Source organism: Streptomyces sp. NPDC047315, assembly GCF_040643215.1.
GTDB lineage: Bacteria > Actinomycetota > Actinomycetes > Streptomycetales > Streptomycetaceae > Streptomyces.
In genome coordinates, this window is sequence record NZ_JBEYTZ010000049.1 from 1 (window position 1) to 45,999 (window position 45,999).

Genomic DNA, 45,999 nt, shown 5'->3' on the forward strand with positions numbered 1-45,999 from the left:
GCTGTCTGAACTCGCGCGTCCGCGTCAAGAACGACCGCCGCTTCCTCGACAAGATGCTGAAGAAGCACGCCGACGCGTTGGAGGGCGCCGACGCAGGTGGGTATGGGTTACGGGCCTTCCAGGGCGGACCTTCCGGGATCAGGCTCGCGCTGCGGGCCGGGAGCCCGGCAGACAGCCGGGCTCCCAGCCCTCCTCGGCACGGTCGAGTGCGGAAGCCCGCCCGACCACCGGATGCCGCCGCGCCACGCCCTCGATCATCCCGTCCTCGATCGTCGTCAACGACTGCACAACAGCCTCCTTGAGTACCGGGCCGGCCCGGCGCGCGACGACGGGCACCCCCGCGGGCGTCGTCACGACGAACGGGCCGGCTGGAACCGCATCCCCTGTCCCCCACAGCGTGCCCGCGCGGGGCAACCCCGTCATTGGCGTCGAGTGGCGCGTTCCTTGATGCAGAGTGGACTGCACGAGCCGTTCGGACGTACAGAAGGACCGCACCCAGGAAGCGGTGGACGCGAGCGGGCCCCGCCCCGTGGTCCCACGGCCACGCGTCGCACCCCCGTTGCCCGTCGAACTGGAAAGGACCCGCCATGTCCCGGACGCCGTCCCCCGCTGGCTCATCGGAAGCGCCCCTGCCCACCGCCGTGTACGCCAACGGCCACCTGGCCGCGAAGGACCGCTTCGACCACTGGCGCACACTGCTGAGCAGCACCCACGCGCCGATGGAACTGCACAGCGACCGCGCCGACGACTTCCGGGCGCGCCAGCGCGTGATCGCGCTCGGGGACGTGACGGTGTGGCCGGCGGCCTTCCCGCCGGTGCTGTTCCGCCGTACGGACAAGCTCATCCGGCAGTCGGACCCCGAAAGCTACCACCTGACGCTGATGCTGCGCGGCAGCGGGGTCGCCGACTGGCGCGACAGGACGCTGCGGACAAGCCCGGGCACCTTCCACACCAGCGACTCCTCGCGGCCGGTCGAGATCCGTTCGTCCGCGGAGCGGGGGCGGATCCTGATGGTCGGGGTCGAGGTGCCGAAGGCCGTGCTGCCGCTGTCCCGACGGCTCGCGGACCGCGCCGTCGGGCTGCCCGTCCCGGACGACCGGGGGGTCGGCGCCCTGCTGACGCACTTCCTGCGGCACCTCGTGCGCAACCTCCCCGAGTACCGGCTCGCGGACGGGCCGAGACTCGGGACGGTCGTCGCGGACCTCACGGCGGCCGTGCTGGCTCAGGCGTCGGACGACGACCGGGCGTTGCCGCAGCACACCCGGCGGCACACGACCGTCCTGCGGATCAGGGCGTTCATCGAACAGAACCTGGGCGACCCCGCCCTGACCCCGTCGCTGGTGGCCGCGGCGCACCACATCTCCACGAGCTATCTGCACCGCGTCTTCCGCCACGAGGACGTCACCGTGGGGGCGCTGATCCAGCGCAGACGGCTGGAGCGCGCCCGGGCCGAACTCGTCGACCCGCACCGGGCGGACGAGCCCATCCACGCCGTCGCGGCGCGTTGGTGTCTGACGGCAGCCGAATTCAGCCGGTCCTTCAGGAGCGCGTACGGCATGACGCCCGGCGAGTACCGACGGCTGACACTGCACGGCGATTGAATCCTCCCCTCCCTGAAGGAGGGGATTCCTGGCTCAGGCTGCCTGCGGGAGTAGCGCTCCCGCAGGTCTTGTGCCCTCGGCACCAGCCGGGTTGAGACCGGCCCGGACCAGCATCACGCGCGCGGAGTTCTTGTCCCGAGGGGAAACGACTCCGCACGCGGTACAGGTGTAGGTACGTTCCGAAAGAGGAAGTGCGTGCTTGGTTCTCGCTCCGCACGACGCGCAGTCCATGGTGGTGTGCGCGGGACGCACCAGGCGCACATCGCGCCCGTGCTTGCGGCCCATCTCGACAAGTGCCGTCCTGGTGGCACCGATCGCCGCGTCGGCGGCCTTACGGGCCATGGTGGTCTGCGCGAGGAACTTCGGCCGGAAGTCCTCAACCGCAATCGCGTCGTGGTCGCGCACCACGCGCTTGGCCCACCTGCGGGCAGTGTCCTGCCGCTGACAGGCGATCTTCGCGTAGAGCTTGGCGCGCGAACGAGCTGTACCAGTGGCCCACCGCATCGCGGTACACGCGCACCGAGGATGGCGCGGCGGGCAGATCACGCGACCACACCACCGTCAACACGATCCCACCCGCCAGATGGAGACGGCCGTCCTTCAGCCGGAACCCGCGCTGCGTGTAGTTCAGCGTGGGCAGCGCCTCACGCTTCTTCTTCGGCCGGGGCATCCCGGCCCGCCGGTGCATGGGCAGCCCGTCCTTGACGTCCTTCAGCTCCCCGCCCTGAAGGACGGGGCATCCTGAGAGAAGCCAGGTGACGCTGTACGAGTGCCACCGTCCGACGTGGGCCTTCGGTGCTCGACGGGCGCTTCAGGCCGTGGACGGTCTCGCGTCGGGCCAGTGGCTGGTGCGCCAGGCGCGTTCGCGGTCGGCGGTGGCGGCGGTGGCAGCGGTGACGGTGGGGTGGACGGCGAGCGCGGTGGGCAGGTCGCCGTGGACCGGGATGCGGGGTCCTCCCTCGTTGGGGACGAGGGAGCCGTCAGCGGGGATGGCGGCGAGGTGCAGGGGGCGCTCGTGGCTGGCGAGGAGACGGGCTGCGCGGATGATGGCTAGTTGGCCGTCCGTGGACCAGCCGCGCAGTTGGGTCAGGTCGAGGATGACCGGTCCGGTGCCGCGGGCGGCCACCCAGTCGATGGCGCCGTGGAAGCGTTTGACGGCGTCCGGTCCGAGGTGGCCGGACAGGGACAGGACGCCCAGACCGGGCCGGGTGGTGTAGCGCCACTCGATCGTCACGGCTCTCCTACCTTCGTCTAGGGGGCTGTTCACAGGGGCAGGGTGATCCAGATCGTCTTGCCGTTGCCGTCGCCGTCGGCGCGGACCACGGCGGTGCCGCCGAGGTCCGTGGTGAGTTCGGCGACGGTGGCGAGGCCGCTGCCGGGCGCGGCGGCGTGCAGCGGCGGCTGGTAGGGGTGGCGGTCGTGCACGGCGAAGGCGAGGGCGTCCCGGCCGGCGGCGAACAGCACGGTGAGGTTGTCGCAGGTGACGGCGGCGTGCCGAACGGTGTTGGTGACCAGTTCGGAGACGATCAGCAGGGCCGGGCCCACGCTCGGGTGACCGGGGGATATCCCCCACTGCGTCACGATCTGCTCGGCGGTCTCGCGCGCGAGGCGCACGGACTTCCCCGTGGCGGGGAGGGCGACGACGAGTCGCTGCGGCAGGTCTTCCAGACCGGAGAACATCATCGGGCCCTCACCGGGTTGCTTCGGTAGCGGATCGCGGGCCGGGCAGAGCACTGACGGGCAGTAGTCCGGTCCGTTGCAGGTGTGCGCGGGCGGCGGCGACCGCGTCGGGGGTGGTGGCGTGCACCCGTCCGTCGCGCCGCAGCGGATCGAGCGCGCCGACGGCGTCCAGGGCCCGCCGCTGGGCAGGGTGCACGCCGCAGGCCAGCACCACGATGCCCCGGCGGTGGAGCTCGTCGATGGCGTCCTTGAGGGCGAGGGCTCCGGTGGCGTCCACGGTGGTGACGCGGGACATCCGCAGGACCACCACCCGGACGTCGGCCACCTCGGACAGCTCCACGAGGAAGCGGTGGGCCGCGGCGAAGAAGAGGGGGCCGTCGACGCGGTAGGCGACGATGTGCTCGCTGAGCAGGGCGTGTTCCTCGTCGCTGTGGTCGTCGGGCAGGTCGGCGCGGATGTCGATCCGGTCCAGACGGGCCTGGCGGGCGACGGCCCGCAGGGCGAGCGCACCGGCCACCGCCAGGCCGATGACCACCGCCCACACCAGGTCGAGCACGAGGGTCGCGACCGCGGTGAGGACCAGGACGAGGGCGTCGGCGCGGGTGACGCGGGCCATCGCGCGCAGCGCACCGACCTCCACCATGCGGACGGCGGTGGCGATGAGCACTCCGGCCAGCGCCGCCAGCGGGATCTCGGAGACGAGCGGGGCGGCGGCGTAGACGATGGCGGCGAGCACGGCGGCGTGCACCAGCGCGGCGAGCCGGGAGACGGCGCCGCTGCGCACGTTGACCGCGGTACGGGCGATGGCGCCGGTCGCGGGCACCCCGCCGAACAGGGGCGCGGCGATGTTCGCCACGCCCTGTCCGAACAGCTCCCGGTCCGGGTCGTGCCGCTGCCCGACCGTCATGCCGTCGGCGACCTGCGCCGACAGCAGCGACTCCAGCGCGGCGAGGGCCGCGACCGCGAGGGCGGGCGCGAGCAGCGGTCCGAGCGCGGAGAGGTCGAGGAAGCCGAGGGAGGGGGCGGGCAGACCGGACGGCAGGGTGCCGATCACGGCCGCCCGGTCGAGGTGGAACAGCTGGGCGATCGCGGTGGCGGCGATCACCGCGACGATCGAGAACGGGACGGCGGGGCGCCAACGCGCCCCGAGCAGCATCACCGCGGCGACGCCGGCGGCGAGCGCGAGGGCGGTCCAGTTCGGCGCGGCGACGAACTCCCGGACGGCGTGCCAGCTCACCGCGATGACCTTCTCGCCCTCCGCTTCGACGCCGAGGGCGTTGGGGAGTTGCTGCAGGCCGATCACGAGGGCGATGCCGAGGGTGAACCCCTCCACCACGGAGGCCGGGACGTACGCCATGTACCGGCCGGCCCGCAGGGCGGCCAGCGCCAGCAGCACCGCCCCGGCGAGCAGGCCCACGGTGAGGACGCCGGCGGGGCCGTGCTGGGCGACGATGGGCACCAGGACCACCGTCATCGCCCCGGTCGGCCCGGAGACTTGGAGGTTCGAGCCGCCGAAGACCGCGGCGAGCGCACCGGCGACCACGGCGGTCGCGAGCCCCGCTTCGGCGCCGAGTCCTGAGGAGACGCCAAAGCCGAGCGCCAGCGGCAGTGCGACGATCGCCACCGTCAGCCCGGCCAGCAGGTCCCGCTTCGGGTCGCGGGCCAGCACCGCCAGGTCGGCGCGGGAGGGCAGCAGAGAACGCGCCCGGGCGATGCCGCGGGCCCCCATGGTGCTCAACGGATCGTTTCCTCAACTTCCCGCGACTCGGCCGACAGCGGAATCCGCATCGCCCACACCCCTCCTCGCCGTCGACCCCGCGCCGGCGCTCGACCGGAGGGCCGTCGGCCGCCGCTCGCGGCGGACTCCCCACGGAAGCCCCGGGCCATGATGTAGGGAATTGCAAAACTTTGCAATTCGACAACAGTGACGGGCCGCGGCCCCGTCGAGGGATTCGACCGCCACCCACCCTGGGGGTAGGCTTGAAGAGTTCTTCAATTCCTCAGGCGAGGTGCACTCCCCATGAAGCCCGCGGTCCCGCTGTACCAGGCGAAGGCGGAGTTCTTCCGCATGCTCGGCCACCCCGTCCGCATCCGGGTCCTCGAACTGCTCCAGGACGGCCCGATGCCGGTCCGCGACCTGCTCGCCGACATCGGGATCGAGCCTTCCAGCCTGTCCCAGCAGCTCGCGGTACTCCGGCGCTCGGGCATCGTGACCGCCACCCGCGAGGGCACCACCGTCGTGTACGCACTGGCCGGCGGCGACGTGGCCGAGCTGATGCGGGCGGCCCGCCGGATCCTCACCGAAATGCTCACCGGCCAGAGCGAACTGCTGGCCGAACTGACGACCGCGGACCAGCGAGGAACCTCATGAGCGAACGTCCCGCGAAGGACGACGAGGTCGCGAAGGCCGGCAGGGCCGGCGAGGGCGGCGAGACGGACCGGGAAGCGTGGCTGGAGAAGGGGGTCGCGCTCCGCGTCTTCTTCTACATCTTCGGCACGCACCTCTTCGCCGGGTTCATCTGGATCCTCTTCTACGTGGGCGAACGCGCCAAGTAGCAGCGGGCGTTGCCCCTGCCGCCACACCGCTTCCGCTTCCGCGAGGGCTATCCGCCCTTCGCGTTCCTTCGGTACTGCCGCTGCTGGCACGCGCGCGAGCAGTACGTACGACGGCGCCCCCGCGCCGAGCGTGCGAAGGGTGCCGAACAGACGGCGCAGCGGCCCTCAGCGGCGGGCTTTTCGTCACGCGAAGGCTTCTTTTCCACACGCTGCCGCGGGGGCGAGGTGCGGCCGGTGACGGACCGGGCCGCCGCGACGAGGCCCTGGGCGGGGACGAGCCCGCGCGGGGTGTGGTGCATCAGTTCCCCGTCGAGTTCCGTGCACTCGTTGACGATGTCGCCGTCCGGGCACTGGGCCAGGTGCAGCAGGTACGCACGGGCGCCCTGCAGCCGTTCGATCTTCTCTTCGATCACCCGGGCGTGCCGCCGCACCGTCTCCTGCCAGTCCCCGTCCCTGCTGCCCGAGGTCACGACGGAAGCCTCGTCGAGGGGCATCGCTCCGGTGACGCAGCACAGGTAGGCGAGGCCGATGCGGCGGAGTTCGGTCTCCGTGTAGACCCGTCGGCCCCTCACCCGCGGCGGGGCGGGGAGCACCCGTTGGGACTCCCACCACCGCAGGGCCGAAGGGGCGAGGTCGTAGAGGGCCGCAGCTTGGCCGATCGAGACGCCTCGGAGATCGCTCATGCAGACATTTGACATCAAGTCGCCTTGAAGACTCAAGATCTTGTGAGGTTAGGCATACCTTGCCACACCTCATCGGGGCCGCGGAGGTGGTTTCCGGACATTTGGGGTCAGGGCTGAGAACCGGTGGCGAGGGCGAACTCCGGGGGAGGAACACCAACATGAGCACCACGGCACCAGCACGTGCGGTCGCGGCGGCGTAGCCGTCCGCGGGCGCGGACCCGCCGCCCGGGCTGGCGAAGGCAGGAGCGCTGGCGCGACTGCTCGCGCCGGTCCGGGGCCACCTCGTGGTCTGCGCGGTCCCCTCGTCCCTGAGCGCGGCGGCGGGCCTCGTGCCGTACGTCGCCGTCGCCGAGATCGCGCGGGCCCTACTCGACGACCCGTCGGGCGCCCGCGCGGCCGTGTGGACCTGGGTCGGCATCGGCGCCGCGGGGGCCGGCCTCGGCTGATGCTGCTCGTGCAGACCTCGCGCGTCGGCCACTACGCGGACGCGAAGGTCCTGCACGAGTTGCGGGTACGGATCGTGCGGCCCGGTTCTTCGACGTCGACGCGGGAGCGGTCCGCATCGGCGGCGTCGACGTGCGCGAACTCGACCCCGGCGTCCTTCTCGACGAGATCGCCATCGTCTTCCAGGACGTCTACCTCTTCGACGACACCATCGAGAACAACCTGCGCCTCGCCCACCCGGGCGCGACGTGGGACGAGTTGGCGCGGGCGGCGGGCGCCGCGCGGCTGGACGAGGTGATCGAGCGGCTGCCCGACGGGTGGCCCACCCGGGTCGGCGAGGCCGGCGCCCAGCTGTCGGGCGGCGAACGCCAGCGCGTGGCCATCGCCCGCGCGATGCTCAAGCGGGCCCGCATCGTGCTGATCGACGAGGCCGGCTCCGCGCTCGACCCGGAGAACGAGGCGGCGATCACGCAGGCCATCGCCAATCCGGGGAACGACCCCGACCGCACGGTCATCGTGATCGCGCACCGGCCCGCCACGCTGGCCGCCGCGGACCACGTGGTCGCACTCGACGACGGCCGCGTCGTGGAGGCGGGCACGGCCGCGGAACTGCTGTGCAGGGGCGGCGCGTTCGCCCGACTCGTCCGGAGTTACGAGCGGGCCCGGCACTGGCGCATCGGGCAACGCGGATGAGCGCCGGCGAGTTGCCCCCACGCAGCGGACGGAAGCCGCTCCCGCCCCGCCGTCTCGTGCCGGCCCTGCGCACGGTGGCCGTGCGTCAGGGCCACAGCGCCCGACGCTCCCAGGCGCCGTCGCGGTCGGGGCGTTCGTAGCGCAGCCGGGTGTGGAGGCGGTCCTTGTCCGCCTGCCAGAACTCGATCCGGATGGGGACGAGGGTGTAGAGGGTCCACTCCGGGTCGACCAGGTCGGGCTCCGCCTCGATGCGGGCCAGCGCCGGGCGCAGGGCGCGGTCGCGCTCCGCGGGTTCGGCGAGGTGTTCGCTCTGCCGGCCCAGCAGCGCCTCGGCGCGGGCGGAGGGCGAGCGGGCCAGCAGGTCGGCGGCGCTCTGCTCGGGGGCGGCGGGCTCGACGTCGCCGCGGACCCGGACCTGGCGCCCGAGGAGGGGCCAGTAGAAGGTGAGGGCCGCGTGCGGGCGGGCGGCGAGTTGGCGGCCCTTGGGGCTGCGGGCGTGCGCGGCGAACTGCCAGCCGGCGTCGGCGCCGGCGTCCTCGATGTTCTTGAGGATGAGCACCCGGGCGTCCGGGACGCCGTCCTCGTCGACCGTGGAGAGGGTCATGGCGTGCGGGTCGGGGGCGCCCGCCGCGACGGCCGCCCGCAGCCAGTCGAGGAACAGTGCGACGGGGTCGGCCGGGGCGGCGGCCGGGTCGAACTCCGCGAGCGGGCCTGCGAACACGTCCAGGCTCCGCAGCCACTGCCGTACGTCCACCGGCTCGGCCGCACCGACACCGGCACCGGCGTTCGCGGGCGCACTGCTCGTACGGTCCAGGTACACCCACGCGCGGGTCCCCGAGCTCAGGGTCACCTCGACGCGGGCGTAGTCGTCGACCTCGTAGGCGTCGGCCGCGGCGAGTTCGGCGTCGCTGATGGCGAACACGCTCCCTTCGACGGCGTCCTGTGCGTCCGGGGACGCGACGACCATCGGGTGGCGGTCGGTGCCGCTGGCCCGGATCACGTCGGGGTCGGTGATCAGGACGGTGGTCGTGCGGTGGCCGGGCAGGGCGTCCGGGGCGCCGTCGAGGAGTCGGCCGAACTGCGAGAGCTGGACTTCGGGCAGTTGGAGCGTGCCGTACGAGAAGAGGCGGTGGAGGGGGCGTTCGGCCATCGGACGTGACTCCTTCGCGGGTGGGCGGTCAGGGGGTGCGTGCGCACTCGGCGGCCAGGCGCAGGCTTTCGTCGACGGCGTGCGGGACGTCGACGACGGGGAACAGGGCGTGGCGCACGGTGCGTTCGGCGTCGGCGACCAGGATCAGCCGCTTGTGCCGCAGCCGGCCCGCGCCGCGGAAGGTGGGCAGTCGCAGGGCCGCTGCCAGTCGATGGGCGGCGTCGGAGAGCAGGGCGTACGGCACCTCCTCGGCGCGGGCGAACGCGGCCTGCTCGTGGGCGAACTGGGTGCTGACTCCGCGCACGTCCACGCCGGCCCGCCGGAACGTCGGCCAGGCGTCCCGGAAGAGTCGGTTCTCCAGGGTGCAGCCGTGGGCTCCGGGGATCGGCGGATCGCCCCAGTCGACCCCGGTGCCGGGGTAGGCGAACAGGACCGTGGCGCGGGCTTCGGCGGAGATCAGGGGCAGTTCGGCGGTCTCCTCGCCCCGGGTGCTCGGCAGCGCGAGGCCGTCGGGCAGCTCGGTGCCGACCAGGGCGTGGACGCGGGCGTGCTCCGAGCCGTCCTGCGCGCTGATCGCCGTGAGACTGCCGTCGCCGAGCATCCAGCGGTCGCCCCAGTCCTGCATGGCGACGAGCAGCGGCAGCAGCGCGGCCCCGGCGTCGGTGAGCAGGTACTCGTAGCGCACCGGGCGTCGCTGGTAGAGGCTGCGGCGCAGCACTCCGCGGGCGACGAGCCGGCCGAGCCGCTCGGTGAGCACGTTCCGCGACAGGCCGATCTCGGCGGCGAGCGCGTCGAAACGGACATGGCCGCGGGCGATCTCGCGCAGCACGAGCACGTTCCACCAGTCGCCCAGGACGACGGCGGCCTGGGCGATGCCGCAGGTCTCGTCGGCGTTGTGCATCCTCATGGGCCCATAGTAGGTTCATTTTCAGGACCCACTTTGTTCCATGAAGAAACTTATCCCGTCGTGATGTGTAGCGCGGCGGATCGAACGTGAGGAGTCGCGGCGTGCCCGTCGTCATCAACCGGATCGTGGGACGCGAGATCATCGACAGCCGGGGCAACCCGACGGTGGAGGTCGACGTCGTCCTCTCGGACGGGTCGCTGGGCCGAGCGGCCGTCCCCTCGGGCGCGTCCACCGGGGCGCGCGAGGCGGTGGAGCTGCGCGACGGCGATCCGACCCGCTTCCACGGCAGGGGCGTCAGGCGCGCGGTCGACGCCGTGAACGACTCGATCTCCGACGCGGTGGTCGGCCTCGGCGCCGACGACCAGGCGACGGTCGACGCGGCGCTGATCGACCTGGACGGCACCCCCGACAAGGGACGGCTGGGCGCGAACGCGATTCTCGGCGTCTCGCTGGCGGTGGCCAAGGCGGCGGCGGCCTCCCACCGCCTGCCGCTGTACCGCTACGTCGGCGGGATCGACGCCCGGCTGCTGCCGGTGCCGATGATGAACATCGTCAACGGCGGCGCCCACGCGGACAATCCGCTCGACTTCCAGGAGTTCATGATCGCCCCGATCGGGGCGGCCGACTTCGCCGAGGCGGTCCGCATGGGCTCGGAGGTCTTCCACACCCTGCGGAGCAACCTCGTCGCCGCCGGCCACAGCGTGAACGTCGGCGACGAGGGCGGCTTCGCGCCCGATCTGCGCACCGCCGAGGAGGCCCTGGACTTCGTCGTGCGCGCGATCGAGCAGACCGGCTACGCGCCCGGCACCGACTTCACACTGGTGATGGACCCGGCCGCCTCCGAGTTCTTCCGCGACGGCGCGTACGAGTACGCGGGCGAGGGCGTGCGCCGCTCCCCCGCCGAGCACGCCGACTACCTGGCGTCGCTGGTCGACCGCTACCCCGTCGCCTCCATCGAGGACCCGATGGCGGAGGACGACCACGAGGGGTGGCGCGCGCTCACCGCGCGGCTCGGCGACCGCTGCCAGCTCACCGGGGACGACGTCTTCTGCACCAACGAGGCGCTGTTGGCGGCCGGCGTCCGGGACGGGATCGCCAACTCGATCCTGGTGAAGGTCAACCAGATCGGCACCGTCACCGAGACCCTGGCCACCGTCGCCACCGCGCACCGCGCCGGCTACACCGTCGTCATGTCGCACCGCTCCGGGGAGACCGAGGACACCACGATCGCCGACCTCGCGGTCGCCACGGGGTGCGGCCAGATCAAGACCGGCTCCCTCTCGCGCGCCGACCGCACCGCCAAGTACAACCAACTAGTCCGCATCGAGGAGGAGCTGGGCGCGCAGGCGCGGTACGCGGGGCGCCGGGCGCTGGGGCTACGAGGCTGACGCAGCGCGCCGCCGCCGCGCCTCCCCGCTGCCGGGTCGTCGAGGCGTTCCGAATCCTTCCGTCGTCGGGGCGCCTCTCATGGGGGTACGGACGAACGGGCCGTACACGAACCGGAGGTAGTCATGATCACGGGTGCCGTCATCGGCGGAGCCGTCCTTCTGTGCGCCTGCACCCTCTTCTTCCTGCGTCGCCGGGGGAACCGCCGTGGCTGACCGCGCCTGGCCCGGCGACCAGCTCATCGCCGCAGCCCAGGACGGCGACGGGGAGGCCGTGGCCGCCCTGGTGTCCGGGTCCCATCCGCACGTACGGCGGTTCGCGCACTCCCTGTGCGCCACCCCGCAGGACGCCGAGGACGCCGCACAGGAAGCGCTGATCATCCTGTATCGGAAGATCGGGATGCTACGGGCCTCGGGCGCGCTGGCCTCCTGGATGTTCCGGATCGTCCGCAACGAGTGCCTGCGCCGCACCCGGCTGATGCTCCGCGGCTCCGCGCCGCTGCCGGACAGAGCCGTCCCCTCGTCGGAGGACGACGTGCTGCTGCGTCTGGAGGCCGAACTCGTCGCCCGGGCCATCGCCGCGCTCCCCGCCGACCAGCGGCGGGTGCTGATCATGCGGGACGTCCAGGGCTACAGCGGCCGGATGACCGCCGACGCCCTCGGTCTGAGCACGGCCGCGATGAAGTCACGGCTGCACCGGGCCCGGGCGACGGTGCGCGAGGCGCTGCGACCGGCGCCCGATGCGGACGCCGCGCCGCCGGCCGCACCCCGGGGAGGTGGTGGACGTGCGTGAGTCGGGCGACTTCGCCAGCGCTTCGGTACCCCGCCACCTGGCGCGCGGCGCCGCCGGGTTCGGCTCCCTGGCCGCCTCGGTGCTCCTGATCCCGGTCACCGGACCGGTGAGCCTGCTGCTGGCCCCGGTGGGGCTGTTGGCGCTGCGCGGCTGCCCCCTGTGCTGGACCGTCGGCCTGGCGCAGACCCTGTCGCGCGGCAGGCTGCGGCGCAGCTGTGAGGACGGCCGCTGCGAGCTGACCGTGGCCGCACGGAGTCCGGCGCAGGTGGAGTGAGCGCCGCGTCCGCCGTCCGGGCGGGGCTACCGCGGGCCGTTTTCCAGGACGCGGTCGATTGCCACCCGCCCCGCGGGGCCCCATGCCGGTTTGCCGCCGGGCAGGCCGCGGTCGCCGTTTTGGCCCATGAGCAACAGGAACAGGGCCTTCAGGGCGGCCAGCCCGCGGGCGCGTCGGATCGTTCCCTCGTCCGCCTGCGCGTATGCGGCGAAGAAGGGGGAGGCGGCGCCGGCGGGGAGGAGGACCCAGGCCGCCGCGAGGTCCCAGGCCGGGTCGCCGGCGAACATGTCACCGAAGTCGATCACGCCCGCGAGGGTCCCGTCCGAGACGACGACGTTCGCGGGGTGGAGGTCGCCGTGCACCCACAGCGGCGGGCCCTCCCACTCGGGTGCCGCGCACGCGTCGTCCCAGACGGCCCGGACGGCGTCGGCGACGTCACGGGGGAGGGCGTCGGGGACGACGGCGTGGAAGAAGTGGTCGAAGCCGTCGGTGCACTTCTTGGGGTGGTCGCCGCGGTCCGCGCTGATCGGCGCGTCGTCGGGCGCGGGCACGTGGAGCGCCCTGAGGAAGCTCGCGAGCGCGGCGGCTGCGTGGTCGCCGCGGCTGATGGCGGTGCGGTCCAGCGGTTCGCCGGGGACCCAGGACATGACGGTCCAGGGCTTCGGGAAGCGCGCGGACGGTTCACCGGTCCGTACGGGCTCGGGAACGGGGAGCGGCAGGCGCGGGGCGAGGACGGGCAGCCATCGGGCCTCCTTGCGCAGGAGGTCCGGGGCGCCTTCCGTGCGCGGCATGCGTACGGCCAGGTCGTCCCCGAGGCGCCACATCTGATTGCCCCAGCCGCCCGCCACTTCGCGGACGGCCAGTCCTGCCAGGTCCGGATGTTGTTCCTGCAGGAGGTCGTGGACCAGGTCTGCGGTGATCTCGATCTCGGAGTCGGTCATGCGAAGCCACCCTACGGGGGTGGGGTCGCGGCTTCGCGCGGGGCCGCTCGGCGTCCGGGCGGCCCCGCGCGGACGGTCAGGGCGCTTCGGGTCTGCGGGCCACCAGGCAGGCGTGCGGCCTGTTCACCCGCCCGGCGGGCGCCTGCTCCAGTCGCGCGGTGACGGCGAGCCCGGCCCGCTCCAGCAGGCCGACCACGTGGTCCAGGGGAAGGAGGTGCGACTCGTAGGAGACCCGACGGCCGTAGACATGGGTCGGCTGGAGCCGTTCATCGCCGACGTAGTCCCCCCAGAGCAGGTAGCCGCCGGGCGCGAGCGCGCGGTGGAACTCGGCGAACACCGCCGGCAGCGCCTGCGGGGGCGTGTGGTGGGTGGAGTACCAGGCCAGGATGCCGCCGAGCTCGCCGTCCGCCGTCTCCAGCGCGGTCATCGAGCCCTCCGCGAACCGCAGGTCCGGGTAGGCGTCGCGGGCCAACTCGACCATCTTCGGCGACAGGTCGACACCGAAGGCGGACACCCCCAGCCCGGCCAGGTGCGCCGTGATGCGACCGGGGCCGCACCCCAGGTCGGCGACCGGCCCGAGTCCGGCCGACCGTACGAGCTCGGCGAACCCCGCCAGCATTGCGCGGGACAGCGGGTCCAACGCGGCGGGGGGCGGGATGCGTTCGACGTAGTCGGCGGCGACCGTGTCGTACGACTCGCGGACGGCGGTCAGATAGGAGGGCTCGGCCATGCGGGCGACCCTAGTCCCCCGCGTCTTTGGCCGTAGCCGCGCCGTGTCCCTGCGGGAGCGTCGGTCTCTACCGGCCCGTCTGTGGCTTGTCGCGCAGTTCCTCGCGCCCCTGATTCGCTACCCCCGTCACTCGCCTACCGGCTGAAGACGGAGGCACTTAGGGGCCCGAAGAACTGCGCGAACAGCCACCGACGGGCCGCAGACGCATCAACCCAGCTCGCCGCACGGCACAGCCGCGCCGTGGGCGGGGCAGGCGTGGGATCGGGCGCTTGACGCTGTCGGCCATCCGGCGAATCCGTGATACTAATACCGGTATAAGTATTGGGCAGGCAGTGAGGCGAGGAGCGCCAGCACATGGTTGAGATCAAGACGGATGCCGCGATGGACGCGATGCGGGAGGCCGGGCGCGTGGTCGCCCGCGCCCTGGCCGCGGTCCAGGACGCGGCCGACGTGGGGGTGTCTCTGACGGAGCTCGACGAGGCGGCCCGCGCGGTGTTGGCCGAGGCCGGCGCCACCTCGCCCTTCCTCGGGTACCAGCCGTCCTTCGCCCCGGTCCCCTTCCCCGCGGTGATCTGCACCTCCGTCAACGACGCCGTGAGCCACGGCATCCCGACCGACTACCGGCTGCGCGACGGCGACCTGGTGAGCGTCGACTGCGGCGCCCTGCTCGACGGCTGGGCCGGTGACGCGGCCGTCAGCTTCACCGTCGGAACGCCCCGCCCCGCGGACCTCGACCTGATCGACGCCACCCGACGGGCCGTCGACGCGGGCATCGCCGCCGCCCGGGTCGGCGGTCGCATCGGCGACATCTCCCACGCGATCGACGCCGTCGCCCGCAAGGCGGGCTGCGGCATGCCCGCCGACTTCGGCGGCCACGGCATCGGCCGCAGCATGCACGAGGACCCGCATGTCCCCAACCGCGGGCGCCCCGGCCGCGGCTTCCCCCTGCGGCACGGCCTGGTGCTCGCCATCGAGCCCATGCTGATGGCCGGAGGACGCGACAGGTACCGCACCGACGTCGACGGCTGGACCCTGCGCACCACCGACGGCAGCCGCGCCGCCCACTTCGAACACACCGTCGCCATCACCGACCGGGGCCCCCGCGTCCTCACCCTGCCCTGACCGCACCCCGTCAGGAGGCCGGAGTCGACACGGCGGTGTTCTGCCCCGCCACGATCTTCCAGCCCTCCGGGCGCTCGGCCACGACGTAGAGCGTCGACCCGCGGAGACCGTCGGTGGGGCCGCCGGTGGCGTCGGTGGGCGTCTGGACCACGTTCACGGCGATCACCCCCGGGGCGACCTCCAACAGCTTGACGACGTCGTAACGGGCGAAGGAGTCGCGGAGGAACCCCTTCAGCGCCGGAGCGCTGAACTCGGCGATCGCCTCCCGACCGTCGAGCCGGGTGCCCATGGCGTTGGACCAGGACGCCTCGACGGCGAACTGCTCGCTCAGCGCGCTCGGGTCCTTGGCGTTGAACGCCTCCTCCAACGCCTTCACCACCCCGGACACCGCCTCCCGCACCTGCGGCGACACCGCTCCCACGACGAGTACCTCGTTGGTCATGACCGTTCCTTCCAGCGGGTGTTCCGGACTGCGTCCGGGGCGACCGCGTCGGCCGCCGGACACCCATCCGACAACCTCAAGCATGATCGAGGTCAAGTGCGTTCGGATCGGCGCCGGTCCCACCCGAGGGGTCGGCCGCGGCCGTGAGTCGCAGGAGCCGGGGCGGCGGCGGTCAGTAGTCGCGCTGGTGGAGGAGTTCCCCGCCCGCCGGGACCGTCACAGGGCCGCGTCCCGGGCCCGGCGGAAATTGCCTACCGCGGCGGCCGGAGAAACCGCAGACTCGCTGCATGACGGAGATGGGGGCGTTCCGGGCAGCGGTGACGGCGTGGGCGGCCGGTGGACCCGGCGGGCCCGCGCGCGAGTTGGCCGCGGCGCTGCGCGTACGGACGGCGGTCCTGTTGGAGGGGCCGAGCGACGTCGCCGCGGTCGACGCGCTTGCCGCGCGCCGCGGCCGGGACCTGGCGGCCGAGGGGGTGTGCGTGCTGTCGATGGGGGGCGCCATGAGCGTGGGCCGGTTCGCCGGCCTCCTCGGGCCGCCCGGTCTGGGGCTGCGGCTGACGGGGCTGTGCGACGAGGCGGAGCGTCGCTATTACGCGCGCGGCTGGGAGCGGGCCGGTGCGCAGCCGGCCGGTGGGGAGCCGGAGTTCTTCGTCTGCACGGCGGATCTGGAGGACGAGTTGATCCGTGCGCTGGGCACGGCACGGGTCGAGGAACTCGTCCGGGCGCAGGGCGATCTGCGTCCCCTGCGGACCTTCCTCCAACAGCCCGCGCAGCAGGGCCGCACGTCCCGGCAGCAACTGCGCCGCTTCTTCGGCACGAAGAAGGGCCGCAAGATCCACTACGGTCGGGTCCTCGTCGAGGCGCTGGACCTCGATCGCGTCCCCGCCCCGCTCGACGACCTGCTCACCGGACTGTGACCGGCGGCCGGCGCAGGCGTACGGCGAGCGCGGCCATGGCGACCATGAGCGCGGGCAGCACCAGCATCGCCGTACGGATGTCCGTCGCCTCGGTGAGGAAGCCGATGACGGGCGGTCCGGCGAGGAAGCCGACGTAGCCGACCGCGGAGACGGCGGCGATGGCCGGGCCGGGGCGTTCGGGGCGCAGGTCGGCGGCGTGGCTGAAGACGACCGGCACGACGGCTGCCATGCCCAGCCCCAGCAGGCCGTAGCCGACGAAGCCGGCGGTGGCCGTGGGGACGGCGACGGGGACCGCGCCCCCGACGGCGGCCACCGCCGCGCAGCCCGCGGTGAAGCGGGCCGTGCCGACGCGGGGCCGGATCCGGTCGGCGGTCAGCCGGCCGATGACCATCCCGGCCGAGAAGACGGCGAAGCCCGCGCCGGCAGCGCCCGCGGACGCGCCCGTCGCCTCGTGCAGATAGACCGCGCCCCAGTCGTTCACGACCCCCTCCCCCATCAGCGCGCAGAAGCCGACGAGGCCGGGTATCCACAGCCCGGGACCGGGCAGGGCGAGCAGCGGTCCCGGCTCCTTCCCGGCCCGTTCTTGCCGCTGCGGCTCGGGGGCCAGTGCGGTCACCGCAGCGCCCGCCACCGCGCACAGCGCCACCGCGGCGACGGGGAAGTGCGCACCGGTGCCGACGCCGGCCCAGGCAGCGAGCCCGCCGACGCCCGCTCCGACGATGCCGCCCAGGCTGAACATCGCGTGGAAGCCGCCGAGCACGGGGCGCCCGTAGGCCCGTTCGACCAGCACGCCCTGGGTGTTCATGGCCACGTCGACGGCGGTGTTGCCGCACGCGAAAAGCGCCAGGGCCGCGGTGAGCAGCGCGAGCCCCGGCGCGAGTGCGAGGCCCACGAGGGCGGTCAGGTACGTGGCCATGCCGGCGCAGAGCACCGTACGGCTGCCGTACCGGGCGACCAGGCCGCCCATCAGCGGCAGCGCGAGGAACGCCCCGCCGCTCAACCCCACCAGCGCCACCGCGAGTTGCCCGGCCGAGAGGTCCAGCCGGTCCTGCACGGCGGGAACGCGGGAGGCCCAGGTGGCGAAGGCGGCGCCGGTGACGAAGAAGACCGCGCTGACGGCCAGCCGCATCCTTCTCAGCCGTCGCAGCGCCGGCGTGGCGGTGGTGGTGCCGGACCGGGCGGACCCGCTTGCCTTCGACACGGCCATGCCGACGCACCTACCCCCGAGTGCGCCGGCGCACTCCCGGCGCCTCAGGGACGCCGGTTGCCGCGTCAAAGGGCCTCGGGCTCGTGGGCGGACGTGACGACGCCCGCCAGGTCCGGGCCCGCCTGCAGCAGGGCCACGGTCCGTACGGCGATCTGGTCGAGCCGTCGGCTCAGCACGTCCCGGGCCTCGTCCAGGCCGTCGAGCCGGTGCAGGGACGCCATGGTCTCGCGCACCGCGGGAACGCCGTAGCCGGCGCTGCGCAGCGCCACGACGATCCTGGCCGCGCGGATCGCGGGGAGCCCGTAGCGACGGGCCCGCAGGGACGTCACCCGCTCGGGGGCGACGAGCCCTTCCTGCTCCCAGAACCGCAGGGCCGAAGGGCGTACGCCGAGAGCTCCGGCGAGCTCCGTGATCGTCATCCAGTCCCCCTCGCCCTCGTCAACGCCCTCGCCGGGGTGCTCGCCCTGGTGCGCGGGCCCGGCCCGGTCAGCTTCGGCCCCGATCGCCTCCAGCGCCCTTTGGGCGCGCAGCGCCTCGGCACGCTCCCGCGCCAGCCGGACGTGCGCCTCGTTGATCGCCGACGCCGCCTCCGCCACCGTCCGCGTGCGCAGCTCGGCGAGCACCTGCCGGGCCTCGACCGGCCCCACCGCGCCCGCGAGCCCCCGATAGGCGCGCAGGGCCCGGAGGTGGATCGGTGCGTAACACCGGTACCCGTTGCTCGATCGGGCGGCCGGCGGAATGACCCCCAGCCGCTCCAGGTCACGGACCTGTTGGAGCGAGTACCCGGTCGCGCGCGCGACGTCGACCGTCCTCAGCGGCGTCTGCGGAGCACCGCTCACCGACCCGTCCATGGACCAACCCCACATAAGCACTTGAAGGTCACGCTTGAACCATGAGTATGGAACAGATCATCGCGACCGTGCGCGGCTTCGAGGGCGCACTCGTGCTCGTCCCCACCCGGGACGGCGACTTCCCCGAGTTGGCGTGGGGCGACACCTTCTTCTACTGCGCCCCCGACGGCGAGGTGCCGCACGGCGTCCAGCCGTACGGGACGGTCATCACCAAGGACTACCCCGACGACACCGCGTCCGACCTCGATCCGCCGGGCCGCTGGCGCGTGAACGTCCGCGTCGACCGGGCCGCGTTCCGGGACCTCACCGGGGAGGAGCCGCGCGGTCTCCGCCTCCCCCGCGACCACGCCGCCACCGATCTCGTACTGCCGCACCCGGTGTACGGCGCGCTCGGCTGGGTCTGCGTCGTCAATCCCGGCGAGCGGACGACGGACACGGTCATACGGCTGCTGCGCGACGCCCACGCCGCCGCCCGCGCCCGCCTCGCCCGGCGAGGTGCGGGCGAGCGCTGATGGCGCCGATCCGGAACGCGTAATTCCCACACTTCCGGAGAATCCGTTCGCACCACCTGCCCCAGAATGCATTGCGCGCCAGTTCGATAATGTCGCGGAATGACAAAAGCAACGTTGACGGAATATCGCCTAGCTGACCCATCTCCACGATTTCTACAGTGAATTCGACCGCGATATTCCGTCGAGCAGGAGGCACCGTGAATTCGACCATGAAACACCTACTGAGGTCTTCGGCGGTGCTGGGCGGCGCCGCGCTGCTCACCATCACCACGGCCACGTCCGCCTCCGCGACCGTCCTCAGCCACGGCGACGACCGCGCGCAGGCCACGGCCTACGCGATGCGCGCCTACGACGGCGAGCGGGACGGGAACGGGGTGTACGCGGACGCCTACCTGGCGAACGGCGCGCACGTGTCCCAGTGGGACGGCAACGGCGCCGACGGCAACTGGGGCCCCTGGATCGCGCTCGACTCGCGGATCACGAAATTCCGGGTCTGCGAGGACCACAAGGGCTGTTCCGGCTGGCACAACAACCCCAGCTGACCTCACCCCTTGAGCTCCCGAGCAAAGCGGGCAGTCGAGACCGACTGCCCGCTTTCCTTTGACCCCGTAATTCGAACTGAACTTCTTGGGAAATTCCGTTCGATGGCGAATGGAGTGTGGGCGCCACACGCGGCTGTGCGGCACGATGGAGCCGTGCCCACCACGTCACGCACGATCGAGTTGACCGAGGACGAACTCCGGCAGATCGCCGGTTACGCAGCCGACTGCGCGCGCCGGGTCCTGTCGATCTTCGAGCGGAGCCGTCCAGCCGACACCCGCCCCCGCGACGCCGTCGCCGCGGCGGACGCCTTCGCCGCGGGCGGCCGGCGCACCGGCGCGCTGCGGCAGAGCGCGTGGGCGGCGCACCGGGCGGCGCGCGAGGCGGAGTCGCCGGCCGCGGTCGACGCGGCGCGGGCGGCGAGCCTCGCCGCTGCCGCCGCGTACCTCCACCCCACGGCCAGCGCCCACCAGGTGCGGCACGTCCTCGGCGCGGCGGCGCACGCGGCGCGGGCGGAGGAGTTGGCGCACGAAGAGGACTGCGGCGCCACGGTGGTGACCTTGGAGTGGGCGCGGAGGCACGCGCCGGCGGCGGTCACCGCGGTGCTCGACCGGCTGCCGGCGGCGCCGAACGGCGGCGGGCGCGTGGGCGAGTTCCTCCGCGACCTCGACGCGACGCTTCGCACCTGAGGGCTGTCCGCAGAGCCCCGCGCGGCCCTGTGCCTTCGGACGTAGCCGCCGTTTCCCTGCGGGAGCGTTGGTCTCTGCAGCCCGGTGGTGGGCTTGTCGCGCAGTTCCCCGCGCCCCTAAAAGCCTGTGCCCCAGCCCGCAGACGAATGCCGGGGGCAGCGAAACAGGTGGCGCTGGGGGTCCCCCCACGCCCTTCGGGCGTGGGGGGCGGAACTGCGCGACAAGCCACGGGCGGGCGCGCACCCCGTCCCGCCCGCTGACAGAAGTCGGCAAGAGACCGGGAGCCGGGGCGACGCGGGCGGGACCATCGACGCATGACAGAACCTGCTGCCCGCCCCACCGGCACGGCCGCGATGACCGAGGTCTTCGACGCGGTCTACCGCGGCGAGAGCCCCTTCGGCGAGCGACCGCCCTGGGACACCGGCGGGCCGCAACCCGCCTTCGTCATCCTCGAAGAGGCGGGGCTGATCAGCGGCGCAGTGCTCGACTCCGGCTGCGGCAGCGGTGAGAACGCGCTCTATCTGGCCGCTCGGGGCCACTTCGTGACGGGGCTCGACCTGGCGCCCACGGCGATCTCCATCGCCCGCGACCGCGCGCGCGAACGCGGCCTCGACGCCACCTTCGACGTCGCCGACGCCCTCGACCTCTCCGGCTACGAGGGCCGCTTCGACACCGTCGTCGACTGCGGGCTCGCCCACACCTTCGGCCCCGACCAACTGCGGGCGTACGCGGCGGAGCTGCACCGCGTCTGCCGCCCCGGCGCGCTCGTCCACGTGCTCTCGATCAGCGACCGCGGCTCCGCCGTGATGCAGGCCCGGCTCGCGGAGGCGATCGAGGGGATACCCGCGGGCCCGCCCGACGACGACTCCGCCCCGCACGGCCCGCACCGCTCCGCCGACGACCTGGCCAAGGGCTTCGCCGACGGCTGGACGGTCGAGTCCCTGACCGACACCACCATGCACGGGCTGCTGCCGTCCGCGTCGGAGCCCTTCGACATGCCCGCCTGGCTCGGCCGGTTCCGTCGCGTCTGAAGGGGATGACTCATGAAGGTGCCCACGGTACGCGCGCTGCTGCGGACCCTCTCGTCCTCCTCGCCGTCCAACCGGGCGGCCCGGCGGACGGGGCCGCGGGTCGGCAAGGCGCTCGACTCGCCGCAGTGGAGCGCCGTCACCCAGGTCGCCTCCCGCTTCGGCGTCGTCTACTCCGGGCTCTACTGCCTGACGACGCCCCAGATCCTGTTGAGCGTGATCGGCGGCGGGCTGGGGCACCGGCAGAAGGCGGCCGACGCCTGGGCGAAGGTCTGGGCGATCCGTCCCGTACGCCAGTGGGTGGCCGCCCGCGTCTTCGACACGACGGTGGGCGACCACTTCGACGGCGGTGACAACCGGTACGCGTGGGTGGGGCAGTTCTGCTGGCTGACGGCCGCCGCCGCGGCCACCGGGCTCTGGTCCGCGCTCGACCGCCACCGCCCGCGCACCGGCGACGTCACCTCGGACGCCAGGTTCCGGCTGCTGGTGCGGATGTGCCTGGCGGGGCAGATGTTCCACTACGGCGCCGCCAAGGTCGTCCCGCTCCAGTTCCAGCTGCCGCTGGCCAAACTCGTCGAGCCGTTCGGCAACTTCAGCCCGATGACCGCGCTGTGGTCGCAGACGGGCGCGTCGAAGCCGTACCAGGTGCTGCTGGGGTGCGCGGAGATCGCCGGCGGCCTGCTGCTGCTCCTGCCGAGGACGACGACGCCGGGGGCGTTGCTGTGCGCGCTGGAGCTGACGCAGGTCTTCATCCTCAACATGACCTACGACGTCCCGGTGAAGCTCCACTCGCTCCATCTGCTCCTGCTGAGCCTGGTGCTGCTGGCGCCGGAGACGGCCCGTCTGGTCGAGTTCTCCCTGTCGCGGCGCGAGGTCCGGCCGGCCGTGAGCTCGGAGCTGTTCCGCACGCGCCGTGCGAACCGCATCGCCGCGGCGGCGCAGGTCGCCGCCGGACTGTGGATGCTCGGCGCCCAACTCCGCAACGACCGGAGGTTTTGGACCGCCTTCGGGCCGGGGCGCGCGAAGCCGGAGCTGTACGGCATCTGGAACGTGGACGCGTACGAGTGCGACGGGCGCGACCGGCCGGCGCTGACGACCGACGGCCGGCGCTGGCGGCGGCTGGTCGTGGAGTCCGTCGACGTCGTCACGGTCCAGCACATGGACGACTCGTTCGACCTGCACGCCGCCACGATCGACATGGCGGGCCGCTCGATCACCCTGCTGAAGATGACCGATCCGCAGTGGAAGGCGACGCTCGCGCTGGTGCGCGTCGGGGACGACCGGCTGACGCTGGAGGGCGACGTGGACGGACACCACGTGCGACTCCGGCTGAGCCGACTGGACCTGGACTCCCTGCCCCTGGTCGGCCGCGGCTTCAACTGGGTGCAGGAAAGCTCTTCGCTGCGGTAGGCGTCCTCGGCCCCCGCGCCCGACGGAAGGCATCGAACCGACCCATGTCCTCGATCAACGACCAAGCGACCGTCATCGTCGGCGCCGGCCCCGCCGGGCTCACGGCAGCCCTCGTCCTGGCCAGGTACCGCCACCGGGTGGTCGTCGTCGACAGCCCCCGCGCTCCGCGCAACGACGCTTCGCAGGGCGTCCACGGGCACATCGGGCTGGACGGCGTCCCGCCGGCCGAGATCCGGGCGCGCGCCTGGCGGGAGCTGTCCCGCTACCCGACAGTGCAGCTGAGGGAGGCCGACGTCGACGCCGTGCGCGCCGCGGACGAGGGCGGGTTCCGCGTCGAACTCGACGGCGGGGAAGCGGTCGAGGCCGCGACGGTCGTCCTGGCCACCGGCGTCGTCGACGTCCACCCCACCCACGTGGAGGGCTTCGCGGAGTGCTGGGGCCGCACGGTGATCCACTGCCCGTTCTGCCACGGCGAGGAGAACGCCGGCCGGCGCTGGGCCACCGTCAGCGACAGCGCGGACCTCGCCGCCCTGTCGGCGGTGGCGTTCCGCCCGTGGAGCCACGACACGATCGCCATCTGCGACGCGTCGACGCCCGGCGTCGATGAGGCCCGCACCGCCGCCCGGAGCCGGGGCGGTGACGTCGTCGCGGGCACGGTGCGCCGGCTGCACCACCGGCAAGGGTCGCTGTACGCGGTCGAGTTGGCCGACGGGCAGGTCCTGGAGCGCGAGACGCTGGTGTGGACACCGCCGCAGCGGCAACAGCCCCTGGTCACCCGGGCGGTCGACGAGCTGAAGCTGACCGTCGACGACGGCGGCTTCCTCAGCGTCGACGAGGCCCGGTGCACCAACGTTCCGGGGCTGTACGCGGCCGGCGACGTGTCGGCCCGCTGGAAGCAGTCGTTCACCGCGTCGGCCGCGGCGGGCGCGACCGCCGCCGACGCCATCCACGCGGCGGCGGTCCTCGGCGCCGTCCACGGCTGATCGGACGTCCCCCGCCGAGCACGCCCCCGAAGCACCCCGCCGGGACGCCGCCGCACCCCCTGCGGCCGGAAGCCCCCCACGGCCTCCGGCCGCACCGCCACGCCTGTCCCCTTGCGTGGCGCCGTGCGGACCCGTCCCCGCGGCCTCAGGCCGCGGCGTTCTCCAGCAGATAGCCCCGGCCCCACACCGTGCGGATCGACAGGTCGATCGGGAGGAGCCGGCGGCGCAGCCGCATGATGTGCAGGTCGAGCGAGTTGCGGGTGACCGTCGGCACCCGCTCGGCCAGGCGGTGCACGAACTCCCCCCGGTACACCACCTCCCCGAAGCGCTCGATCAGTAAGTCCATGAGTTCCGCCTGGGCGTTGGAGACGGTGATCGAGTGATCGCCGAAGCTCAGGGTGCCGGCCGCGTCCAGGGTGGGCACCCGCCGGCTGATCAGCCGGTTCTGCAGGGCCCTGACCCTCGCCTCCAGGTCGTCCCGGGAGATCGGCGCGCGCACCCAGTCCTCAAAAGGGTCGATGCAGACCGGCGGTCGGGCTCCCCCCTCGACGACGAGCAATCTCGGTACCCCTTCCCTACGACAGCGGCTTCTCAGGTCCATTTGGGCCGGCCATCTGACGAACATGACCTTGTTGTTGGGACCCCCGACGACCTTGCTGTTCTGACCCCCCACAGCACATCCCTCCCCAGGTAGGCACTTGCGCATGGTCACACCAGCTCTCCTCAAAGCTCGTTCAACCGTGCGTGGGGGCCCCGCGGACCTCGGTCCGGGGGACCCCGACGCACCTCTCCGATCCCTCTTCCGCCGGTCGGGCGGGGTCACGGCTGCCGCGGCTCCCGAAGCACGCGGTTGATGACTCGGCTGATCTCGGCCGCGTTCCTCGGCCAGTACATCTCGTTGTGCGCGCAGGCGACGTCGAAGCGCTGCACCCGCCCGTCGACGTGCGGATGCCACAACACGTCCATGTCCTCGTCGAGTTGGCGCTTGTCGTGGGTCTCCGGGTCGAGGAGTGCGTTGAAGAACACGACGTCCCCGCGGTACCGGGGCGAGGTGAAGTGCCGCATCTGCTCCATGTGCTCGACGAAGATCGACGAAGCGGTGCCGACCAGGAACTCGTACTCCTCCATTCCCTTGAGGTGCCCCATGTAATTGGCGAGGAACGTGCGCACCATGTCCTCGTCGAGGGCTTCCAGGTCGGTGAAGTGGCTGGCGGGCGCCGCGTCCAGCAGCGCGAGCAGCGCCACCTCGTGCCCGCGGCGCTGGAGCTCCGCGGCCATCGCGTGCGCCAGGGTCCCCCCGAAGGACCAACCGAGCAGGTGGTACGGGCCGCACGGTTGCACCTCCTGCACCTGTCGCACGTAGTCGTCGACCATGTCGTCGATGGACGTCGACGGGGGCGTGGTCCCGTCGAAACCGCGCGCTTGGATCCCGTAGAGCGGCCAGGAGCGGTCCACGTGCCTGCCGAAACTGAGATAGGGCCAGCTCAGGCCGCCACCGGGGTGCAGCCACCACAGCGGTGGATTCTGCCCTTCGGTACGGATCGGCAGCAAGACCGCGAACGGATCCTCGAAGGCCACTTCGGTGTCCGCGGAGAGCTGGGCGGCGAGTTCGGCCACCGTGGGGTACTGGAAGACGGTGCGGACGGGGACGTCGATGCCGAGCTTCTCGTGGATCTGCCACACCAGCCTGGTCAGCCGCAGGGAGTGGCCGCCGCTGGCGAAGAAGTCGTCGTCGATCCCGACCCGGTCCAGGCCCAGGACCTCCGCGAACAGCCCCGCCAGGGCCTCCTCGCGCGGGGTGCGCGGGGCGCGGTACTCGCCGCCGCTCGCATCGGGGTCGGGCAGGGCGGCCCGGTCCACCTTCCCGTTCTCCGTCAGCGGCAGCAGGTCGAGCAGCACGATCTCGCCGGGCATCATGAACGCGGGCAGTTCGCCCGCCAACTCCTCGCGCAGCTGCGACGGCAGCCGCGACGCGCGGCGGGACACCGCGGGCGAGTTCACCAGCCGCACCGGCCGCACCGGTGCACGGCGGTACGTGCCGGCGCAGACGGCGGCGTCCACGTCGGGCAGGACGACCGCCTCGAAGTGGTCCGCCGACTCGGGGGACCAGGTGCAGTACACCGCGAGGCCGCGTGCCGCGCCCCACGCCTCCAGTTCGGCCGGGTCGAGGGCGCCCCGGTCGTCGACCGTCCCGCCCCACTCGGCGGCCTCCGTGACCAGTCGGGCGTTCGGCACCCGCACCAGGCGGCACCGGCCGCCGTGGCGCGCCAGCGCGGTCGCCACATCGGACAGCGCGCCGACGTCGGTGCCCCAGGTCGCCACCGGCAGCTGCCCGAGGTCCAGGGCCCGAACCGGCCCCTTGTGCAGGACGACCTCGTAGCGGTGGCGGGTCAGTTCGTTGTGGTACGCGCCCTGCTTGAGCCGGATGTCGGCGGCGACGACGTCCGGGTGCCGCTCGGCCCAGTGCGCGAAGTGCTCCGGGTCGATGACGAGTTCCTTCTCGTCCAACACCGCGCGCTCGACCGCGGCCTGCACGGCGGCGTCCCGGTCCTCCGGGCGCCGCGCCCGGTGCACCGCGGCGCTGAAGGAGCGCAGCGTGCGGTGGTTGCGCACGTCGCCGAGGACGATCCGGCCGCCGGGCGCCAGGGCGGCCAGGGCGACGTCGAGGACCCGGTCGAGGTAGTCGGCGTCGGGGAAGTACTGCACGACGGAGTTGAGGACGACGGTGTCGAAGTGCGCACGGGGCACGTCACCGGGCTCGTCGGCGCCCTGGCAGCGCAGGGTGACCCGGTCCGCCAGCCGCGCGTCGGCGCCGACCTGGGCGCGCAGCCGTTCGACGACCGGGGCGGAGAAGTCGGTGCCCCAGTACTCCGCCACCCGCGTCGCCAGCGGCCCGAGCAGCAGGCCGGAGCCGACGCCGATCTCCAGGACCCGCTGCGGGCGCAGCGCGAGCAGCCGGTCCACCGTGGCGTCGCGCCAGGTCCGCATCTCGGGCAGCGGGATGGCGCGGCCCGTGTAGGAGCTGTTCCAACCGGTGAAGTCGTCGGCGACCCGGTCGAGTTCGACGTCCGTGCCGCCGTACATCGAGTCGTAGATCTCGCGCCACTCCCCGACCTGTTCCACGGTCTCGTCGTCGGAGGACGCCGACGACTCGGGCACGACGTAGGCGATCAGGCGTCGCTCGCCGAGGCCGTCCTCACGGCTGACGACGACCGCCTGGGCCACGCCCTCGCGCCGGCGCAGCGCCGCCTCCACCTCGCCCGGCTCCACGCGGAAGCCGCGGAGCTTGATCTGGTCGTCCACCCGGCCCAGGTACTCCAACCGGCCCGCGGCCGTCCAGCGCACCAGGTCGCCGGTGCGGTACAGCCGTGTGCCGGGCGCCCCGAGGGGGTCGGCGACGAAGCGGTCGGCGGTGAGCGCCGGGCGTCCCGCGTAGCCGCGTGCGACGCCGTCGCCGCCGACGTACAACTCCCCGACCACACCGGGCGGCACGGGCCGCAGGCGTCCGTCCAGGGCGCGCAGCACGGTGCCCTGCATGGGTCCGCCGATGGGCAGCGGGTCGATGCAGTCGGCCGCCGAGGTCATCCGGTGCCGTGCCGCGAACGTGGTGGTCTCGGTGGGGCCGTAGCCGTTCACCACGACGAGGTCGGGGCAGGCGGCCAGGACGCGGCGGACCGCGGCGGGCGACAGGACGTCCCCGCCGGCCCACACCTCGGCGACGGCGGCGAAGCACTGCGGGTGCTGCTCCGCCATGACGGCGAACAGCCCGGCGGTCAGCCACACTCCGCTCACCGCGCGGTCGGTGATCACGGCGGCGAGCGCGGCGGTGTCCAGTCGGCCGGCGGGTGCCACGACGGCGGTGCCGCCGCCGAGCAGGGGTGCCCACAGTTCGTACGTGGAGGCGTCGAAGGTGTGCGGCGAGTGGAGCAGTACGCGCCGGTGCGCACCGCCCGAGAAGCAGTCGTCGAGGGCGAGGTCGACCACGTTGCGGTGGGTGACCTCGACGCCCTTGGGGCGGCCGGTGGAGCCGGAGGTGAACATCACGTACGCGGTGGCGGCTTCGCCGACCGGGCGGCCCTCGGGGGCGGTGTCCGGCAGGGCCCCGAGGTCGACGCGGGCGAGGGCTTCGTCGACGACGACGTCGGGGGCGAGGTCGGCGAGCATCAGGTCGATGCGCTCGCGCGGGTAGTCGGGGTCGATCGGTACGTACGCCGCGCCGGTCTTCAGCACTGCGAGGATCGCGGCGACCAGCAGCGGGGAGCGCTCCAGCAGCAGGGCGACCCGGCCGTGCGGGCGGGCGCCGCTCGCCCGCAGGTGGTGGGCGACGCGGTTGGACCACCGGTCGAGCTCCGCGTACGTCCAGGTGTCGGCGCCGTCGGGGGAGACGAGGGCGACGGCGTCCGGGGCGGCGGCGACGGCCGCGGCGAACCGTTCGTGGACGGTGCCGGCGGCGAACTGCGGGCCGCGGGCCGCGCCGCCCCAGCGGGCGAGCCGCGCCGGCTCGTCGCCGGTGAGGACGTCCACGGCGCCGATGGGCACGTGCGGCGCGGCGACGGCCTGCCGCAGGAAGTGCGTCCAGCGGTCGAGGAGGGCGGTGACGGTGGCGGCGTCGAAGAGTTCGGTGGCGTATTCGACGAAGCCGGTGATCCGCCCCGGCCCTTGGGCGCCGTGTCCGTCGCCTCCGTGGTGTCCGTCGTGTCCGTCGTCGCCGTCGCGTTCGCCGAGGCTGATGAAGAGGTCGAAGCGGGAGACTCCGGTGCCGAAGACCTCTTCGGTCACGGTCAGGCCGGGAAGGGCGAACTGGGGCCTGGCGTTGTTCTGGAGCGCCAGGCACGTCTGGAAGAGCGGGTGGTGGGCGGGCGACCGCGTCGGGTTCAGCACCTCGATCAGGTGCTCGAAGGGGACGTCCTGGTGGTCGTAGGCGGCGAGGCTGCGCTCGCGCACCCGCTCGACGAGGTCGGCGAAGGCGGGGTCGCCCGAGGTGTCGGCCCGCAGCACCCAGGTGTTGACGAAGAAGCCGACGAGTGCGCCCAGCGCCTCGTCCGTGCGGCCCGCGATCGGCGAGCCGATCGGCACGTCCGTGCCGGCGCCGAGCCGGGTGAACAGCGCGGCGAGCCCGGCCTGGAGGACCATGGAGACGGTGGCGCCGGTGTCCCGGGCCAGCCGGCGCACCCCTGCGGTGAGGTCGGCGTCGAGTTCGAGGGGAATGAGGTCGCCCTCGTAGGACGCCACCGCGGGCCGCGCCCGGTCGGCGGGGAGTTCGACGGCCTTCGGCAGATCGGCCAGGTGGTCGGTCCAGTAGTCCAGTTGGCGCCGGTAGAGGCTGTCGGGGTCGTCGCTGTCGCCCAGCAGCTCCCGCTGCCACAGGGTGTAGTCGGCGTACTGCACCGGCAGCGGTTCCCACTGCGGCGCGGCGCCCGCGGCCCTGGCCTCGTACGCCGTGGTCAGGTCCTGCGCCAGCGGGAGGGCGGACCAGCCGTCGGATGCGATGTGGTGCGCGCCGATCAGGAACACGGACTCGTGGGCACCGACGCGGAACAGCCACGCGCGGATCGGGATCTCGGTGGCCAAGTCGAAGGGCCGGCGGGCCGCCAGCCGCAGGGCGCCGGGCAGTTCGCCCTCGGTGGTGTCGCACTCCTGCCACGGCACTTCGACCGCGGTCGCGGGCACGATCCGCTGGTACGGCGCTCCGGCCTCCTCCTCGAAGACCGTGCGCAGTGACTCGTGTCGCAACACGACGTCGGCCAGTGCGTCGCGCAGGGCCGCCGCGTCCAGTGCACCGCGCATCCGCAGTGCGAGTGAGACGTTGTACGTCGCCGACGGGCCTTCGAAGCGGTGGATGAACCACAGCCGTTGCTGGGCGAAGGAGAGCGGCAGGCGCTCGGGCCGCTCCCGGGGGGTGAGCGGCGGCCGTACGGCGCTGGCGTCGGTGAGGTGCACGGCGAGTTCGGCGACGGTGGGGGCCTGGAAGACGACCCGGATCGGGATCTCCACGCCGTGTTCGGCGCGGATGCGGCTGACCAGCCGGGTCGCCAGCAGCGAGTGGCCGCCCAGGGTGAAGAAGTTGTCGTCGACGCCGATCCGACTCAGTCCGAGGACGGCGGCGAACAGCGCGCACAGCGACTCCTCCCCCGGTGTCGAGGGCGCGCGTCCGCTGCTGCCGGCCGCGTAGTCGGGCACGGGCAGGGCGCGCCGGTCCGGCTTGCCGTTGTCCGTCAGCGGCACGCCGGCGATCGGCACGATCGCGGCGGGCACCATGTACTCGGGCAGGCTCTGGCGCAGATGGGTGCGCAGGGCGGGCAGCAGGGCGGTGATGCCGCCGGCCACCGTGGGGTCGTTCACCGGGGAGCGGTCGTCCGAGTCGGGCAGGTACGCACCGGTCAGCACGCGGCCCGCCGCGGGGCCGTCGCGCAGGACGAGCACGTCGACGCGGTCGACGGCGGTCGCACAGAGCGTCACCAGCGCGTGCCAGCCGTGCCGGCGCGCCCACGCGTGGACGGCGGACGGGTCCAGCGGGGGCCCGCAGGGGGACGGCTGCGCGGCGCCCGCGCCCAGCTCGCGCGCCGCCGCCGCCTCGTCGGCGACGCGGGCGTTGGGGACGCCGTGGACGCGTACGGCCGCGGCGTCCGCGGCGGCCACCCGCCCGGCGAGTGCGTCGAGGTCGCCGTCCCACGCCGCGGTGGGGGCGTCGGCCAGGGACCGCGCACCGCCCGGGGCGTCCGGGTCCGGCTTGTGCAGCACGACCTCGTACCGGTGGCGGGTGAGTTCGTTGTGCGCGGTGCCGCCCTTGATCCGGACGTCGACCCGGGCCCCGGGGCCCCGCTCGCTCCACCGCAGGAACCACTCGGGGTCGAGGACGAGTTCCTTTTCGAGCAGGACGGCCGCCTCCACGGCGCTGCGCAGCACCAGCGGCGCCGCGTCGGGGTGCTTCGCCCGCTGGACGACGGCCTGGAGCACGGGCAGGGACGCGGCCCGGCGCACGTCGCCGACGACGATCCGGCCGCCGGGTGCGAGCAGGTCCCACGCGCCGTCGAGGACCTGCCGTAGGTACTGCTCGTTCGGGAAGTACTGCACGACCGAGTTGAGCACCACGGTGTCGAACCGGCCGGCGGGCAGGTCGTGCAGGGCGTCGGCGGGCCGGTGGCGCAGGTGGACGCGGTCCGCGAGGCCGTGGCCCGCCACCTGGGTGCGCAGCCGGGCGATCACCGCGGCGGAGAAGTCGGTGGCCCAGTACTCCTCCACCTGTCCGGCGATGCGGGCGAGCAGCAGTCCGGAGCCGACACCGATCTCCAGGACGCGCCGCGGCGCCCAGGCGAGGACGCCCGCGACGGCTGCGTCGCGCCACTCGCGCATCTCCTCCAGCGGGATGGGTTCGCCGGTGTAGGAGCTGGTCCAGCCGGTGAAGTCGGTGCCGAAGCCGCCGTCGCCGCCGTCGGCGTAGGCGTGGTCGTAGACCTCCTGCCACTGTTCGATCTGCTCCACCGCGCCGTGTGCGCCGTCCGCGCCGTTGAGGGCGCCGGTGTCCGGGACGACGTAGGCGACCAGTCTGAGGTCCCCGGGCTGGTCCTCGCGGGCGGTGACGATCGCCTGACGGACGGCCGGGTGGTTGACCAGTACGTGTTCGACCTCGCCGGGCTCCACGCGGAAGCCGCGCAGCTTGACCTGGTTGTCGGCGCGTCCGAGGAAGCAGATGTTGCCGTCGGGGAAGAAGCTGGCGCGGTCGCCGGTCCGGTAGAGCCGGTCGCCGGGCCGTCGGCCGTACGGGTCGTGGACGAAGCGTTCCGCGGTCAGCTCCGGGCGGCCCGCGTAGCCGCTGCACAGCACGTCGCCGCCGATGTACAGGTCGCCCTCGACGCCGACCGGGCACGGCTGCATGTCCTCGTCGAGGACGTAGTAGCGGGCGTTGTCGATGGGGCGGCCGTAGGGGATGCTGCGCCAGGTCGGGTCGATCTCCCGGACCCGGTGGTAGTTGGACCACACGGTCGCCTCGGTCGCCCCGCCGAGGCTGATGATCTCGGCCCGGCGGAACACCCCGCGGATCTCGTCCGGCAGCGGCAGCGGCGTGTAGTCGCCGGAGAGGAACACCAGCCGGAGCCGGTCGGAGCCCGGCCACTCGTCTTGGTGGGCGAGGAGCGGCGGGAGTTGGTTGAGGGTGGTGGGCACCGAGTTCCAGAACGTGATGGGTTCGGTGAGCAGCAGGTGCAGCAGCCGGTCGGGGTCGCGCTGTTCGGCCTCGTCGGCGACGTACAGTGCGCCGCCGCAGCCGAGGAGGCCGAAGATGTCGAAGACGGACAGGTCGAAGCCGAGTGCGGTCAGGCACAGGCCGACGTCGTCGGGGCCGAAGTCGAAGGTCCTGAAGCACCAGTTCAGCAGGTTGTGCAGGGGGCGGTGGGTCATCACGACGCCCTTGGGCTTGCCGGTGCTGCCGGAGGTGAAGATGACGTACGCGAGGTCGTCGGGGCCGGCTGCGGGCGCCGGGTTGCCCGAGGTGCCCTCCCGTGGGGCCGGGTCGCTCACGTCGACGAGTTCGACGCCCGCGGGGAGGGTCAGTTGCGGGGTGTCGGAGGTGGTGAGCACGAGCGCGGACCCGGTGTCCGCGAGCATGCTGGCGACGCGTTCGCCCGGTGAGGAGGGTTCGAGCGGCAGATAGGCGCCGCCCGCCTTGAGGACCCCGAACACCGCGGCGATCATGGTCGGTCCGCGGCGGATCCCGATGCCGACGACGGTCCCGGGGCCCACCCCGCGCCGCTTGAGGTCCCAGGCGATGCGGTTCGCCCGCTCGTTCAGCTCGCCGTAGCTCATGGTGCCGCCGGCGAAGCGCAGCGCCGTCGCGTCGGGGCGCTGCGCGGCCTGCTCCTCGAAGGGCAGGTGGATCGGGCCCGGGCAGGGGAACGGGCGCTCCGTGTCGTTCCACTCGACGAGGATCTGGTGGCGTTCCCGGGCGCTCATCTCGCCGCCCGCCGCGGCCTCGTCGTCGCCGGTGCGCACGTCCACGGCGCGCACGGCGATCTGCGGGTCGGCGACCGCCTGTTCGACGACGCGGACGAAGCGGGCCGCGATCGCCTCCACCGTGGCGCGGTCGAACAGGTCGGTGGCGTACTCGATCTCGCCCATGACCGATCCGTCGCGGTCGTCGGGCGCCAGGTTGAAGAAGAGGTCGAACTTCGCGGTGCCCGTCGGGATCGGTTCCATCGACACCGTCAACCCGGGCATGTCCAGCTCGGGCGGCACGTTGTTCTGCCACGCCAGCACCACCTGGAACAGCGGGTGGTGTGCGGCCGAGCGCTCCGGCCGCAGCAGCTCCAGCAGCCGTTCGAAGGGCACGTCCTGGTTCTCGTAGGCGGCCAGCGCCTTGCGCCGCACCTGGTCGAGGACGGCCTCGAACGGTTGCTCGGCGTCGAGGTGGACCCGGAGCACCCACGAGTTGACGAAGAATCCGACGAGGTCGTGGACCGCCTCGTCGGTGCGGCCGGCGATCGGGGAGCCCACGGTCACGTCGTCGCCGCTGCCGAGTCGGTGCAACAGCACCACCAGGGCGGCCTGGAACACCATGGAGACGGTCATCCCGCGGGCCCGGGCCACGGCCTCGATCCGGTCGCGCACCTCGGCGGACAGGCCGAGTTGGACCGAGCCGCCCCGGTGGCTCGCCGTCTCGGGCCGCGGTCGGTCCAGCGGGAGCGGCAGCGGCTTGGACACCCCGGCGAGCTCGTCGCGCCAGTACGCCGCCTGCACGGCGAGGATGCTCTCCGGGTCGTCCGGGTCGCCGAGCTCTTCGCGCTGCCAGAGGGCGAAGTCCGCGTACTGGACGGGCAGTTCCTCCCAGTCGGGCGCGCGGCCGGCAGCCCGCGCCCGGTACGCCGTCGAGACGTCCCGCGCCAGCGGCGCGAGCGAGCCGCCGTCGCCGGCGATGTGGTGGATCACCAGCACCAGCAGGTGCTCGTCGTCGCCGCTGCGGACGAGGCCGCCGCGCAGCGGCACGTCGGCCGACAGGTCGAACCAGCTCCCGGTGACGGACGACACCACGCCCGGCACCCGGTCGGGGGCGACCCGGCCCCAGTCGGTCCAGGGCAGCTCCACCTCGCCCGGGTCCACGATGCGCTGGTACGGCTGGCCGTCGAGCTCGCCGAACACCGTGCGCAGCACCTCGTGGCGCACCAGTACGTCACGGAACGCGGCGCGCAGCGCGGCGGTGTCGAGGGCTCCGGTGAACCGCAGCAGCAGGGGGATGTTGTAGGTCGAGGACGGGCCCTCGAAGCGGTTGATGAACCACATGCGACGCTGCGCGTACGACAGGGGGATCAATTCCTGGCTCACCTTTCGATCATCCGGCGCAACGGCTTCCGGGAAGGGGTCAGCAGGTCGGCCCACCGAAGGGCCAGTTCGGCGACGGTCGGGGAGGTGAACACGGTGCGGATGGGGATCTCCACGCCGAACTCGGCGCGGGCCCTGGCCACCAGCCGGGTGGCCAGCAGGGAGTGCCCGCCGAGGGTGAAGAAGTCGTCGTCGATGCCGACCCGGTCCAGACCGAGCACCTCGGCGAACAGCCGGCACAGGCCGGCTTCCTGGGGCGTGCGGGGCGGGCGGTGGTCCGCGCCGCCGAACTCGGGCTCCGGCAGCGCCGAGCGGTCCAGCTTGCCGTTGGGCGTCAGCGGGAACTCGCTCAGCGCGACCACGGCCGCGGGGACCATGTACGCGGGCAGCCGCTCCCCCACCCGGGCGCGCAACTGCTCGGCGGGCGGCGCTTCGGCGCCCGCCTCCGGTACGACGTACGCCACCAGGCGCCGCTCGCCCGGCTGGTCCTCGCGGACGATCACGGTGGCCTGGCGGACGGCCGGGTCGCGGGTCAGCACGCCTTCGATCTCGGCGGGTTCGATGCGGAACCCGCGGAGCTTGATCTGGTGGTCGCCGCGGCCGAGGTACTCCACTTCGCCGTCGGCCGTCCACCGGGCCAGGTCGCCGCTGCGGTACATCCGCGCGCCCGGCGGACCGTACGGGTTGGCCGCGAACCGCTCGGCTGTCAGGGCGGGTTGGCCGAAGTAGCCGCGGGCGAGGCCGGGGCCGGCGATCCAGAGGTCACCGGTCACCCCGGGCGGCACCGGGCGCAGGGCGCGGTCCAGGACGAGGGTCCGGTAGTTGGCCACCGGGCGGCCGATCGACGGCGGCAGGCCCGCCGTGCCCGGGCCGAGGCGGGAGGCGGTGGAGTAGACGGTGGCTTCGGTGGGGCCGTAGAGGTTGGTGGCCTCGGCGGCGTGCGTGCTCAGGGCCTCGGCGAGCGGGAGGGGCAGGGCCTCGCCGGTGCTGATGACGCGCAAGGGGCCCAGCCGGGCGGGGTCGTGGGCGACGAGCACCTGCCACAGCGCCGGGGTCGCTTGGACGAGGGTGACGCCCGCGCGGTCCACCAGGTCGAACAGGGCCGCCGGCTGGGTGATGTCGTCCTTGTCGGCGATGACGACCGCGGCCCCGGCGAGCAGCGGCAGGAACAGCTCCAGCGCTGCGATGTCGAAGGCGACGGTGGCGATCGCCAGCAGTCGGTCGTCGGCGGTCAGCGGGAACGTCTCCCGCATGCCGGCGAGCAGGTTGGCCAGCGCGCCGTGCTCGATGACGACCCCCTTCGGCTTGCCGGTGGAGCCGGAGGTGTAGATGGCGTACGCGGCGTGCCGGGGGGTGACCTCGGTGCGCGGGGCGGTCGCGGGACGGTCGGCGAGGTCGGCCGCGGCCAGCCGTTCGGCGTCCAGCACCAGCACCGGCGCGCTGTCCTCGACGACGGCCCGCACCCGGGCGGCGGGGTACTCCGGGTCCACGGGTACGTAGGCGGCGCCGGCCTTCCACACCGCGAGCAGCGCCACGACGAGGTCGAGACCGCGGGGCAACTTCACCACCACGCGCGTTTCGGGCCCCGCGCCCTGGGCGACGAGCCAGTGGGCGAGCCGGTTCGCCCGCTCGTCCAGGGCCCCGTGGGTGAGGGCGGCGCCGCGGTGTTCGACCGCGGGGGCGTCCGGGGTCGCCGCCGCCCGTGCGGCGAGCGCCGCCGGCACGGTCGCTGCGGGGACGGGGGCGGCGGTCGCGTTCCACCGGTGCAGGACGCGCTCCCGCTCGTCCTCGCTGACCACGTCGACCGCGCCGACGGTGAGGTCCGCGTCGGCGGCGATCTGCCGCAGCACCCGGGCCAGCCGGTCGGCGACGGCCTCGACCTCGGCGGGTTCGAAGGCGTCGCGCTGGTACTGGAAGGAGACGCGCAGCAGCGGGTCGGCGGCGGCGATCACGGTCAGCGGGTAGTGCGGCGGGGCGTAGGGGCGGATGCCGGTGACGGCGAGTTCGCCGGCGGCGGTGGCCGCGGCGATGCCCGCCCGGTCGACGGGGAACGACTCGAAGACCAGGAGGGTGTCGAAGAGGGTGTTCAGCCCGGTGGCGCGCTGCACGTCGGCCAGCCCCACGTGGTGGTGTTCCAGCAGCCGGGCCTGGGCGTCCTGGAGTCGGCCGAGCAGCCGTGCGACGTGCTCCGCCGGGGTGCACGCGGCGCGCACGGGCACGGTGTTGATGAACAGCCCGACGGCCCGGTCGACGTCCGGCAGGTCGGACGGGCGGCCTGAGACGGTGGCGCCGAAGAGCACGTCGTCCCGGCCGGTCAGCCGGGCGAGCACGATCGCCCACGCGCCCTGCACCAGGGCGTTGGTGGTGACGCCGAACTCGGCGGCCCGCCGGGCGAGCCGGGCGGCGTCGTCTCTGGACAGGTCCATGGTGACCTGGCCGCTGCCGGTGCGGTCCGCGCGCGGGCCCGGGGCGAGGAGGGTGGGCTCGGCGACGCCGGCGAGCTCCGCGGCCCACGCCTGTGCGGACCCGGTCGCGTCCTGGCGCGCCAGCCACCGCAGGAAATCCGGGTAGCCGCAGCCGGGCGGCGGGTCCGCGGCGGGTGCACCGGCGGCGTACAGCCGCATCAGCTCCAGCTCGATCAGCGGGACGGACCAGCCGTCGAACAGCACGTGGTGGGCGGTGAGGACGAGTTCGGCCCGGCCGGGACCCAGGGTGACGAGGGTGAGCCGCAGCAGCGGTGGCGCGTCGGTGCGGAAGGGCGCGGCGCGCTCGGCGTCGATGACGCGCTCCAACTCGTCCTGTGCGTCGGCCCGGTCGGTGAGGTCGAGGTGGCGCCAGGGCAGCGGCACGTCGTCCACCACGATCTGCACCGGCTCCCCGCTCGCGCTGGTGGCGAACGCCACCCGCAGGTTCGGGTGGCGATCGAGCAGGGCCTGGCCCGCCGCGCGCAGCCGCCGTGCGTCCACCGGGCCGCTGAGCTTGAAGACGAACTGCGTCTGGTACGCGCCGGTGGAGGTGTCGGCGAGCATCGTGTGGAACAGCAGGCCGGCTTGGAGGGGTGTGAGCGGCCATACGTCGCCGATGCGGCCGTAGCGCTGCTGCCAGGCGTCCAACTCGTCCTGACGGGTCGCCACCAGGGGGAGGTCGCGCGGCGTCAGTCCGCTGGCGCCGGCGGTGACCAGGTCTTTGAGGGCGTCGAGTGCGGTGCGCCAGGTGTCGGCGAGTGCGCGTACCTCGTCGTGGCGGAGCACGCCGGTGGCGAAGGTGAACAGGGCGGTGAGGCGTGGGCCGTCGCCGGCGTCGGTGACCAGGGCGTTCAGTTCGAGGGCGCTGGGCACGGGCATCGCGGGGTCGGGGGCCGCGACGAGTTCGGGACACTCCGGCGCCGGGGTCCAGCCGCCGCCGCGGCCCGCCCGCGCACCGTCCGCACGGACGCCGTCCGCAGGCGCGCCGTCTGTCCGCAGGCCGCCTGTCCGCGCGCCGTCGAAGGAGAAGTGTCCGAGGAAGTTGAAGCCGATCTCGTCGGTCGGGTAGCGGCGCAGCTCGGCCGCGGTGCGGTCGTTGAGGTAGCGCAGCAGCGTGTAGCCGAGGCCGTCGCCGGGAACGTCGTGACGCTGTTCCTTGATGCGCTGCAACGCCTGACCTGCCGCCGGCCCACCGGCGAGCGCCGCGTCGACGTCGAGGCCGCCGACGTCGAGACGCACCGGGTGGACGGTGGTGAACCAGCCGACGGTGCGCGACAGGTCGGCGCCGGGAGCCAGGCCCTCGGTGCGCCCGTGTCCTTCGACGCGGACGAGCGCGGCGCCGTCCACCACCCCCCGCCGGTGCTTGGCCAGGGCCAGTACGAAGGCGGTGAGCAGCACGTCGTCGACGCCGCTTCGGTAGGCCGTCGGCACCGCGGTGAGCACGGCCGCGGTGAGGTCGGCGGGCAGCGTCAGACGCACGGTCCGGGTCGTCGCGGTGACGTCCACGGCGGGGTCGAGCGGCCGGGCGCCGACGGGGGCCGCGGGCCGGGCCAGCAGTTCGCGCCAGAGCGGGAGTTCCGCCGTGCGCTCGGGTCGTTCCGCCTCGTCGGCCAGCGCCCGCAGCCAGCGCCGCAGCGAGGTCCCCACGGGCGGCAGGGTCGGCGCGGCACCGCCGCGGACCTGCTGCCACGCCTGCGCCAGGTCGGGCAGCAGCACCCGCCACGACATGCCGTCGACGACGAGGTGGTGGGCGGCGATCAGGAGCCGGCCCGGGCCGCCGGCCGTCGGGTCGAACCACACCAGGTGGAGCATCCGCCCCGTACGGGCGTCGACGGTCCGCGTCGCCGCGGCGGCTTCGGCGCGCAGCACGGTGCGCCAGGGCTCGCCGGACCACTCGCCCGGGCAGCGCACCGCCGTGATGAGGTCGGCGGCGTCGACCGCGCCGGGCGGCCGGACCTGGAGGCCGTCGTCGACGAGGTGGGCGCGCAGCACGTCGTGCCGGTCGAGGACGGCGGCGACGGTACGGGTGAGGTCGTCGTGGCGTACGCCGGCGGGGAGTTCGAGGACCAGCCACTGGGCGAGCCGGTCGAGTCCGGGCCCGTGCTCGGCGACGAGGCGCGCCATCGGCGGCAGCGGCAGCGGGCCGACGCCGCCGCCGTCGAGTTCGGCGAGCGCGGGCGGCGCGGCGTCGCGGCTCGCGGCGCGGGCCAGGGCGGCGACCGTACGGCATTCGAAGACGGTGCGCGGGTGGAAGACGAGGCCGGCGGCGCGGGCCCGGGCGACGACCTGGATGGCCCGGATGCTGTCGCCGCCGAGGGTGAAGAAGTCGTCGTCGACGCCGATCCGGCTCAGCCCGAGGACGTCAGCGAACACGTCGGCCAGCGTCCGTTCTTCGTCGGTGCCGGGCGGGCGGTGGGGGCCGGTGGCGTACTGCGGTTCGGGCAGGGCGCCGCGGTCCAGCTTGCCGTTGGCGCTCAGCGGCAGCCGGTCCAGGACGACGAAGGCCGCGGGGACGAGGTGGGCGGGGAGCCGGGCCGCGGTGAAGGCGCGGAGTTCGGCGACGTCCAGGCCGGCGTGGAAGTCCCACTCCTGGCCGGCTCCGCCGCTGCCGACCGCGGTCGTCGGCACGACGTAGGCGACGAGTCCGGCCGCCCGGTCGGCGCCGCGGCCGGCGCGGGCGAGCACCGCTGCGCGGGCGACTCCGGGGTGGGCGGCGAGGGCCGCCTCGATCTCCGCGGGTTCGACCCTGAAGCCGCGGACCTTCACCTGGTGGTCGGCGCGGCCTTCGAACTCCAACTCTCCGTCGGCGTTCCAGCGGGCGAGGTCGCCGGTGCGGTACATGCGCCGCCCGGGCCGGCCGAAGGGGCAGGCGACGAAGCGGTCGGCGGTGAGCGCCGGGCGGCCGTGGTAGCCGCGGGCGAGGCCGGCGCCGACGATGTACAGCTCTCCGCGCACCCCGCCGGGGACGGGGCGCAGGCCGGCGTCGAGGACGAGGAGTTCGGTGTTGTCGATCGGCCGGCCGATGGGGACGGTGCGCGCGCCGGGCCGGTGGTGCCAGGCGGAGACGTCGACCGCGGCCTCCGTCGGCCCGTACAGGTTGTGCAGGGGCACGCCGAAGGTCCGGTGGAACCGTTCGGCGAGGTCGACGGGGAGCGCCTCGCCGCTGCACACGACCCGGCGCAGGGCGGTGCGGCAGTCGGCGTACGCGTCGTCGACGAACTCCGCCAGCATCGAGGGGACGAAGTGCAGCGTGGTCACCCCCGCCCGGCGGATGACGTCGGCGAGGAGTGCGGGGTCCCGGTGGCCGTCGGGCCTGGCCACGACCAGGGTCGCCCCGGTGATCAGCGGCCAGAAGAACTCCCACACGGACACGTCGAAGGAGGCCGAGGTCTTCTGCAGCACCCGGTCGGTGGCGTCGAGGCGGAAGTGGTCCTGCATCCACAGCAGTCGGTTGACGATCGCGGCGTGGGAGACGACGGCGCCTTTGGGCTGCCCGGTCGAGCCGGAGGTGTAGATCATGTACGCGGGGTGCGCGGGGCGGTGGGGCGCGCTCGCCGCGGGGCCTTCCGTCAGTGGGACCTCGTCCACGGCGATCAGCGGGACGCCGGTGTGCGGGAGTTCGGCGGCGGTCTCCTTGACGGCCAGGAGCAGCGCGGGGCGGGCGTCGGCGAGCATGAACTGGATGCGGGCGGCCGGGTAGTCGGGGTCGACGGGTACGTAGGCGGCGCCCGCCTTGAGCACGGCGACCAGTGCGACGACGAGTTCGAGGGAGCGGGGTATCGCCACGGCGACGAACCGTTCGGGGCCTGCGCCGCCCTCGATCAGCAGCCGGGCGAGGCGGCCGGAGCGGTCGGCGAGCTCCCGGTAGGTCAGCCCGGCGCCCTCGAAGGTGACGGCGGGTGCGTCGGGGGTGGCGCGGGCCTGCCGCTCCAGCAGCCGGGTCAGGGTCACGTCGGGTCGGGAGATCGCCGGGCCGGCGCTCTCGGCGAGCAGTTCCTGCTGCTCGGCGGCGGCGAGGGCGCCGACGTCGGCGACCCTGGCGGTGGGGTCGGCCATCGCCGCGCGCAGGAACGTTACGAACCGTCCAGTCAGTCCGGTGACGTCCGGTGCGTCGTACTGCCACTGCGGTGCGTCGAGCCGGACGTGGAGGTCGCTGGTGGGCGTGCCGTCGGTGTAGAGGCACACCATCACCTCGTCGACCTGGCCGAACGTGCCGCCGGCGAAGCGCGCCCGGCTGCCGGCGAAGTCGAGCGCTTCGACGAAGGGGATCACGTTGACGATGGCGCCGAAGGGGCTGCGGGCGTCGGTGAAGCGCCCGGTGGCCCGCTTGATCAGCGCGGTCTCGTGCCGGGCGTGCCGCAGGACGGTCCGGCGCTCGCGCCGCAGCGCTTCGGCCAGTTCCACGAAGCTGGCGGTGGGCGCCACGTCGATCCGCAGCGGCACCCGGTTCGAGTGCAGGCCGAGCGCGTGACGTGCGGCGCCGGTGCGGTGGTTGACGGTGATGGTGTGCAGGGGGGCGGCGACGGCGCACATCAGCCGCAGGTACGCGGTGGACGCCGCGGCCAGCAGGTCGGGGACGCTGGTGCCCGACTCCGCCGCGGTCCGCTCCCAGCGGGCGCGCTCCGCGGCGGGGACGGTCAGGGTGCGGGTGGTCAGTCCCAACGGTTCGGTGAGGGCGTCCCAGGCGCCGGCGTCGGCGCCGGCCGCGGGCTCGTCGTCGAAAATGCGTACCCCGGTGGGGAGTTGGGCCGCGGCGGGTTCGCCGGCGAGGTAGTCCTGCCAGAATCTTTCAGCGTCGGCGTGGCGCGGGGACGAGCGGTACGCGGCGTCCGCGGCGAGCGGGTCCGGTCCGGGGCGCAGTTCCCCCTCGGGTACGGGAGCCCCGGCGTGCAGGGCGCGGTAGACCTCCGCGATCCGCCGGGACAGCAGGGCGATCACGCCGAAGGCGTCGGTGAGGATGTGGTGGAAGACCAGCACCACGAGGTGGCGGGCGCCCTCCAGTCGGATCGAGCCGACGCGCAACAGTGCCTCCTCGCCCAGGTCGAACGGCTCGGCCACCAGGGCGGCCACCGCCTCCCGGGCCGCCGCGGCGGGGTCGTCCGCGTCGCTGACGTCGAGGTGGAAGGGCTTCCAGGCGCCGAGGTCGCGGGCGATCAGCTGCGGGCCGTCGGCGCCGCGGCGGAAGTTCACCGCCAGGGTGCCCGCGTCCGCGACGGCCCGCTCCAGCGCCGCGGAGAGCAGGGAGACGTCCAGGTCACCCGTGACGTCCCACAACGTGGCCACGTTGTTCGGTCGATCGGGTGCGAACTCCTGCGCGAGCCACATGGCCTCCTGCTCGGCCGTAACGCCGGTACACCCCATCCGGGCATCCCCCCGCAAACGTGGTAACCAGATCAACGGGACTCTCATCGCCCCCAATCGTTGGGGCGACTCGATGGATTGGCCACCGAGGTGAAAGAAGTTGGCCAGAGATCAAAGGATCAAGACAGAATCCGCCGGCCGGCGCATTCGTGCCGTGAGCGTGGCGCCCAACTGCTTAGATCCCGTCGGGCGGGGCCACGTCCGGCACGCCGCATCCCACACCTGGAGGACTCGATGACCGTCGGGCCGAACACCGACACCGACCGGACCGAGCTGCACATGGCGGACAAGCACGACTGGATCCGGGTCCAGGGCGCGCGGGAGAACAACCTCAAGGACGTCAGCCTGAAGATCCCCAAGCGCCGGCTGACCGTGTTCACCGGGGTGTCCGGCTCGGGCAAGAGCTCCCTGGTCTTCGACACCGTGGCCGCGGAGTCGCAGCGGCTGATCAACGAGACGTACAGCGCTTTCGTCCAGGGGTTCATGCCGAGCATGGCGCGGCCCGAGGTCGAGATGTTGGACGGGCTCACCACGGCGATCATCGTGGACCAGCAGCCGATGAGCGCCCACGTGCGCTCCACGGTGGGCACCGCCACCGATGCGGGCGCCTTGCTGCGCATTCTGTTCAGCCGGCTCGCCGAGCCGCACATCGGCTCGCAGAAGGCGTTCGCCTTCAACGTCGCGACGGCGGACGCCAGCGGCACCCTCGTGGTGGGCGGCAAGAGCATAGAAAAGGGTTTCAGCGTCGTCGGCGGAATGTGCCTGCGCTGCGAGGGCATGGGCACGGTCTCCGACATCGATGCGACGCAGTTGTACGACGCGTCCAAGTCGCTCGCCGACGGCGCGGTCACCGTCCCCGGTTGGAAGCCCGACGGCTGGGTGGTGCAGTCCTTCGTCGAGTCCGGCTTCCTCGACCCCGCCAAGCCGATCCGCGACTACACCGCCGACGAGCTCCACGACTTCCTGCACCGCGACCCCGTCAAGGTCAAGGTGAAGGGCATCAACACCACGTACGAGGGTCTGCTCGCACGGGTCCACAAGTCCTTCCTGTCCAAGGACAGGGAGACCCTGCAACCGCACATCAGAGCCTTCGTGGAACGGGCGGTGACGTTCGCGACCTGTCCGGAGTGCGAGGGGACCCGGCTCACCGCGCTCACCCGGTCGGCGAAGATCGACGGGATCAACATCGCCGACGCCTGCGCCATGCAGATCAGCGAGTTGGCCGACTGGGTGCGGGCCGTCGACGACCCTTCGGTGGCCACGCTGACGGCGGTGCTCGGCGGGACGCTGGAGTCCTTCGTCGACATCGGCCTGGGCTACCTCTCGCTCGACCGGCCCTCGGGGACGCTGTCGGGCGGCGAGGCGCAGCGCACCAAGATGATCCGGCACCTCGGCTCGGCGCTCACCGACGTCACCTACGTCTTCGACGAGCCCACGGTGGGGCTGCACCCGCACGACATCCAGCGGATGAACGACCTGCTGCTGCGGCTGCGCAACAAGGGCAACACGGTGCTGGTGGTGGAGCACAAGCCGGAGACGATCACGATCGCGGACCACGTCGTCGACCTCGGCCCGAAGGCCGGCACCGAGGGCGGCGAGGTGGTCTTCGAGGGCACGGTCGACGGGCTGCGGGCCAGCGGCACGCTCACCGGGCGCCACCTGGACGACCGGGTCAGCCTCAAGCCGTCGGTGCGGGCGCCGAAGGGGAAGCTGGAGGTGCGCGGTGCGAACGCCCACAACCTGCGGGACGTGGACGTGGACATCCCGCTGGGGGTGCTCACCGTGCTGACGGGCGTGGCCGGTTCCGGCAAGAGCTCGCTGATCGGCGGCTCGGTCTCCAAGCGGGACGGCGTGGTGACGGTGGACCAGGGCCCCATCAAGGGGTCGCGGCGCAGCAACCCCGCCACGTACACCGGGATGCTCGACTCCATCCGCAAGACGTTCGCCAAGGCCAACGGGGTCAAGCCGGCGCTGTTCAGCCCCAACTCCGAGGGCGCCTGCCCCCAGTGCAAGGGCGCCGGGGTCACCTACACCGATCTGGCGATCATGGCGGGTGTCGCCACCACCTGCGACGAGTGCGAGGGCAGGCGGTTCGACTCCTCGGTGCTGCACCACCGCGTCGCCGGGCGCAACATCAGCGAGGTGTTCGCGATGTCGGTGACGGAGGCGGAGGAGTTCTTCGGCCGCACGGAGGCCCGGACGCCGGCCGCGCACACCGTCCTGCGGCGGCTGGTGGACGTGGGGCTCGGCTACCTCAGCCTCGGCCAGCCGCTGACCACGCTCTCCGGCGGGGAGCGGCAGCGGCTGAAGCTGGCCGCGCACATGGGCGAGGACAGCAGCGTGTACGTGCTGGACGAGCCGACCACCGGGCTGCACCTGGCGGACGTCGAGCAACTGCTCGCCCTGTTGGACCGGTTGGTCGACGCGGGCAGGTCGGTGATCGTGATCGAGCACCACCAGGCCGTCATGGCGCACGCTGACTGGATCATCGACCTGGGGCCGGGCGCGGGCCGCGACGGCGGCCGGATCGTCTTCGAGGGGACGCCGGCGGACCTGGTCGCCGGCCGCTCCACGCTCACCGGCGAGCACTTGGCGCAGTACGTGGCCCGCTGAGTCGGACGCGGCCTCGGTGCGGGGGCGCGCCGTCGGGGTTCCCCGGCGGCCCGCCGCCGCGTCGAACTGCTACGTCACGCCGGGTGGGGGCCGCTGCGGAGTGCCGCGGTGGCCTGCCGGACGAGCCAACGTTCGGCCTCGTCGTAGGACCAGCCGTTGTCGTCGAGCAGCGTGAAGTATCCGCTGTAGCCGAAGTAGAACCACATGATGTCCGCCGCCTGCTGCACCGTCAGGTCCGGGTGCGTCCCGCCGATTTGGTGCAGATGCGCCGCCACGGCGTCGAGGGCGCCCCGATAGCGCTCGGTGCCGATCGCCAACCCTTCGCTGACGTCTTCGTTGTGGGGTGCGGTCGTGAGCACCATGCGCATGATGTCGCCGAAGCTCTCGCGCATGGAGCGCACCACGACGGCCGTCTGCCGCAGCAGTGCGTCCGGGTCGGTGAACGAGTCCAGCTCGCCCATCGACTCGGCGACGACGGGTGCCTGGCTCCACGTGTCCACCAGGGTGCGCATCAACCCCTGCTTGCCCCCGCTGACGGCGTACACGGTCGTCGGAGCGACCCGGGCCTCCTTGGCGATGTCCTCGACCGTGGTCAGGAAGTAGCCCTTGCGCGCGAAGAGCAGCCGTGCGGCGTCGACGATGGCCTGCCGGGTGGCTTCCGCGTAGTCGCTCCGCCGGCTCCTGTGCGGCCCAGACATGATCGCCCCTCACCGTAAATCGGTCGCTGTTGTCAGCCTATAGGGCTACCGGGAGGCCACGAGCCGGCGGTCGGCGCGCGCGCACCGACCGCCCCGTCCGGGCCGGGGCCCGGCTACTTGGCCAGCCCACGCAACCAGACCTGTGCGACATTCCGGAGGTAACCTCCACGAAGGGCACACCGTGAAGATCGCAGTCATCGGCGGTACCGGGCTGATCGGGTCGCAGGTCGTCAGGAACCTGACCGCCGCCGGGCACGAGGCCGTACCGCACTCGCAGTCGACCGGCGTCGACGTCATCAGCGGCCAGGGGCTGGACGGGGCCGTGGCGGGCGCCGACGTCGTCGTCAACCTGACGAACTCCCCGACCTTCGACGAAGCCCCGCCGGCCTTCTTCCGGACCTCGATGGAGAACCTTCTGGCCGCGGCCCGCAACGGCGGAGTCGGCCACTTCGTCATCCTCTCCATCGTCGGCACCGACCGGGTGCCGGAGCTGGACTACTACCGCGCCAAGGCGCTCCAGGAGCACCTCCTCGCCACCGGGGCCATCCCCTACTCCATCGTCCGGGCGACGCAGTTCATGGAGTTCATGGACGCCGTGCTGTCCTGGACCGCCGACGCCGACACCGTCCGGCTGCCCGCCACGCCCATTCAGCCCATCGCCGCGGAGGACGTCGCCGCGGCGGTGACGGAGGTCGCCGCGGGTGCGCCGCTGAACGGAATCCGCGACATCGCCGGCCCCGAGGTCTTCGCCCTGGACGAGCTGGGTCGGATCACCCTGAGCCACCAGGGTGACCACCGCGTCGTGGTCACCGACCCCACCGCGGGCATGTTCGCCGCGGTGAAGGGCGACGTGCTCACCGACGAGTCCGCCGCGCTCGCCCCCACCCGATACGCCGACTGGCTCACCCGCACCCACTGACCACCGGCCGGTGGTGGGCGGGCTCGCCATGACCGGCGCCGTCATGGACGGTGCCGCGCTCGCCGGCGTACTGCTGCGCACCAGCGGACCCGTC

The 45,999-nt window shown here is 73.3% G+C and carries 33 protein-coding genes and 3 pseudogenes; 18 read left to right on the forward strand and 18 right to left on the reverse strand.

From position 1 onward, the window contains the following. Window positions 1-138 precede the first annotated feature (138 nt). Window positions 139-288: a hypothetical protein gene (locus ABZ842_RS35520; RefSeq protein ID WP_361546771.1), complete on the reverse strand. Its 150-nt coding sequence runs from the start codon at window positions 286-288 to the stop codon at window positions 139-141. Window positions 289-587: 299 nt separating this feature from the next. Here ABZ842_RS35520 and ABZ842_RS35525 point away from each other — a divergent pair, with 299 nt between their 5' ends. Next, window positions 588-1,601 carry a helix-turn-helix domain-containing protein gene (locus ABZ842_RS35525; protein ID WP_361546774.1) on the forward strand — a complete coding sequence of 338 codons (1,014 nt, stop codon included), beginning with the start codon at window positions 588-590 and terminating at the stop codon, window positions 1,599-1,601. A 33-nt stretch (window positions 1,602-1,634) separates the two neighbouring features. Here the strand turns inward: ABZ842_RS35525 and ABZ842_RS35530 are convergent. The 4 genes and pseudogenes from ABZ842_RS35530 to ABZ842_RS35545 form a co-directional block, all read right to left on the reverse strand. After that, a pseudogene (locus tag ABZ842_RS35530) lies at window positions 1,635-2,316 on the reverse strand (transposase); the annotation flags it as partial. Window positions 2,317-2,412: 96 nt separating this feature from the next. Then, window positions 2,413-2,835, reverse strand: a complete 423-nt coding sequence (locus ABZ842_RS35535; protein WP_361546776.1) for an STAS domain-containing protein — start codon at window positions 2,833-2,835, stop codon at window positions 2,413-2,415. Window positions 2,836-2,864: 29 nt separating this feature from the next. Next, window positions 2,865-3,281 (reverse strand): ATP-binding protein, encoded by a 417-nt coding sequence (locus ABZ842_RS35540; RefSeq protein WP_361546854.1) that lies wholly within the window; start codon window positions 3,279-3,281, stop codon window positions 2,865-2,867. 10 nt (window positions 3,282-3,291) lie between these two features. After that, window positions 3,292-5,010, reverse strand: coding sequence for a SulP family inorganic anion transporter (locus ABZ842_RS35545; protein WP_361546857.1), 1,719 nt, complete (start codon window positions 5,008-5,010; stop codon window positions 3,292-3,294). 291 nt (window positions 5,011-5,301) lie between these two features. Here ABZ842_RS35545 and ABZ842_RS35550 point away from each other — a divergent pair, with 291 nt between their 5' ends. Next, window positions 5,302-5,652, forward strand: a complete 351-nt coding sequence (locus tag ABZ842_RS35550; protein ID WP_361546779.1) for a metalloregulator ArsR/SmtB family transcription factor — start codon at window positions 5,302-5,304, stop codon at window positions 5,650-5,652. Beyond that, on the forward strand, window positions 5,649-5,837 hold the full coding sequence (locus ABZ842_RS35555; protein WP_361546782.1) for a DUF6126 family protein: 189 nt from the start codon (window positions 5,649-5,651) through the stop codon (window positions 5,835-5,837). Before ABZ842_RS35550 ends, ABZ842_RS35555 begins: the two co-directional genes overlap by 4 nt. Before the next feature lie 47 nt (window positions 5,838-5,884). Here the strand turns inward: ABZ842_RS35555 and ABZ842_RS35560 are convergent, their stop codons facing one another. Continuing rightward, window positions 5,885-6,520, reverse strand: coding sequence for a MerR family transcriptional regulator (locus ABZ842_RS35560; protein ID WP_361546785.1), 636 nt, complete (start codon window positions 6,518-6,520; stop codon window positions 5,885-5,887). A 284-nt stretch (window positions 6,521-6,804) separates the two neighbouring features. Here ABZ842_RS35560 and ABZ842_RS35565 point away from each other — a divergent pair, with 284 nt between their 5' ends. Next, window positions 6,805-6,966 (forward strand): hypothetical protein, encoded by a 162-nt coding sequence (locus tag ABZ842_RS35565; RefSeq protein ID WP_361546788.1) that lies wholly within the window; start codon window positions 6,805-6,807, stop codon window positions 6,964-6,966. A 79-nt stretch (window positions 6,967-7,045) separates the two neighbouring features. After that, a pseudogene (locus ABZ842_RS35570) lies at window positions 7,046-7,657 on the forward strand (ATP-binding cassette domain-containing protein); the annotation flags it as partial. Between the two features lie 85 nt (window positions 7,658-7,742). On the opposite strand, the gene ABZ842_RS35575 reads toward ABZ842_RS35570, so the two are convergent. The 3 genes and pseudogenes from ABZ842_RS35575 to ABZ842_RS35585 all read right to left on the reverse strand — a co-directional run bounded on the left by ABZ842_RS35575 (window position 7,743) and on the right by ABZ842_RS35585 (window position 9,714). Then, window positions 7,743-8,393 (reverse strand): pyridoxal 5'-phosphate synthase, encoded by a 651-nt coding sequence (locus ABZ842_RS35575; RefSeq protein WP_361546860.1) that lies wholly within the window; start codon window positions 8,391-8,393, stop codon window positions 7,743-7,745. Window positions 8,394-8,477: 84 nt separating this feature from the next. Beyond that, window positions 8,478-8,807: pseudogene (locus ABZ842_RS35580) on the reverse strand (gamma-glutamylcyclotransferase family protein); the annotation flags it as partial. A 28-nt stretch (window positions 8,808-8,835) separates the two neighbouring features. After that, a complete protein-coding gene (locus ABZ842_RS35585) occupies window positions 8,836-9,714 on the reverse strand; it encodes a winged helix-turn-helix transcriptional regulator (RefSeq protein ID WP_361546790.1) in 879 nt (292 codons plus the stop codon). 101 nt (window positions 9,715-9,815) lie between these two features. Here ABZ842_RS35585 and eno point away from each other — a divergent pair, with 101 nt between their 5' ends. From eno to ABZ842_RS35600, 3 genes are all read left to right on the forward strand, one after another. Next, entirely contained in the window at window positions 9,816-11,102 is a 1,287-nt protein-coding gene (gene eno, locus ABZ842_RS35590) for a phosphopyruvate hydratase (RefSeq protein ID WP_361546793.1), read from the forward strand. Window positions 11,103-11,307: 205 nt separating this feature from the next. Then, window positions 11,308-11,892 carry an RNA polymerase sigma factor gene (locus ABZ842_RS35595; RefSeq protein ID WP_361546796.1) on the forward strand — a complete coding sequence of 195 codons (585 nt, stop codon included), beginning with the start codon at window positions 11,308-11,310 and terminating at the stop codon, window positions 11,890-11,892. Continuing rightward, complete coding sequence (locus tag ABZ842_RS35600) at window positions 11,840-12,166, forward strand: hypothetical protein (protein WP_361546799.1); 327 nt, start codon at window positions 11,840-11,842, stop codon at window positions 12,164-12,166. The genes ABZ842_RS35595 and ABZ842_RS35600 overlap by 53 nt, the downstream gene beginning before the upstream one ends. Before the next feature lie 26 nt (window positions 12,167-12,192). Here the strand turns inward: ABZ842_RS35600 and ABZ842_RS35605 are convergent, their stop codons facing one another. Both ABZ842_RS35605 and ABZ842_RS35610 read right to left on the reverse strand, forming a co-directional pair. Further along, a complete protein-coding gene (locus ABZ842_RS35605) occupies window positions 12,193-13,107 on the reverse strand; it encodes an aminoglycoside phosphotransferase family protein (RefSeq protein ID WP_361546802.1) in 915 nt (304 codons plus the stop codon). Window positions 13,108-13,183: 76 nt separating this feature from the next. Next, window positions 13,184-13,837: a class I SAM-dependent methyltransferase gene (locus ABZ842_RS35610; RefSeq protein ID WP_361546805.1), complete on the reverse strand. Its 654-nt coding sequence runs from the start codon at window positions 13,835-13,837 to the stop codon at window positions 13,184-13,186. A 354-nt stretch (window positions 13,838-14,191) separates the two neighbouring features. On the opposite strand from ABZ842_RS35610, the gene map reads away from it, so the two are divergent. Continuing rightward, on the forward strand, window positions 14,192-14,959 hold the full coding sequence (gene map, locus ABZ842_RS35615; protein WP_361546808.1) for a type I methionyl aminopeptidase: 768 nt from the start codon (window positions 14,192-14,194) through the stop codon (window positions 14,957-14,959). A gap of 10 nt (window positions 14,960-14,969) precedes the next feature. Here map and ABZ842_RS35620 read toward each other — a convergent pair whose 3' ends face one another. Next, on the reverse strand, window positions 14,970-15,401 hold the full coding sequence (locus tag ABZ842_RS35620; protein WP_361546811.1) for an SgcJ/EcaC family oxidoreductase: 432 nt from the start codon (window positions 15,399-15,401) through the stop codon (window positions 14,970-14,972). 287 nt (window positions 15,402-15,688) lie between these two features. Between ABZ842_RS35620 and ABZ842_RS35625 the strand changes: the two genes are divergently transcribed. Beyond that, on the forward strand, window positions 15,689-16,318 hold the full coding sequence (locus ABZ842_RS35625; protein WP_361546814.1) for a TOPRIM nucleotidyl transferase/hydrolase domain-containing protein: 630 nt from the start codon (window positions 15,689-15,691) through the stop codon (window positions 16,316-16,318). Here ABZ842_RS35625 and ABZ842_RS35630 read toward each other — a convergent pair. Further along, the gene (locus ABZ842_RS35630) at window positions 16,305-17,525 is read right to left on the reverse strand and encodes an MFS transporter (protein WP_361546817.1); all 1,221 of its coding nucleotides are present in this window, start codon (window positions 17,523-17,525) and stop codon (window positions 16,305-16,307) included. The two genes, ABZ842_RS35625 and ABZ842_RS35630, sit on opposite strands and share 14 nt — an antisense overlap. Before the next feature lie 65 nt (window positions 17,526-17,590). Next, window positions 17,591-18,376 (reverse strand): MerR family transcriptional regulator, encoded by a 786-nt coding sequence (locus tag ABZ842_RS35635; RefSeq protein ID WP_361546820.1) that lies wholly within the window; start codon window positions 18,374-18,376, stop codon window positions 17,591-17,593. A gap of 47 nt (window positions 18,377-18,423) precedes the next feature. On the opposite strand from ABZ842_RS35635, the gene ABZ842_RS35640 reads away from it, so the two are divergent. The 6 genes from ABZ842_RS35640 to ABZ842_RS35665 all read left to right on the forward strand — a co-directional run bounded on the left by ABZ842_RS35640 (window position 18,424) and on the right by ABZ842_RS35665 (window position 23,538). Further along, window positions 18,424-18,888 carry a DUF6194 family protein gene (locus ABZ842_RS35640; protein WP_361546863.1) on the forward strand — a complete coding sequence of 155 codons (465 nt, stop codon included), beginning with the start codon at window positions 18,424-18,426 and terminating at the stop codon, window positions 18,886-18,888. A gap of 209 nt (window positions 18,889-19,097) precedes the next feature. Beyond that, window positions 19,098-19,430 (forward strand): hypothetical protein, encoded by a 333-nt coding sequence (locus tag ABZ842_RS35645; protein ID WP_361546823.1) that lies wholly within the window; start codon window positions 19,098-19,100, stop codon window positions 19,428-19,430. Window positions 19,431-19,583: 153 nt separating this feature from the next. Next, window positions 19,584-20,117 carry a putative immunity protein gene (locus tag ABZ842_RS35650; RefSeq protein ID WP_361546826.1) on the forward strand — a complete coding sequence of 178 codons (534 nt, stop codon included), beginning with the start codon at window positions 19,584-19,586 and terminating at the stop codon, window positions 20,115-20,117. Window positions 20,118-20,431: 314 nt separating this feature from the next. Beyond that, entirely contained in the window at window positions 20,432-21,148 is a 717-nt protein-coding gene (locus ABZ842_RS35655; RefSeq protein ID WP_361546829.1) for a class I SAM-dependent methyltransferase, read from the forward strand. Window positions 21,149-21,160: 12 nt separating this feature from the next. Next, complete coding sequence (locus ABZ842_RS35660) at window positions 21,161-22,555, forward strand: DoxX family protein (RefSeq protein ID WP_361546832.1); 1,395 nt, start codon at window positions 21,161-21,163, stop codon at window positions 22,553-22,555. A gap of 44 nt (window positions 22,556-22,599) precedes the next feature. After that, the gene (locus tag ABZ842_RS35665; RefSeq protein ID WP_361546835.1) at window positions 22,600-23,538 is read left to right on the forward strand and encodes an NAD(P)/FAD-dependent oxidoreductase; all 939 of its coding nucleotides are present in this window, start codon (window positions 22,600-22,602) and stop codon (window positions 23,536-23,538) included. Between the two features lie 145 nt (window positions 23,539-23,683). Here the strand turns inward: ABZ842_RS35665 and ABZ842_RS35670 are convergent, their stop codons facing one another. From ABZ842_RS35670 to ABZ842_RS35680, 3 genes are all read right to left on the reverse strand, one after another. After that, the gene (locus ABZ842_RS35670) at window positions 23,684-24,097 is read right to left on the reverse strand and encodes a winged helix-turn-helix domain-containing protein (protein ID WP_361546838.1); all 414 of its coding nucleotides are present in this window, start codon (window positions 24,095-24,097) and stop codon (window positions 23,684-23,686) included. A gap of 260 nt (window positions 24,098-24,357) precedes the next feature. Further along, window positions 24,358-33,852, reverse strand: a complete 9,495-nt coding sequence (locus tag ABZ842_RS35675; RefSeq protein WP_361546841.1) for an amino acid adenylation domain-containing protein — start codon at window positions 33,850-33,852, stop codon at window positions 24,358-24,360. Continuing rightward, window positions 33,849-41,723, reverse strand: coding sequence for an amino acid adenylation domain-containing protein (locus tag ABZ842_RS35680; RefSeq protein ID WP_361546844.1), 7,875 nt, complete (start codon window positions 41,721-41,723; stop codon window positions 33,849-33,851). Before ABZ842_RS35680 ends, ABZ842_RS35675 begins: the two co-directional genes overlap by 4 nt. A 186-nt stretch (window positions 41,724-41,909) precedes the next feature. Between ABZ842_RS35680 and ABZ842_RS35685 the strand changes: the two genes are divergently transcribed. Continuing rightward, a complete protein-coding gene (locus ABZ842_RS35685; RefSeq protein ID WP_361546847.1) occupies window positions 41,910-44,288 on the forward strand; it encodes an excinuclease ABC subunit UvrA in 2,379 nt (792 codons plus the stop codon). A 74-nt stretch (window positions 44,289-44,362) separates the two neighbouring features. Here ABZ842_RS35685 and ABZ842_RS35690 read toward each other — a convergent pair whose 3' ends face one another. Continuing rightward, window positions 44,363-44,986, reverse strand: coding sequence for a TetR/AcrR family transcriptional regulator (locus ABZ842_RS35690; RefSeq protein ID WP_361546849.1), 624 nt, complete (start codon window positions 44,984-44,986; stop codon window positions 44,363-44,365). Between the two features lie 181 nt (window positions 44,987-45,167). Here ABZ842_RS35690 and ABZ842_RS35695 point away from each other — a divergent pair, with 181 nt between their 5' ends. Continuing rightward, window positions 45,168-45,905 carry an NAD(P)H-binding protein gene (locus ABZ842_RS35695; protein WP_361546851.1) on the forward strand — a complete coding sequence of 246 codons (738 nt, stop codon included), beginning with the start codon at window positions 45,168-45,170 and terminating at the stop codon, window positions 45,903-45,905. Window positions 45,906-45,999 lie beyond the last annotated feature (94 nt).

What these genes read in the sequence shown, in the direction of transcription:
- ABZ842_RS35525 (WP_361546774.1), top strand. Translation starts at nt 588, where the DNA reads ATGTCCCGGACGCCGTCCCCCGCTGGCTCATCGGAAGCGCCCCTGCCC.
- ABZ842_RS35540 (WP_361546854.1), bottom strand. Translation starts at nt 3,281, where the DNA reads ATGTTCTCCGGTCTGGAAGACCTGCCGCAGCGACTCGTCGTCGCCCTC.
- ABZ842_RS35545 (WP_361546857.1), bottom strand. Translation starts at nt 5,010, where the DNA reads ATGGGGGCCCGCGGCATCGCCCGGGCGCGTTCTCTGCTGCCCTCCCGC.
- ABZ842_RS35550 (WP_361546779.1), top strand. Translation starts at nt 5,302, where the DNA reads ATGAAGCCCGCGGTCCCGCTGTACCAGGCGAAGGCGGAGTTCTTCCGC.
- ABZ842_RS35555 (WP_361546782.1), top strand. Translation starts at nt 5,649, where the DNA reads ATGAGCGAACGTCCCGCGAAGGACGACGAGGTCGCGAAGGCCGGCAGG.
- ABZ842_RS35560 (WP_361546785.1), bottom strand. Translation starts at nt 6,520, where the DNA reads ATGAGCGATCTCCGAGGCGTCTCGATCGGCCAAGCTGCGGCCCTCTAC.
- ABZ842_RS35585 (WP_361546790.1), bottom strand. Translation starts at nt 9,714, where the DNA reads ATGAGGATGCACAACGCCGACGAGACCTGCGGCATCGCCCAGGCCGCC.
- ABZ842_RS35600 (WP_361546799.1), top strand. Translation starts at nt 11,840, where the DNA reads ATGCGGACGCCGCGCCGCCGGCCGCACCCCGGGGAGGTGGTGGACGTG.
- ABZ842_RS35605 (WP_361546802.1), bottom strand. Translation starts at nt 13,107, where the DNA reads ATGACCGACTCCGAGATCGAGATCACCGCAGACCTGGTCCACGACCTC.
- ABZ842_RS35610 (WP_361546805.1), bottom strand. Translation starts at nt 13,837, where the DNA reads ATGGCCGAGCCCTCCTATCTGACCGCCGTCCGCGAGTCGTACGACACG.
- map (WP_361546808.1), top strand. Translation starts at nt 14,192, where the DNA reads ATGGTTGAGATCAAGACGGATGCCGCGATGGACGCGATGCGGGAGGCC.
- ABZ842_RS35620 (WP_361546811.1), bottom strand. Translation starts at nt 15,401, where the DNA reads ATGACCAACGAGGTACTCGTCGTGGGAGCGGTGTCGCCGCAGGTGCGG.
- ABZ842_RS35625 (WP_361546814.1), top strand. Translation starts at nt 15,689, where the DNA reads ATGACGGAGATGGGGGCGTTCCGGGCAGCGGTGACGGCGTGGGCGGCC.
- ABZ842_RS35630 (WP_361546817.1), bottom strand. Translation starts at nt 17,525, where the DNA reads ATGGCCGTGTCGAAGGCAAGCGGGTCCGCCCGGTCCGGCACCACCACC.
- ABZ842_RS35635 (WP_361546820.1), bottom strand. Translation starts at nt 18,376, where the DNA reads ATGGACGGGTCGGTGAGCGGTGCTCCGCAGACGCCGCTGAGGACGGTC.
- ABZ842_RS35640 (WP_361546863.1), top strand. Translation starts at nt 18,424, where the DNA reads ATGGAACAGATCATCGCGACCGTGCGCGGCTTCGAGGGCGCACTCGTG.
- ABZ842_RS35645 (WP_361546823.1), top strand. Translation starts at nt 19,098, where the DNA reads ATGAAACACCTACTGAGGTCTTCGGCGGTGCTGGGCGGCGCCGCGCTG.
- ABZ842_RS35655 (WP_361546829.1), top strand. Translation starts at nt 20,432, where the DNA reads ATGACAGAACCTGCTGCCCGCCCCACCGGCACGGCCGCGATGACCGAG.
- ABZ842_RS35660 (WP_361546832.1), top strand. Translation starts at nt 21,161, where the DNA reads ATGAAGGTGCCCACGGTACGCGCGCTGCTGCGGACCCTCTCGTCCTCC.
- ABZ842_RS35665 (WP_361546835.1), top strand. Translation starts at nt 22,600, where the DNA reads ATGTCCTCGATCAACGACCAAGCGACCGTCATCGTCGGCGCCGGCCCC.
- ABZ842_RS35680 (WP_361546844.1), bottom strand. Translation starts at nt 41,723, where the DNA reads ATGAGAGTCCCGTTGATCTGGTTACCACGTTTGCGGGGGGATGCCCGG.
- ABZ842_RS35685 (WP_361546847.1), top strand. Translation starts at nt 41,910, where the DNA reads ATGACCGTCGGGCCGAACACCGACACCGACCGGACCGAGCTGCACATG.
- ABZ842_RS35690 (WP_361546849.1), bottom strand. Translation starts at nt 44,986, where the DNA reads ATGTCTGGGCCGCACAGGAGCCGGCGGAGCGACTACGCGGAAGCCACC.